The following is a 55,516-nucleotide window of genomic DNA, read 5'->3' as shown; positions in this document are numbered from 1 at the left end:
TCACCTGCGAATCGCACAGGCGTCTCCTGCAGATCGCACGCGGAGCCCGCACCCCACCCCTCCGCAGATCCCCGCGACCCGCCCACCGACCGCCGCGACTCGCAGCCTCCTCCGGGCCTCTGCGCATCCGTCGTCGGTCATGCTGGAGGACCCTGCCCGACCCGACCCCGAGGAGATCCGCGTGGGCGCATCCGTGATCGTCGACGTGATCGTCGTGCTGAGCCTCCTCGGGGCGCTCGCCGACGGTCTGCGGCGCGGCCTGCTCCGCACCGTCGGGGGCCTCGCGGGCGTCGTCGCCGGCGCGATCGCCGCCTCCTTCGCGGTGCCCGCCGTCTCGTCGTGGGCGGCGGGCAGCGAGTGGCGCCTCCTCGCCGTCATCGGCACGGCGGTGCTGCTGCTGGGCGTCGGCTACGCGATCGGAGCGGCGCTCGGCGCCGTGATCGGGCGCGGTGCCGACAGGGTGAAGCTCGGGCTGCTCGACCGCCTGGCCGGAGGCGTCGCGGGCGTCGCGATCACGGGTCTCGTCTGGATCGCGGTCACCTCGGCCGTCTCGCTGCTCGGCGTGCCGCTGGTGACCACATCGGTCGCGGGCTCCACGGTCATCCGCGCGATCGACGACCTGACCCCGGATCCGGTGCGCGGGTTCCTCGCGCAGCTGCAGTCGACCGTCGTCGACGAGGGCACCTCCTGGATCGTCGAGGCCCTCGACGCGCCCACGCAGGCACCGAGCATCCCCGAGGTCGCCACCGACGACCCCGAGGTCGCGACCGCGACGGAGTCGGTCGTCCGCGTCTCGGGGACCGCCTGGGCGTGCGACGTGGGCGTCACGGGCAGCGGCTTCGTGGTCGCTGACGACCGCGTCGTCACCAACGCGCACGTGGTGGCCGGAGTCGACGAGCCCGTCGTCGAGGCACCGGGCGAGCCGCCCCGCACCGGCCGGGTCGTCTACGTCGACGCCGCGACCGACCTCGCGGTCATCGCGGTCGACGGCCTGAGCGCGGCTGCGCTCCCCCTCGACGACGCGGTGACGGCGGGCGACGACGCCGTGGTGGCCGGCTACCCCTTCGGCGGGCCGCTCACGCTCGGCTCGGCGCAGATCTCCTCCGACGCCGTCGTCTCGCTGATGGTCGACGGCACCCCGACCTCGCGCGAGGTGCTGACGCTGGCCGCCGTGGTCAACCAGGGCAACTCCGGTGGACCGCTGCTCTCGCTGGACGGCGCGGTCTCGGGCGTCGTGTTCGGCAAGGCCGCGTCGGTCGACAATGTGGGCTACGCGATCCCGCTCTCGGTGCTCTCGCCGGTGGCCGCGGAGGCCTCGTCGCTCAGCGCGACGGTCGACCCCCGGCCCTGCCGCGCGGCCTGAGCGCCGCGACGCGGAGCCCCGGCCGGGTCATCCCGCCGGCAGCGGCCCGTCGGTCAGCACGAGGTCGAGGTCGTCGAGCTCGAGCACCGTCGGATCCGTCGAGAGGTACTCCTCGACCCGCGGATCGACGGGGTAGCGCGCCGAGGGCCGGATCGCGATCGCGATGATCCCCTCCGACGACGGATCGGTCGTGAACCGGTCGCCGATGTAGGGCGCGTAGACCCCCGACGACATCCCCTGCACGAGGATCAGCCCCTCGTCGAGCCCGCGCTCGCGCAGCGCAACGGCCACCCGTGCGATCCCCGTCGGCCGCTCCTGGGCGATGCCGACCGACGTCGCCGCGGCGACCACGACGGAGGCGGCGACCAGCAGCAGGCCGAGCGGCCGGGCGACACGGGCGGGCAGCACCAGGCCGCCCCGGAGCGCCTCCGCGATGCCCACTCCGGCCAGAGCGCACAGCAGCCACGCCCATGCCACGTAGTAGTGCGGGAGAGCGACCGAGCTGATCAGCAGGTGGAACACCAGGAGCAGCGCGGTGGCGCCTCCGAGGTAGAGCACCAGGGCGCGCTGACGCGGTGCGAACAGGGCGAGGAGGCCGCCGATGACGAGGACGGTCAGGGCGACCGGCCCCGTCCCCGCGAGCATGAACCAGAGGTTCGCCCACCACGGCGGGAACCGGTACGCCGCTCCGGCGACGTCGATCAGGTGCCCGTCGGCGTTGTGCTCCGACTGGAACTCGACCAGGTAGCGGATCGCCTCGACGGGGTGCACGGGCAGGTAGAGGAGGAGCCCGGCGACCACGAACGCGGCCGAGAACGCGACGAATCCGCGGAGCGCTCGGCGGCGACTCCCGACCATGATCAGCGGCAGGAGGAAGACCGGCGCCAGCACCGCGGTCGTCAGCTTCGACGTGACCGAGAGGGCGAAGAGGACGCCGGCGAGTGCGATCAGCCAGCCGTGCCGTCTCTCTCCGGAGGCGCCCCGCCGCGCCCACGCCCACGCGGCGGCCATCGCCGCCACTGCGAACAGCACCATGAACGGCTCGAGCAGCGCGAGCCGGTCGATCCGGGTGCTCCCGTCCGCCGTCGTGCGCGGGAAGAGGAGGAAGAGCGCGGCCGGCACGAGAGCCAGGACGGAGCCGAGCTCGCGCTTCAGCCAGAACCAGAGGACGACGCCGGTGAGGAACGTCGCGGCACCCGCGGCGACGCGACCCGCGACCAGGCCCTCGCCGAGGAGGAGCTGCGCGAGGCCGATCAGGTACTTGGCGGTCGGCGGGTGCTCGAGGTTGGCGCTCACGTCGCCGTGGAGGTAGTCCCAGCCGGCGGCGAGGTAGACCGGCTCGTCCGAGGAGATGTTGGCGGCGCCGAGGGAGCCGAAGCACTGGTAGAGGGCCCAGAGGAGGGTCCCGATCAGAGCCGCCCGCTTCACCCGCCCGATCCTAGGCGGTGGCTGCAGCGCACGCCTCCGCGGGTTCCCGGCGCCCGGGGAGGGGAGCGCGGGCGGCCGGTAGGATCGTCGCGCATTCCTTCCCCCTCCGATGGAGCCTCCAGCACATGGCACACAGCGTCCCCGACACCACCGCGAACGCCCAGGCGACTCCCGAGCGGGAGCAGCCCTACGCCGCCCTGGGACTCAAGCCCGACGAGTACGCGAGCATCCGCGAGATCCTCGGCCGGCGCCCCACGAGCGGCGAGCTGGCCATGTACTCCGTGATGTGGAGCGAGCACTGCTCGTACAAGTCGTCGAAGATGTACCTCCGCCAGTTCGGGCAGAAGGTCTCGCCCGCCATGAAGAAGAACCTCATGGTCGGCATGGGCGAGAACGCCGGAGTCGTCGACGTCGGCGAGGGCTGGGCCGTCACCTTCAAGATCGAGAGCCACAACCACCCGAGCTACATCGAGCCGTTCCAGGGCGCGGCCACCGGAGTCGGCGGCATCGTCCGCGACATCATCTCGATGGGCGCCCGCCCGGTCGCCGTCATGGACGCGCTGCGCTTCGGCGCGATCGACGACCCCGACACCGCGCGGGTCGTCCACGGCGTCGTCGCCGGCATCTCCTTCTACGGCAACTGCCTCGGCCTGCCCAACATCGGCGGCGAGACCTACTTCGACTCCGTCTACCAGGGCAACCCGCTCGTGAACGCGCTCGCGGTCGGCGTGCTCCGCCACGAGGACCTCCACCTCGCGAACGCCCGCGGAGTCGGCAACAAGGTCGTGCTGTTCGGGGCGCGCACCGGAGGCGACGGCATCGGCGGCGCGTCGATCCTCGCCTCCGACACCTTCGCCGACGGCGGCCCGACCAAGCGGCCCGCGGTGCAGGTCGGCGACCCGTTCGCCGAGAAGGTGCTCATCGAGTGCTGCCTCGAGCTGTTCCGCAAGGATCTGGTCGAGGGCATCCAGGATCTGGGTGCCGCGGGCATCTCGTGCGCCACCTCCGAGCTCGCCTCCAACGGCGACGGCGGGATGTTCATCGAGCTCGACTCGGTGCTGCTGCGCGACCCCTCGCTGACGGCCGAGGAGATCCTGATGTCGGAGTCGCAGGAGCGGATGATGGCGGTCGTGACGCCCGAGAAGCTCGACGCCTTCCTCGAGGTCGTCGGCAAGTGGGACGTCGAGACGAGCGTGCTCGGCGAGGTCACCGACTCCGGACGCCTGATCATCCACTGGCACGGCGAGGAGATCGTGAACGTCGACCCGCGCACCGTCGCGGTCGACGGCCCGGTCTACGAGCGCCCGATCGAGTTCCCGGCCTGGCTCGACGCGCTGCAGGCCGACTCGTCGTCCCGGCTGCCCCGCTCGAGCGACGGCGACGCGCTGCGCGCCGAGACCCTCGCGCTGCTCGGCTCGGCGAACCTCGCCGACAAGAGCTGGATCACCTCGCAGTACGACCGCTACGTGCTCGGCAACACGGCCCTGAGCTACCCCGACGACGGAGGAATGGTCCGCGTCGACGAGGAGTCGGGTCTCGGCTTCGCCGTCGCGACCGACGCGAACGGGCGCTGGTGCCAGCTCGACCCGGCCCAGGGCGCTCGCCTGGCCCTCGCGGAGGCGTTCCGCAACGTGGCCGTGACCGGCGCGACCCCCGTCGCCGTCTCGGACTGCCTCAACTTCGGCAGCCCCGAGAACCCCGAGGTGATGTGGCAGTTCCGCGAGGCGGTCGGCGCCCTCGCCGACGCGTGCCTCGAGCTCGAGATCCCGGTCACCGGCGGCAACGTCTCGTTCTACAACCAGACCGGCGATGTCCCCATCTTCCCGACCCCCGTCGTCGGCGTGCTCGGCGTGATCGACGACGTCGCGCGCCGCATCCCCTCCGGCTGGCAGGACGAGGGTGACAACGTCTACCTCCTCGGCGTCACCCGCGACGAGCTCGACGGCTCCGCCTGGGCGGGCACGGTGCACGACCACCTGGGCGGCCTGCCGCCTCAGCTCGATCTCGCGGGCGAGAAGGCGCTGGCCGAGCTGATCGCGGCGGGCTCGACGGAGTCGTTGATCGCCTCCGCGCACGACCTCGCCGACGGCGGGCTCGTCGTCGCCCTCGCCGAGTCGGCGCTGCGCTTCGGCGTGGGCGTGCGGATCTGGCTCGACGAGCTGATGGAGCGCGACGGCGTCGACGAGACCGCCGCGCTGTTCTCGGAGTCGACGGGCCGCGTCCTGGTCTCGGTGCCGCGCGAGGACGACGTGAAGTTCCGCGGGCTGTGCGAGGGTCGCGGCTACCCGGTGCTGCGCATCGGCGTGACGGACGCCGAGAGCCCCGTGGTCGAGGTGCAGGGGCTGTTCACCCTCCCCCTCGACGAGCTGCGCGCCGTGAACGGCGCCGTGCTGCCCGCGCACTTCGGCTGAGCGGGCGGGGCTCACCGCCCTTGCCCGTCGACTCTCCACGAGTTGTCGACTCTCCAGGAGTTGTCGACTCTCCAGGAGTTGTCGTACTCGAGGTCCCAGTACGACAACTCCTGGGGTCTCGCCTCACCCGGTCGGACGGCCGCGCGCGCGACTGTCCAGAAGTTGTCGCACTCGATGTCGAGTGCGACAACTCTCGGCATGTGGTCGGGTGCTCTGACGCCGCTTCGGCACCGGGTGAACCGTTCCACTACTCAGAAGTTGTCGCAGTCGATGCTCGAGTACGACAACTTCTGCGGAGTGGATCCCGGGGAGGGCCCCGTCAGTCCTGGGCGGGGAGGGGGTCGGGCTCGGGGTTCTCGAGCACCCGCCCGTTCTGGTCGCCGACGCTGACGACCGTCGTGGGGCTCAGGTTCAGAGTGTCGCCGCCGAACAGGCTGTCGATGCTCACGCCGTCGCGACGCACCGAGTTGAGCACGTCGAGGTACTCCGGGCTGATGCAGAAGCGGTCGGCGATCCGCTCGCTGATGTCGCCGGCGGCGACGAGATAGGAGGCGGGACTCCCGTCGGCCGCGGTCGTCACGGTCCCCGCCGCCCCCTCGCGGGATCCGCGGTCGCGGACGAGCTCGACGTCGAGTCCGCCGATCGTCCCGGCCTCCGCGGCGTCGACGTAGCTGATCTCGCACACGCCCGTCGCGGGGACGGGATCCGGGGTGCTGACGACCGGTTCGGGCGCGATGGTGACGGTCGGGACGGGCCGGGGCGCCGCCTCCGTGGCCGTCGTGGCCGAGCCGTCGGCACCGGCCGACGTCGAGGGTGCAGCGCCCTCCGGCGCCGAGGTGCATCCCGCGAGCAGGAGCGTCGACGCGAGGGCGATCACGATGCGCTGGGTCGTCGTTCTCGGGGCCACCCGGCGACTCTAACGCGAGCGCCCGCGCCTCCCGGAGTGCCCCGCCGCACTCGCGGCGAGCGCAGGATTGACCTCCGCCGCCGCTGAATCCCATGACGATCCCCTGTTGGACAGGTCGGGGTCGCGAGGCGTTGGCTGGAGCCATGCAGTACACGAATCTCGGCCGCACCGGCCTGTCCGTCTCCCGCGCGGTCCTCGGCACCATGAACTTCGGGCCCGAGACCACCGAGCCCGACTCCTTCGCGATCATGGACCGCGCCCACGAGCTCGGCGTCAATTTCTTCGACACGGCGAACGTCTACGGCGGCGAGGGCGGGCGCGGCACGACCGAGGAGATCGTCGGGCGCTGGTTCGCGCGGGGCGGCGAGCGCCGCGAGCGCACCGTGCTCGCGACCAAGCTGTTCGGCGACATGGAGCAGCACGCGGCGCCCGGCGCCGAGCGCGGGCGCGACTCCTGGCCCAACGGCGGCCGTCTCTCGGCTCTGAACATCCGCCGCGCCCTCGACGACAGCCTGCGCCGGCTGCAGACCGACCACATCGACCTTTACCAGTTCCACCACGTCGACCGGACCACCCCGTGGGACGAGATCTGGCAGGCGATGGAGGTCGCCGTGCAGCAGGGCAAGGTGCTCTACGTCGGCTCGAGCAACTTCGCCGGCTGGCACCTCGCTCAGGCGCAGGAGGCGGCGCGCGCGCGTCACTTCACCGGTCTCGCCTCCGAGCAGTCCATCTACAACCTCCTCGTCCGCGACATCGAGCGCGAGGTGCTCCCCGCCGCGCAGCACTACGGCCTGGGCGTCATCCCGTGGTCGCCGCTGCAGGGCGGTCTGCTCGGCGGCGTGATCGAGAAGACGGAGTCGGGGAGCCGCCGCGGCTCGGCCCGCTCGCTCGAGGCGATCGAGAAGAACCGTCCGGCTCTCGAGCAGTACGAGGCCTTCGCCCGCGAGCGCGGCATCGCGCCGGGCGAGCTGGCCCTCGCCTGGCTCCTGCACCAGCCCGGAGTCACGGGACCGATCACGGGCCCCCGCACGATGGCGCAGCTCGAGAGCGCCGTCGCAGCCGTCGACGTCGCACTCGACTCCGACGACCTGGCGCGACTCGACGAGATCTTCCCCGGGCACCGCACGGCGCCCGAGGACTACGCCTGGTGACCCCTCCCTCCCCCGCACGATCCATCGAAGAAGAGGACTCATGAAGCAGCGCACCATCGGCGACGTCTCCGTCGGAGCGATCGGACTCGGCGGCATGCCGATGTCGATCGAGGGCCGCCCCGACCGCGAGCGGGCGATCGCGACCATCCACGCCGCCCTCGATGCCGGCGTCACCCTGATCGACACGGCCGACGCCTACCACCTGCCCGTCGAGGGCGACCTCGGTCACAACGAGCTCCTCATCGCGGAGGCGCTCCGCAGCTACGGCGGCGACACCTCCGCCGTCCTCGTGGCGACGAAGGGCGGGCACCTCCGTCCCCCGGGCGAGAACTGGACCCAGGACGGCCGCCCCGAGCACCTCAAGGAGGCGGCGCGCGCCTCGGCGACGCGTCTGGGCGTCGAGGCGATCGGCCTCTACCAGTTCCACCGCCCCGACCCCTCGGTGCCCTACGCCGACTCGATCGGCGCGCTCGTCGAGCTGCTCGACGAGGGAGTGATCGTGCGCGCGGGCATCTCGAACGCCGATCCGGAGCAGATCCGCGAGGCCCACGGGCTCCTCGGCGAGCACCTGGTCGCGGTGCAGAACCAGTTCTCGCCGTCGTTCCGCTCCAGCGAGCCGGAGCTCGAGCTGTGCGCGGAGCTCGGGATCGCGTTCCTGCCGTGGAGCCCGCTCGGCGGCATCACCTCGGCCGCCGAGCTCGGCTCGCGCAACGCGGCGTTCGGCACCGTCGCCGAGGCCCACGGCGTCACGCCGCAGGTCGTCTGCCTCGCATGGGAGCTCGCGAAGGCTCCGATCGTCCTGCCGATCCCCGGCGCCTCGCGACCCGAGAGCATCCGCGACTCCGCGACCGCCGCCGAGCTGACGCTGACCGCCGAGGAGCTCGACTCGCTCGGCTGAGGCCCGCGAATCGCAGGGCATCGGCTGAGGGAACCCCTCGCGTGACGAGCGCGCACCCTCTCTCTCAGCCGATGTCCTGCATCACGGCCGGAAGCGGGTGCGCCGGCAGCGCCGAGACGAACGCCCTGGCCGCCGCGCTCGGCCGCTCGGGCACCGCGACCATCGTCCGCCACACGAGCAGCGGCTCGTCGAGCGGCACCGCTCGCAGACCGGCCGGACGCTTCTCGGCGAAGTGCGCGGGGACCACGGCGACGCCCATCCCGTACTCGACCAGATCGAGCAGCGTGTGCACGTCGTTGACCTCGAGCTCCACCTCGAACGGGAGCCCGTGCTCGGCGAACGCCTGCGAGGCGAGGTGCCGCGCGCCCCAGTGCTCCTGCAGGCCGACGATCGTCTCGCCCGCGAGATCGGGGATGCGGCAGACCGACCGGTCGGCGAGCGGATGATCGGGGTGGGCGAGCACCGCGAAGCCCTCGCTCGCGAGCGGCCGCGTGCGCACCCCCGAGGGCGTCGTGCCGATGTCGGCGACGAGGGCGAGGTCGAGGCGGCCCGAGGCGACCGAGTCGAGCAGCATCCCCGAGCCGTCGTGCATGAGCCGCAGGGCGACTCCGGGGTGCTGCTCGCGGAACGTCGCGAGCTCGCGCGGCAGGTGCACGCCGCCGAGGCACTCCTCCGTGCCGACGGCCAGGCTGCCGCGGAGCACTCCCTGCACGGCGAGGACCGCATCGCGGGCGGCGAGAGCGCTGGCCACCGAGCGCTCCGACTCCTCGAGCATCGCGTGACCGGCGGGGGTCAGCTCGACCCGGCGGGTGCTGCGGGTGAAGAGCGGGCTGCCGAGCTCGCTCTCGAGGGCGCGGATCGACGCCGAGAGCCCCGACTGCGAGATCTGCAGAGCGCTCGCCGCGCGGGTGAAGTGCTGCTCCTTCGCGACGGCGAGGAAGTGTTCGAGCTGACGCAGTTCCATGGGTCCATCCTCGTCGCGCGGGAGCGCTGACGGGGACCCCGGCTCACTCCCGCGGGGACGAGATCGCGATCACGACCGAGGTGAGGACGGTGCGGAGGCGCTCGAGGGCGTCCGCGTCCGACTCCCCCTCGAGGATCGACTGCTTGACCGCGCTGTCGAAGGAGCCGACGAGCAGGCGCACCGCGAGGATCGGCTCGAGCGAGAACGTCCGCCCCACCTGCTCGAGCGCCCCGGCCACGATCTCGGCGAGGGAGGCGTCGAAGCGCGCGTGGAAGTCGCGGTACTGAGGGGCGATCGCCGGGTCGCGCAGCGCGAGCAGCTCGAACTCGGCCTGGATGATGGACCAGCGGCGGTTGTCAGTGAGCGGCCCCTGCAGGAAGTCGAGGACGACCCCGGCGAGCGCCTCCGCGGTCAGCGGCGAGTCGCCGAGCTTCGGGACGGTCACGTTCATCTGGTCGATGAGACTGCGCATCCGCGCGTCGTTCTCGCGCTCCATCAGGGCGAAGAAGAGCTCCTCCTTGCTCGAGAAGTTCGAGTAGAAGGCGCCGCGGGTGAAGCCGGCCCGCTCGGCGACCTGCTCGATCGAGGCGGTGTGCACTCCGGACTCGGCGAAGACCTCGTGGGCCGCATCGAGCAGCCGCTCCCGCGTGCGGCTGCGACGGGCTGTCTCCGGGGGAGCGGCGGAGTCGGCGGTCATCCTGAGTCTCCTCCTGGAGCTGGGGCGCGGCGTTGAGATACATCACTGTATCGGATACATTCGCGTATTGGATACAGAGACGTATCGCCTCTACTCCCCTCATCGTCAGGAGACACGCGTGTCGTCGCTGCTCTACAGACTCGGTCGCTGGGTCTTCCGCGCCCACAGGCTGGTCGCCGTCCTCTGGCTGGCCGTCGTCGTGCTCGCGGGAGGCGGCGCGGTGCTGCTCAACCAGGGCACCGACAACAGCTTCTCGATCCCGGGCACCGAGTCGCAGACGGCGCTGGACCAGCTCGAGCGCACCTTCCCCCAGGTGAGTGGCACCTCGGCCCGCTACGTCGTCGTCGCCCCCGACGGAGGCAGCGTCGAGGACGCCGACATCACCGGCCCGGTCGGCGACGCGGTCACCGCGCTCGAGGCGATCGACGGGGTCGCCGCCGTCACCGACCCCTACTCCGAGACCGTCTCGGGCACGATCTCCGAGGGCGACCGGGCGCTGGTCATCACCGCGCAGATGGACGGCTCGGCCACCACCACGACCCCCGAGACCCGCGAGGCCCTCCAGGCCGAGGCGACGACCCTCGAAGAGGCGCTGCCCTCGGGCACCACCGTCTCGCTCGGCGGCGACCTCTTCTCGCAGAGCCTCCCCGGAGTCACGATCACCGAGGCGATCGGTCTCGTCGTCGCCCTCATCGTGCTCGTGCTCACCTTCGGCTCGTTCCTCGCCGCGGGCATGCCGCTGATCACCGCGCTGCTGGGCGTCGGGCTGTCGATGGCGGGCATCTACCTCGCCACGCTGTTCGCGTCGATCTCGTCGACCACGCCCCTCCTGGCGCTGATGCTGGGCCTCGCGGTGGGGATCGACTACGCGCTCTTCATCATCAGCAGGCATCAGGATCAGCTCCGGCAGGGCATGGACCCGGAGGAGTCGACCGCCCGCTCGGTCGCGACGGCCGGCTCCGCGGTGGTCTTCGCGGGCCTCACCGTCATCATCGCGCTGGTCGGCCTGTCGGTCGCCGGCATCCCGTTCCTCACCACGATGGGCATCGCCGCGGCGGGCGGAGTCGCGATCGCCGTCATCATCGCGCTCACCCTCACCCCGGCCCTGCTCGGCTTCGCCGGCGAGCGCCTGCGCCCGAAGGAGCGCCGCGCGAAGCGAGCCGCCGCGAAGAAGGCCGCGGCCGCCGGTGCGCACGTCGACCCCGACGCCGCCTCCGACGTGGTGGCCCCCGAGCCCGCGCCGCACGCGCACGCCGAGGTGCCCCGCGGCTTCTTCCGCAGCTGGGTCCGCGTCGTCACCCGCTTCCCGCTCGTCACGATCATCGCGGTCGTCGGCGTGCTGGGAGTCGCGAGCATCCCGGCGCTGAGCCTGCGACTCGCGCTGCCCGACGCCGGCTACCAGGCCGAGGGCACTCCCGCGCGCGACACCTACGACCTGCTCGGCGAGTACTTCGGCGAGGGCTACAACGGACCGCTCATCGTCACCGGCACGATCATCGGCTCGACCGATCCGCTCGGCCTCATGAACGACCTCAAGACCGAGATCGAGAGCCTCGACGGTGTCGCCTCCGTGCCGCTGGCGACCCCGAACGAGGACGCCGACACCGGCATCATCCAGGTGATCCCCGAGAGCGGCCCCGACTCCGAGGCGACGAAGGCGCTCGTCGCCGAGATCCGCGACAAGCACGACTACTTCCAGGAGGAGTACGGCGTCGACCTCTCCGTCACCGGCCAGACCGCGGTCGGCATCGACATCTCCGACCGGCTCGGCGAGGCGCTGCTGCCCTTCGGCCTCCTCGTCGTCGGTCTCTCGCTGGTGCTGCTGACCATGGTCTTCCGCTCGCTCTGGGTGCCGATCAAGGCGACGCTGGGCTACCTGCTGTCGGTCGGCGCCTCCTTCGGCGCGGTCGCCGCGGTCTTCGAGTGGGGATGGTTCGCCGACGCCCTGCACGTCGACAAGACCGGGCCCGTGATCAGCTTCATGCCGATCATCCTGATGGGCGTGCTGTTCGGCCTCGCGATGGACTACGAGGTGTTCCTGGTCTCGCGGATGCGCGAGGACTACGTGCACGGCCGCTCCGCGCGGGAAGCGGTCGAGTCGGGCTTCGTCGGCTCGGCCAAGGTCGTCACCGCCGCCGCGATCATCATGTTCTCGGTCTTCGCGGCCTTCGTCCCCGAGGGTGACACCAGCATCAAGCCGATCGCCCTCGGCCTGGCGGTCGGGGTGTTCGTCGACGCGTTCATCGTCCGGATGACGCTCGTGCCCGCCGTGCTGCACCTGCTCGGCGACCGCGCCTGGCACATGCCGCGCTGGCTCGACCGCGCCCTTCCGTCGTTCGACGTCGAGGGCGAGGGGCTCACCAAGGAGCTCGCGCTCCGCGACTGGCCGGAGCCCGGCGCGACCGACGCGATCGCCGCCGACTCCCTCACGCTCCGCGGCCCCGACGGCCCGCTCTACAGCGACGTGGCGGTGCGGGTCCCCGCGGGGAGCGCGCTCGTCGTGCACGGCCCGCACCGCTCGGGCCGCACGGCGCTGCTGCTGACTCTCGCGGGGCGTCTCGCCCCCGACTCGGGGCGCCTGAAGGTCGACGGGCTCGTGGTGCCGATCCGCTCCCCCGCCGTGCGCGGCAGGGTCGGGCTCGTCCGCCTCTCCGGAGTCGCCGACCCGGTCGGCGAGGTGCGCGCCGTGCTGCGGACGACCCCGTCGCTCCTCGTGCTCGACGACCTCGACACCGTGACCGACCCGCTGCTGCGCCGCGCCCTCCGCTCCGAGTTCGACGGCGCGCGCGCCCGGGCCTCGGAGAAGGGCGGCACCGTCACCCTGGTCGCCTCCTCCGTCGACGCCGAGGCGCTCGACGACCTCCTCCCCTCCGACCGCGTCCTGCTCGCGGTCTCCTCCACGGCCGAGCGCCGCGACATCGCAAAGGTCCTCTGACATGGCTCTGCTCTCCCTCGAACGCCCCCGCGGCGCGAAGAAGGTGTCCTGGCTGACCCTTCTCGGCATCGTCCTGGTGCCCCTCGCGATCGGCGGCATGCTGGTCTGGGCCCTGTGGAACCCGACCGACCGCCTCGACCAGATCACGGCCGCCGTCGTGAACGAGGACACCCCCGTCGAGATCAACGGCCAGACCGTCCCCCTCGGCCGCCAGCTCGCGGCGGGTCTGGTGACCGGCGGCGAGGAGGCGGACTCCACCGCGACGCCGTCGCCGTCGGCCTCGCCGACCCCGGCCGCCAACGTGTCCGGCTCCGACTCGACGGGCAACTTCACCTGGGTGCTCACCGACAAGGACGACGCGGCCGAGGGCCTCGCCGACGGCAGCTACGCGACCGTCGTGACGATCCCCTCCTCGTTCTCGGCGGCCGCGACCTCGTACTCCGGAGACGCCGCCGACGCGACCAAGGCGACGATCGACATCGCGACGAGCGACAAGGCGAAGCTCGTCGACGACGCGATCTCTGCGACCGTGACCAGCACGGCGACCTCGCTGCTGAACACCCAGCTCACGACCGCCTACCTCGAGAACGTCTACGTCGGCTTCAACACCCTGAACGAGCAGATCGGGCAGGCGGCCGACGGAGCCGGAACCCTCGCCGACGGCGCCGACCAGCTGAGCACCGGAGCCTCGTCGCTCGCCGACGGCACCTCCTCGCTCGCGAGCGGCATCGACGACCTCGCGACGGGAGCGTCCTCGCTCTCGGACGGCGTCGCGCAGGTCGGCACGGGGGCCTCGTCGCTCTCGGATGGCGTCGCGCAGGTGGGCACCGGAGCGTCGTCCCTCGCCGACGGCGTCGCGCAGCTCGGCACCGGAGCCTCCGACCTCTCGGGCGGCGTCTCGCAGCTCGCGACCGGGACTCAGCAGTCGGCCGACGGGGCGACCGGCCTCGCCGACGGCCTCGACGGCCTCGCCGCCGGAGTCGCGGCACTCGGCCAGACCGCGACCACCGCCTCCGGAGTCGCCGCGCAGTCGGCGACGACGACGGGCACCGCGCTCGGCACGATCGCGTCGCTCGCGCAGTCCTGCGCTGAGACCGACCCCACCTGCGCCGCCATCCTCGCCGAGGCCGGCGCGCAGCTCGACACCACCAACCAGAACGGCGCGCTCTATCAGGCCGGCGCGACGGCGCAGTACACGGCCGGCATCGCGTCCGGGATCAACGACAGCACCGACGGGCAGCCCTCGCTCGCCGAGGGCACCGCGCAGTCGGCTGCGGGGGCGCGGAGCCTGGCCGGCGGGCTGACGCAGCTCGCCACGGGCGCCGCCTCCGCCGCGCAGGGCGCCGCCGCGCTCTCGACCGGAGCCGCCTCGGCGTCGGACGGTGCGGCGCAGCTCGCCACCGGGGCCACCGCCGCCGCCGACGGCGCGGCGCAGCTGGCCACGGGAGCGTCCGCCGCCGCCGACGGAGCCGCTCAGCTCGCGACCGGAGCGTCCACCGCGGCCGACGGCGCGAACCAGCTCGCCGACGGTGCGGGCGGCGTCTCGGACGGAGCCGTGCAGCTCGCCGACGGATCGCGCTCCCTCGCCGCGGGCCTCGACGCCGCCGTCGCGCAGCTGCCGACCTACAGCGACGAGGAGTCGACGAACCTCGCCGACGTCGTCGCCGCTCCGGTCGAGAACGCGAGCGAGAGCACCGCCCTGTTCGGAGCCTCGAGCGTCCCGTTCTTCACCACGATCGCGCTGTGGCTGGGTGCGCTCGCGACGTTCCTGGTGCTCGCCGCGTTCTCGCACCGGGCCCTCTCGTCGACCCGGTCCTCGGCGGCCCTCGCGCTCTCGTCCTACGTACCCGCCCTCGTGATCGGGCTCGTGCAGGGCCTCGCGGTCGCGATCGTCATGCAGTTCGTGGCCGATCTGGAGCCGCTGACGTTCATCGGCTTCACGCTGCTGTCGATGCTCGCCGGCGCGTCGTTCGCCGCGGTCAACCAGGGCCTGGTCGCCCTGCTCGGAGGCACCGGCCGCTTCATCGCGATGCTCGCGGCGGTCATCGGGCTCGGCGCCGGCATCATCTCGACCGTGCCGGGGGTGTTCGACGACGCCCTCGGGTTCCTGCCGCTGTCGGCGGCCCAGAACGCGCTGTCCGGGGTGGTCGACGGCTCAGGAGGCGTCGGCGGCTCGAGCGTCGGGCTCGTGATCTGGCTGCTGTTCGGCCTGCTGCTCACCGTCGCCGCGATCGCCCGCCGCCGCGTGACCTCGGTCGCCGCCCTGCGCCGCCCCGCGGAGGCGTAGCCCCACAGGTAAGGCTGGACGCCCCGAATCCGCCAGAATTCGCAGGATCCAGGTGTCCAGCCTTATGTGCGCGGGTCGTCGCCGGTCAGGTCAGTCGGCCGCGCCGCTCGCGATCTGCTCGTGGTGATGGATGACCTCGGCGACGATGAAGCCGAGGAACTTCTCGGCGAAGGCCGGGTCGAGGTGCGACTCCTCCGCGAGCGCGCGCAGGCGCGCGATCTGACGCGACTCCCGAGCGAGATCGGCCGGAGGCAGGCCGTGGGCCGCCTTCAACCGCCCCACCTTCTGCGTGAACTTGAACCTCTCGGCCAGCAGATGGATGAGCGCGGCGTCGATGTTGTCGATGCTCTGACGGATCTGCTCGAGCTCGGCCCGCGCCTCCGCTTCGTCGCGCGACTGGTCCTCGGTCATGCCTCCGACCCTAACGGACGGCCGTGGAGACGACGACGGCCCCCTCCCGGCGTGCAGGAGGGGGCCGTTCGAGCTCGGTCGGTCAGTCGACGATGCTCAGCTCGACCGGGATGTTGCCGCGCGTCGCGTTCGAGTAGGGGCACATCGTGTGCGCCTTCTCGGCGACGGCACGGGCGTCCTCGGGGCTGGCCTTCGGGACGTAGATGTCGAGCTCGACCGCGAGGCCGAATCCGCCGTCGTCGTTCTTGCCGATCGAGACGCTCGCCGAGACCGCGGCGTCGGTCGTGTCGATCGAGAGCTGCTTGCCGGCGCCGTGCAGCGCGCCGAGGAAGCATGCCGAGAACCCGGCAGCGAACAGCTGCTCGGGGTTGGTGCCGTCACCGGAGCCGCCGAGCTCCTGGGGCGGGCGGGTGTCGAGATCGAGGCGGTCGTCCTCCGTGCGGACGTGGCCGTCGCGTCCTCCACCGGAGGCGTGGGCGATTGCGGTGTAGAGAGCATCCATCCCCCTATCCCACCACTGGTCACCCGAGTGCGAGGTGAACGCCCGGTCGACGTCCTCCGAACCGAGCATCCGCTCCGAGATCGCCCTCGGGGATCGTCAACCCCCTCCCCGGTGACCGCCCGCGGGTGTGGCCTGGAGGCGTCGCCCGGTACCAGCCGGGCAGAACGGAGCAGCAATGCGCGCACTCACCTGGCAGGGCGTCGAGAAGGTCTCGGTCGAGACGGTCCCCGACCCCCGCATCCAGCAGCCCACCGACGCGATCGTCCGCATCACCTCGACGGCGATCTGCGGGTCCGACCTGCACCTGTACCGCCTCCTCGGCCCCTACCTCGACAAGGGCGACGTGCTCGGCCACGAGCCGATGGGCATCGTCGAGGAGGTCGGCAGCGCGATCACGAAGCTGAAGGTGGGAGACCGCGTGGTCGTCCCCTTCAACATCTCCTGCGGCGAGTGCTTCATGTGCCTGCGCGGACTGCAGTCGCAGTGCGAGACCACGCAGGTCACCGAGTACGGCTCGGGGGCCTCGCTCTTCGGCTACACCAAGATGTACGGCCAGGTCCCCGGCGGACAGGCGGAGCTCCTCCGGGTGCCGCTCGCCGACTACAACACCGTCGTCGTGGGGACCGACCTGCCCGACGAGCGCTACCTGTTCCTCAGCGACATCGTCCCGACCGCCTGGCAGGGCGTCGACTATGCGCAGGTGCCCGAGGGAGGCTCGCTGGTCGTCTTCGGCCTCGGCCCGGTCGGTCAGTTCGCGGCCCGCATCGGCCTGCACCGGGGCTACCGCGTCCTGGCGGTCGACCCCGTCGCCGAGCGTCGCGCGATGGCGGCGCGTCACGGCGTCGAGGTCTTCGATCTCGCCGACGACGTGATCGCCGAGCTGCGCGATCTCACCGACGGCCGCGGCCCCGACTCCGTGATCGACGCGGTCGGCATGGAGGCGCACGGCTCGCCCGTCGAGTCGTTCGCCCAGTCGATGGCGGGTCTGCTGCCCGACCCGATCGCGCGCAAGGCCATGGACACCGTCGGAGTCGACAGGATGGCGGCGGTGCACGCCTCGCTGGATCTCGTGCGGCGCGGCGGCACGGTGTCGCTCAGCGGCGTGTACGGGGGCGAGGCCGACCCGATGCCGCTCAAGTCGATGTTCGACAAGCAGGTCACGATGAACATGGGGCAGTGCAACGTGAAGCGCTGGATCGACGAGCTGCTGCCGCTCGTCGAGGACTCCGCGGACCCGCTGGGCGTCATGGACCTCGTGACCCACCGCGCTCCCCTCGAGGACGCGCCGGGTCTGTACGAGACGTTCCAGAAGAAGGAGGACGGCTGCATCAAGGTGGTGCTCAAGCCGTAGGGCGCGGACGCGGGTCTCGAGACGCCGCTGCGCGGCTCACGCAACGCGCGTCTCGAGATCCACGCCCGGCGGCCCCGGAAACGACGACGGCGGCGTCCCCGAGGGGCGCCGCCGTCGTGGTGGTGTCGTGACCTACTTGAAGACGTCCTTGACGTCCTCGCCGACCTTCTTGGTCGAGGCCGCGGCCTGGTCCTTCTGGCCCTCGGCCTTCAGGCTGTCGTCGTTCTTGTGATCGCCCAGTGCTTCCTTCGCCTTGCCGGCGATGTCCTGAGCGGCGTTCTTGATCTTGTCATCGAGCCCCATGGTGGTGCCTCCTTCGTGATCGTTGAGAGCGACCGTAGGAGCCCAAACTGCCTGTCCCCTGAATGCGGGCGGGGGCTTGCTCGAGAGCGCGGGCGGTGCCACGATTCGCCCCCCGGCAAGGGTCAGGGTCAGTTCTCCTCGTCCGGAGTCTGCGTCGAGGAGTCCTGCGTCGGCTCGCTCGTGGGCGTCTGGCTCGAGCCGTCGTCGGCGTCCGTCGGCACCACGACACCCGACTGCACCGGCGTCTGCGCGTCGCCCGTGCACCCGGTGAGCAGCCCGAGCATCAGCGCGGACGCGCCGAGCCCGCCGAGCACTCGGACGGCGGGCGTGGTCGGGAGCCCTCGGCGGTGGAAGAACATGGGTGCGCCTTTCCCGAACTGGTGCGGACCGGCGGGACGTCGATCGATGCGTGGTTTCCTCGACCGTAGGCAGCTCCCCTAGCCCCTCAGTAGGGCTTGACTTCCCACCACCCCGGAACCGGTTCGTGCCGCGGAACGGAGACGACCCTCCCTCCGCCCGGGCCGCGCGATAGTAGCCCCGAACGAGGGTCCAGCGCTACGGCCTTTCTGGCATCGGGAGCGCCTCCCAGACTGGCCACGCCGGCACGCATCCACACACCTCACTCGATCCTGGAAGGGAACGACGATGTCTACCATCGATCCCGCTTCACCCCCGTTCGGGGACGGCGCTGCGAACTTCGCCGCGACCGACATCACTCCCGACGACACCACGGCTCACACCGCGTCCGGCTCCGGTACGTCCGGCACCGTCGACGCCGCCAAGGAGAAGGCGGGCGCCGCCAAGGACCAGGCCGCCTCCGTCGCCGGAGACGCCAAGCAGGCCGCAGGCGACGTCCTCGCCACCGGCAAGGAGGAGGCCGCCACCGTCGCCGCCGAGGCCAAGACCCAGGTCAAGGACCTGATCGACCAGAGCCGCGGGCAGCTCACCGAGCAGGCCCACGCGCAGAAGGAGAACGCCGCCAAGGGCGCTCGCGCCTTCAGCGACGACCTCACCGCGCTGGCCGAGGGCAAGGGCGGCACCGACAACAGCGCCTCCCAGCTGGTCTCGCAGCTCGCCGGCCGCGCCCAGGGCGTCGCCACCTGGCTCGAGGACCGCGAGCCCGCCGAGCTGCTGGAGGACGTGAAGTCGTTCGCCCGCCGCCGCCCGGGAGCGTTCATCCTCATCGCCGCCGCGACCGGCCTCGTCGCCGGCCGTCTGGTGCGCGCACTGACCGCCGAGGCGAAGGACGAGAAGGAGGCCGCGGCCGACACGTCCGGCCCCGAGTTCGCCGCTCCCTCCACCGGAACCGAGTACGCGCCGCCCGCCTACGGCACCGGCGACCACCTGCCGACCGAGCCGATCGCGGACCCGCTGAGCGTGCCGCCGACCTCGAGCGGCTACGACTCCTTCCCGACGGGAACCCGACCGTGACCGATCCCTCCGGCGCGCACCGCGCAGGGCTCGGCGAGCCGACCGCCGACCAGCGGGCGGGCTCGACGTCTCTGGGCGACCTGCTCGGCGAGGTCTCGCGCGACCTCTCGACCCTGATCCGTCAGGAGATGGCCCTCGCCAAGGCCGAGCTCAAGGAGTCCGCGGGCAAGGCCGGCAAGGGCGCGGGCCTCCTCGGCGGAGCGGGCTACGCGGCGATCATGGCCGTGCTGTTCCTCTCGATCGCCCTCTGGTGGGCGCTGGGCACTCTGATCGGCAACGGCTGGTCCGGTGTCGTCGTCGCCGTGCTCTGGGGGATCGTCGCCGCGATCCTCTACTCCGTCGGGCGCAAGAGCCTGAAGACGGTGGAGGGTGCGCCCGAGACGGTCGACTCCCTCAAGAAGATTCCCGAAACCCTCAAGCCGAACGGGGCAGGACGATGACGTACGACGCAGCAAGCACCACACCCGACTACTCGAAGAAGACTCCCGAGGAGATCCGCGCAGACATCGAGCGCACCCGCGTCGAGCTCGGCGGCGACGTCGACGCTCTCGCCGAGAAGGTCAGCCCGAGCGCCATCGCTCAGCGGCAGACCGACAAGGTGAAGTCGGCCGTCGGCTCGGTCCGCGACCGCGTGATGGGCGCCGCTCACGACGCCGGCGACTCGGTCTCCGGAGGCGCCGACTCCGTCAAGGGAGCGGCCGGTTCGGTCAAGGGCAAGGCCGAGGGCAACCCGCTCGCGGTCGGCCTGATCGCCCTCGGCGCCGGCATGCTCATCGCGTCGCTGATCCCGGCGTCCAGCGCCGAGAAGCAGGCGGCGTCGAAGGTCAAGGAGACGGCCCAGCCCGTCGTCGACAAGGTGACCGAGGCCGCGAAGGAGGCCGCGGGCGAGCTCCGCGAGCCCGCCCAGCAGGCCTTCGCCTCCGTCAAGGAGACCGCGACCGGCGCCGCGCAGAACGTCAAGGAGGCGGGCACGTCCGCCACCGACGACGTCAAGGATTCGGCTCGCGAGGCCAAGCACGCGGTGCAGGAGAACGGGCAGTCCTAGACGGCCACGACGAAGGGGCGCTCGGTCTTCGGACCGGGCGCCCCTTCGTCGTGCCGCGGATCGGGAATACCCCCGCGCCGGGCGCTCTTGTCGCCCGTATGAGAACCATCGTCTACTCCCGCACCGGCGCCTCCTCCGTCCTCTCCCTCGTCGACCGCGAACCGGCCGACCCGGGCGCCGGCGAGGTGAGGGTGCGCGTCGTCGCCTCCGGGGTGAACCCCACCGACTGGAAGGCGCGAGCCGGAGGCGCCCTCGCCTTCGACGAGGTCGTCCCGAACCAGGACGGTGCCGGAGTGATCGACGCGCTCGGCGACGGCGTGACCGGCCTCGCTGTCGGAGACCGCGTCTGGGTGCACCTGGCCGCCCACCAGCGCCCGACGGGCACCGCTCAGGAGTGGACCGTCGTCCCCGCGAACCGCGTCGTCCGCCTCCCCGACGGCACGAGCTTCGAGGTCGGCGCGAGTCTCGGCGTGCCCGCGATGACGGCCCACCGCGCTCTGACCGTGCACGAGCACGGCCCCTCGCGGCTGTCTCCCGGTGCCCTCTCCGGTCGCACGGTGCTCGTCCAGGGCGGCGCGGGAGCGGTCGGGCACGCGGCCATCCAACTCTCCGCGTGGGCCGGCGCGACCGTGATCGCCACGGTGAGCAGCGACGGCAAGGCTGCACTCGCCAGAGCGGCCGGCGCGCACCACGTTCTGCAGTACCCCGACGACGCACTCGCTGCGCGGATCCTCGAGATCGCTCCGGACGGCGTCGAGCAGATCGTCGAGGTCGCGCCCGCGCAGAACGCGGCACTCGACGTCGAGGTGCTCGCGAACCACGGGAGCGTCGGCTACTACGCGAACAACAACGGCGACGAGTTCTCGGTGCCGATCGTCGCGAGCTTCGCGAAGAACGTGCGCTGGCAGGGCCTGCTGCTCTACACGGTCGGCGACGAGGCGCTGAGGACCGCCGCCGAGGACATCACCCGGGCGCTCGAGGACGGCGCGCTGCCCGTGGGCGAGGCGGCGGGCCTGCCGCTCACGTGGTTTCCGCTGGAGGAGTCGGCCGCCGCTCACGACGCGGTCGAGAGCGGCGTGACCGGGAAGGTCCTCATCCGGGTCTCCGAGGGCGTCTGACGGTCGCGGATCTCGATACGCCGCCCGCGCGATCAGCAGGCAGCCCCTGCTGATCGAGCAGCCCGCGCGGCCGGCGCATCGAGATCCGCCCGCGTCAGACTCCCCGCAGCGGTGCGGACCCGGCCACCGTCGAGCGGTCGGCGAGGCCGTCGAGCAGCTCCTGGAACGCCTCCTCGGCGCTCCTCGCGGGCTCCCAACCGAGGACGCTCCGCGCCTTCTCGGTCGACATGATCGGCACGTTCGTCGCGATGTCGATCCAGCCCGCGTCCGTCCGCTGCAACCGGAGGCGCCACGTCGCGCTCACGACCGCACGCAGCAGGCCGGTGGGCACCGTGACGAGCCGCGAGCCCACCAGGTCGGCGATGCGCTGGGGCGTGAGCACCGGCTCCGCCGCGATGTTGAAGGCCCCGGCCGCTCGGCGGTCGAGGGCGCGCCAGAACGCGTCGGCGACGTCGTCCGCGTGCACGCCCTGGAAGATCATCGTGCGCGGCAGCGGGAGCACGGGCGGCCGGACCGCCCGGAGCCAGCGCGTCGGGTACCGGGGCCCGGCGAACAGCCCGGCGATCTCGGTCGCCGCGCCCCGCTGGAACACGAGTCCCGGGCGCAGCCGCGTGACCACCACCTCCGGATGCGCCGCCTCGAACGCGTCGAGCGCCCGCTCGTTCGCCGCCTTGTGACGGCTGTAGGTCGAGGTGTGCAGTCCGCCCGTCGGCCAGCTCTCGTCGACCCTCGTCGTCTTCGGGGCCGCGCTGTAGGCGCCGACCGACGAGGCGACGGCCACCTGCCCCACTCCCGCCGCCGCGACCGCCTCGAGCACCGCGGCGGTGCCTCCGACGTCGACCAGTCGCTGGAACGGCTCGTCATGACTCGGCTGCAGCGCCCAAGCGAGGTGGACGACCGCATCCATCCCCGCGAACGCCTCTCGGAGCAGGCGCGGAGCCTCGCTCGACGCCACGTCCACCTCGACGAAGCGGAGCCCGCGGTACTCCGGCGACTCCGGCCGAGGGGCGCGGCGCGCCACCCCGACGATCTCCTCCACCGACGGCTCGCCGTGGAGCCGCCGCAGCAGTGCCGTGCCCAGATTGCCCGTCGCTCCGACGATCGCGATGCGCATGTGATGGTCCCTCCGCGGGCGGCGCGGATGCCGCCGTCCTCCGAGGCTAGGCAGCCCTCGTGCGCTGCGGAGGCGGTTGACACCCGCGCCTCCGCCCGCTCGTCGTGCGCGCCTTCGACTCGGTCACTTCAGGAGACACAATCACGCCCATTCGAGCGAGTGCGTTGCCCTCCCGGTAGAGTTCCATCAACTTCCCCCGACAGAGCGGCAAATGCGTGGCCACGAAAATCAGTCGTATTCACCTTAAGGACTTCACCGTCTTCTCTGACCTGAACCTTCCGTTGGTCGACGGCATCAACATCTTTGCTGGCGAGAACGGCGCCGGTAAGTCACACGTGCTGAAGGCTATGTATTCAGTGCTATCCGCGTCCGAACCCGCCCGCGACACGTTAGCGGTAAGCCCCGAGAGTCAGATTGCTTCCAAATTGGTTGGAGTTTTCCGACCGGAATCACTCGGTCGGTTGGTTCGGCGACGCCCCGGACGAGGGCGGGCGGAGGTCGACGTGCAGTTCACGGGACCACGTCAGAATATTTCTTTCTCGTTTGCAACTAATTCTCGAAGCGAGGTCAACCTCTCCGGGCGCCTATCGCGAGCAATTGAGGGAACCCCGGTCTATCTCCCGACGCGCGAATTGCTCACGATCTATCCCGGCTTCGTTTCGCTATACGAACGCACAACTCTCGAGTTTGAGGAATCGTGGCGGGATACCTGCATCCTCCTTGGACTACCTCTCAGCCGTGGTCCTCGACAAGACCGAGTGCGGGGGCTACTTGCCCCCCTTGAGGAGTCGCTCGGCGGAAGCGTTGCCGAGGAGGGAGGCCGCTTCTACCTTCGGGTCACTGGCGGCGGTAAATATGAGATGCCCCTAGTCGCCGAGGGGATGAGAAAACTCGCGATGCTTGCGCGCCTTATCGCAAACGGCACTCTCTTCGAGAGTGGCTTTCTGTTCTGGGATGAGCCTGAAGCGAATCTGAATCCTCGCGTTCTTCGGCACGTGGCTCGGACCATCGCTCAACTGGCTCGATCGGGTGTTCAGGTTTTTGTTGGCACGCATAGCCTGTACTTGATGAAGGAGTTAGAGATTCTCAAGCGAATGGGTGACCCATCCTTCCCTGCGTTGCAGTTCGTTACCCTCTCGAAGGGCAGCGACGGCGTCAGAGCCTCATCCGGAGAGTATCTCGAGGAACTCGACGATCTTGCGATTCTAGACGAATCTCTTGCGCAGTCCGATCGTTTCCTCGATGCAATTGCCGAATGATGGACCTTCTCGTCGATGGAGCGGAATTTAGTTTTCCAGAAGGCTGGAGTGTGCTCAAGTACGATGCGTCGAAGTTTTATACGACAGTCTTTCTGAAAGTACATGATGGAATCAAGGCGGTTGATGTCGTCGCGGTCGAGCGCGATCAACTCAATGGGAGTGATCTTCGTGTCGTACTCATAGAGGTCAAAGACTATCGTCACCCGAATGCATCTGGCGAAAAACCGAGCGATCTTGCATCAGCAGTGGCAAAGAAGGTCACGGCAACACTCGCAGGGATTGCGATTGCGTCCCGCAAAGCAGATGATACTGACGAGCGCGGCATTGCCGCCCGCTCCCATATCGTCCCCAGAGTCGAGGTTGTCCTTCATTGCGAAGATCGCGCAGTGCCGATTGTAGATCCGTCCGATCTGGCAATAGCGTTATCAAAGCGTCTGAAACCGATCGTGGATTCCGTCACGGTCGGAACGTCGCGACGGACGCAAGGCCCTTGGTTAGTGACTATGCCCCCAGTCTAGGGCTGTCGCCCTTTCGCGCAGCGGCTTATCGGCCGTAAGACCGGATCCCGACATCAGGGCGCGGCCTGACAGCCCCTAGCCCACCCGTGCACGGTGCGCATCCCCGCGCGCCCGCGACCGCAAGGTCCCTAGCCTGGGGCTATGCCCCTCCGCCGACGCGATCCCGCTGTGCTCCACGTGATCGACGGGATCGAGCTGCGCTCCTACGCCACCGGCCGCTCCGACGCCGTGCGCACCTTCCTGCTGATCCACGGGATCGGGATGTCGCACCACACCTTCTCGCAGCTCGCCGTGCACCTCCGCGAGCACGGCCGGGTGATCGCCGTCGACCTCGCCGGCTTCGGCTCCAACCGCAGGCCGGAGCAGCGCGTGGGCATCGCGGATCACGCGCGCCTGCTCGAGCGGGCGCTCGCCGATCGCGGCGTCTCGAGCGCGGTCGTCGTCGGCCACTCGATGGGCAGCCAGGTCGCCGTCGAGCTCGCCGTCCGGTCTCCCGAGCTCGTCGACGGAGTCGTCCTGATCGGCCCGGTCGTCGACCCCGAGCGGCCCACGGCGGTGCAGCAGGCCCTCGCTCTCGCCCGCGACACCCTCGGCGAGCCGCTGCCCGTCGATCTCCTCGTGTTCGCCGACTACGTGCGCGGAGGCGTCCGCTGGTACCTGAGGCAGCTCCCCGAGATGCTGCACTACCCGATCCAGCGGCGGCTCGCCGCCGTCACCCGGCCCGTCCTCGTCGTCCGCGGCCACGACGACCCGGTCGGAACCCGCGACTGGTGCGAGCGCCTCGTCGCGCACGCCTCCGACGGGCGGCTGCTCGAGATGCGCTCCTCCCGCCATGTGGTGCCGCGGACGGACGCCGGGCCGCTCGCCCGCGCGCTCAGCCGCTTCGCCCAGGACCTCGAGGCGGCCGCCCGATGAGGACGCTGAACCTGCTCCGCGACGCCGCCTGGTGGATCCAGGACTACGCCTACGCCGTCGCCTGGCAGCTGCGAGGGTTCGTCTCGCGTCGCGCCCCCGTCGACTACCTCGGCGGGGAGCTGCGGCCGATCCTGGTCCTGCCGGGGATCTGGGAGACCTGGTCCTTCCTCCGCCCGATCATCGACCCGCTGCACGAGCACGGCCACCCGCTGCACGTGCTGACCAGCCTCGGCCGCAACGGACGACCCGTGCCGAGGACGGCCGAGGACGTCGCCGCCTACCTCGCCGAGCACGATCTGCGCGGAGTCGTCGTCGTCGCGCACAGCAAGGGCGGCCTGATCGGCAAGTACGTGATGACCGAGCTCGACCCCGACGGTCGCGTCGATCGCATGGTCGCCGTGTCGACCCCGTTCGGCGGCTCGCGGTGGGCGCGGTTCCTGCCGCTGAAGAGCCTCCGCTCGTTCTCACCGCAGGACGCGACGACGCTGCTCCTCTCGAGCCGGTCGGCGGCGAACGCCCGGATCACGTCGGTCTTCGGCCTGTTCGACCCGCACATCCCCGAGGGCAGCAGGCTCGAGGGAGCGGTGAACGTGCAGATCGAGACGGGCGGCCACTTCAGGATCCTCGGCGACCCCGGCACCCTGAAGGCCGTGGTGAAGGCGGTGTCGGCGGCGGACTGAGCCGATCGGGTGCTCAGCCCTCGGCGGGCGGCGGCGTGATCTCGGTCGCGTCGGCCGGGCAGTCGATCTCCTCGACGCCGCCGTCCTCGGTCGCGGTGTCGTCGGTCGCGGTGTCGTCGGTCGTGGTGTCGTCGGTCGTGGTGTCGTCGGTCGTGGTGTCGTCGGTCGTGGTGTCGTCGGTCCCGGCCTCCGATGCCGCGTCGTCCGGAGCGGCGGCGCCGCCGTCGGCGGTCGGACCCGCGGCCGAGAGGGGCACGCGGAAGCAGAACGCGTCGACTCCGGCGTCGGGGAACAGCGCGGGATCGACCGGTGTGCGGAACGAGAGCGACCCGAAGGGCCCGTCGGGCGTCTCGGCCTCGTACGACTCGATCCCGATCAGCTCCACGCCCTCGGCTCCGGGGTCGCTCGCCGCCCTGGCGAACGCGAAGGCGTCGCTCTGCGGCACGGTGAGGGAGGCGACGAGGGCGCTCACCCGGTCGCGCGACTCCTCACGGGCCGCGGCGGGCGCGACATCGGCGGACTCGTCGAGAGGGGGCGCCGTGCACCCCGCGAGCGCCAGGACCGTCAGGAGGGCGGCGGCGCCTCGCGTCTGCTTCACGGGCTCGACACTAGCGCGGGCGCACGTCCGGCTCGGAACCACCGTCGGCTCAGTGCGAATCCGGCCCAGTGCGAATCCGGCTCAGTGCGAATCCGGCTCAGTGCGAACCCGGCTCAGTCCGGATCCGGCCCAGTTCGACCCGGGCTCAGTGCGAACCCGGCTCAGTGCGCGACGTCGGCGACCGCGAACGCGACTCCCGGAGTGATCAGGATCGACGTCTCGCGCGGCTCGCCCTCGCCCTGGTTTACCGTGAGCCAGCGTGAGGCGGAGCCGTCGAGCGCCTTCTCGACGCTCTCGCGCACCGCGGCGGCCGTGGTGTCGTGCAGGCTGTACGGCTTGCCGCCGTAGGTGATCTCGACCCGCTTCACAGCACGCTCTCCTCGGTCTGCCGACCGCCGCCGTGAGGCTCCTCGCTGATCCGCAGACCGTGCGCGGTGTGCGAATCGGCGAGCAGCTGGCGGATCCATTCGGGGTTGATGGCGGGTGCACGACCGCCGTGGTACTTGAAGCGCAACGGGATCGCGGGGTGCAGCCAGATGGAGGTGCGCCCGTCGCCGACCGCCTGCGAGTCCTTCCACGAGAAGTAGAAGGACTCGTTGCGGGCGAGCTTCGAGCCGATGACGATCTGGAGGTGCGCCAGGAGGCGGTCGTCGAAGTCGGCCTCGAGGGTGGAGTCGTAGATCAGGCGGCCCATCAGGGCACTCTCCATTCGGTCTGCTGCCCCCGCGGCGAGAAACGCGCCGAGGGATGCGTCGTGATCTTACCGGCGCGGGCCCGCGCCTCGGGCCGCATCAGCGGCCTCTCTCGTCGTCGCCGAGGCGCCGGAACTCGAAGTCCCCGAGCTGCGCGCCACCGTCGTCCGAGGCGGCCTCCGCGACCGGGTGCGAGACTCCGAGCCGCTCCGTCTCGCCGGTGAGGCGCGCGACGAGCTCCTCGTCGACGATCTCGTCGTACGCGCTGTCCTCCGTCTCGGAGAACAGCTGACTCGCGGGACCGATGAGGAGGGAGGCGCGCCCCTCTCCCCCGGAGGGTCGGCGCACGGGGATCTCGACCGTCATCGAGCCCTTACGCATCGCCAGGGCCTCCGCGTAGCGGACGAGCGCCCGGGCGATGGCACTGCCGGTGAGCACGGAGCTCCCCGCGTAGTGGATGCGTTCCATGCCCCTTTCCTACCCCACGGGTCCGACACCGGCACCCGGTTGCGCGGTCCTCGCCGTGCTTGCTAGCGCAGAGCGGCGAGGCGGCGATCGAGCGCGTCGCGGACGGCCGGCCACTCCTCCACGAGGATCGAGTGCACCGCCGTGTCCCGCCACGTGCCGTCCGCTCGCCGCTGATCGTGACGGAGCACCCCCTCGAACACCGCGCCGAGGCGGAGGATCGCCGCACGCGAGCGGGCGTTCGCCGCGTCGGCCTGCAGCTTGACCCGCGAGAACCCGCTGTCGAACGCGAGCCCCAGCAGCAGCCGCTTCGCGTCGGGATTGACGGCCGAGCCCCAGACCTCGGGTGCGTAGGCGGTCCAGCCGAGGTGCGCCGCCTCCCTCGTCTCGTCGAAGTCGGCCAGCGACGTCGTCCCGACGACTACGCCCTCGAGCACGACGGCGTAGGGGTTGCCGGTCGCCCACGGGTAGTAGCGGCCGGCGAAGGCGCGGAACGCGTCCACCGAGCCGGGGACACCGGCCGGCCCTCCTCCGTACCCGCCGGCGAACACCTCGGGGCGCGCGATCGCCCGGTGCAGCGGCTCGAGGTGGTCCTCGGTCAGCGGTTCGAGGGCGATGACGCGACCGGTGAGTGTGGTGGGAGGCGGGCGGAGGGCGGAGGTGCTCACCCGGACATTCTGGGGTCGCGTCCTCGGATCGAGGAGTCCAGTCGGCGTGCCAGCATGTGGTCCATGGACAGCTCAGCGATGTTCGAGGCCTCGGCCCGCGCGTTCCTCCGCCTCCTCGAGCGGATCGAGGACGACCAGTGGTCGGCACCCGGACTCGGCGACTGGGACGTCCGCGGGCTGGCCGGCCACACGGCCCGCGCGATCCTGACGGTCGAGACCTACCTCCTCGCGGAGGACCCCGGTCGGCGGACGGTCACCGACGCTCCCGCCTACTACCGTGCGCTCGCGGGGAACGTCGCCGACCCCGCCGAGGTCGCTCGGCGCGGGGTCGAGGCGGGCGCCTGGCTCGGCGAGCGGCCGGGCGACGCCGTCGCGGAGGCGATCGGCCGGGCGACGGCGCTCGTCGCGACGCAGCCGCACGACCGCCTCGTCTCGATCGGCGGTCACGGCATCGAGCTCGGCGAGTACCTGCGCACCCGGGTGCTCGAGCTCGTGGTGCACACGATCGACCTCTCCCGCGCCACCGGGATCCCGCACGCTCTTCCGGGCGAGGCGGTCGAGGCCTGCTGCTCGCTGTCCGGGGCTCTCGCCGCGCGGGCGGGACGGGCGGAGGAGTTCCTGATGGCGATGACCGGGCGGGAGCGGCTCGCCGAGGGGTTCTCGGTGGTCTGACCGCCCGGCCTCGCGCTCAGGCGACGGCGAGCGCCTCGACCGGCGTCACCCTGGTCGCCCTGCGGGCGGGGACGACGGCCGAGACGATCGTGATCACGGTGCCGACGACCAGCACGGCGACCAGGATCGGCACCGGGATCGACGGCGGGACCAGGCCGATCCCGGGCAGCGAGCCGAACACCGCGACCGCGCCGCTCCAGCCGTACCCGATGCCGAGGACGACACCGAGCAGGGCGGCCGCGACGATCATCTGAGCCGCCTCGAGCACCACCATCGAGCGCACCTGGCCGGCCGTGAAGCCGAGGGCCCGGAGGAGCCCCAGCTCGCGCCGGCGCTGCAGCACGCTCAGCGAGAGGGTGTTGACCATCCCCACGGCCGCGAGCACGACCGAGAAGCCGAGCAGGACGCTCATGACGGTCGTGCTGACCGAGATGAACTGCTCGAACGCCGCGTAGGCGACGGGGCTCAACTCGCCCGTCGAGCGCATGATGTCGCCGAAGGTCTCGGCGGCGACCGCGAACATGGTGACGAGCGTCACTCCGATCACGAGGCCGATCACCGCCCTCGCGCTCCTGGCCGGGTTGCGGACGGCGTTCGCGGAGGCGAGGCGCGCGACGGGGCCGCGACCGAACGCCCGGCCGACGAGGGCGGTCAGCGGAGGCAGCAGCACGGGAGCCCCGAGGATCACGCCGGTGAACGACGCCATCCCGCCCAGCAGACCGAGGAGCACTCCCGCCGGGGCGACGAGCCCGACCACCACTCCGCCGGCGAGGAGCGCGGCACCGCCGACGACGAGGACGATCGCGACGACGTTGCGGGCGCGCCTCCCCCGCAGCTCGTCGTAGCGCGGCTCCGCCGAGGAGCCTGCGGCCTGCGCCGGGGCGACCGCGAGGACGCGGCGCGATCCCGACCAGGAGGCGAGCACGTTCGACGCGATCACGGCGAGCATCGGCAGCAGGAGGCCCGGAGACGCCCACGGGTAGACGAAGCGGTCGAGCGCGCCGGTGCGGATCGCGACCTCCGCCGCGCCGATGACCAGCACGATCGCGACCGCGGTGCCGATGACCGCGCCGAGAGCGCCCTGCACGAGGCCCGTCCGCACGATCTCGCCGCGCAGTGAGCGTCCGGAGGCGCCCAGCAGGCGCAGGAGCGCGATCTCGCGGGTGCGTCCCGCCACGACGGTCGAGACCGCGTTGGCCGTGACGACTCCGCCGACGAACACCGCGATGCCGAAGAAGACGACGCCGACCAGCGACAGCTGCAGGGCGACCGACCCGACCTCGTCGAGCCCGGCTGCCGAGAGCGCTGCGACGAGATCGGCGATCACCTGCACCAGGACGCCGCCGAACGCGGCAGAGAGCGCAGCGACGGTGACGATCGCGCCTCCGCCCTGACGCGAGCCCGTGCGCACCCCGCTCACGCCGCACCCTCCATCTCGAGCATGGTGCGCGAGATCTCCTCGGCGCTCATCCCCCGCCGGTCGTCGACGACGACCCCGTCGCGGAGGAAGACGATGCGGTCGGCGTAGGCGGCGGCGATCGGGTCGTGGGTCACCATCGCGATCGACTGCCCGTACTCGCGGGTGGACGTGCGCAGCAGCGCCAGCACCTCGCGGCCCGTGCGGGAGTCGAGATTGCCGGTCGGCTCGTCCGCGAAGATCAGCTGAGGGCGGGTGGCGAGCGCGCGGGCGATCGCCACGCGCTGCTGCTGGCCGCCGGACAGCTCGTAGGGACGGTGGGTGAGGCGCTCGCGCAGCCCGAGCGAGACGATGAGGCGGGCGATCCACTCCTCCTCCTCGGCGGTGATCGCGCGGCCGTCGAGCTCGAACGGGAGGCGGATGTTGCCGCGCACGTCGAGCGTGGGGACGAGGTTGAACGCCTGGAAGACGAAGCCGACGCCGCGTCGGCGGAGCAGGGTGAGCTCGGCGTCGCCCATCGCGGTGATCTCGACGTCGCCGAGGAACACGCGCCCCTCGGTGGCCGTGTCCAGGCCGGCGAGGACGTGCATCAGGGTCGACTTGCCGGATCCGCTCGGGCCCATGACTGCGGTGAACTCGCCGCGCTCGATCGAGAGGGTGACGCCGTCGAGAGCGACGACGGGGGGCGTGCTGCCGTAGAGCTTGCGCACGTTCTCGACGCGCGCCACGACGGTGGAGGTCTGGTTCTGCATGCCTTCGACGCTATGGAGGCGCTGCTGTCGCGCTCGTCGCCCGGTGGTGGTCGTGCCGTCATCCGTTCGGGGGACGGTGCATGGTCCGCTCGTCCCGGGGGCGTTCAGCGAGGGCGGAGCCCTGCGCGGCGCAGGGCGAGCGCCGAGAGCGCCGCGGTGGCTGCGGGGTCGCCCGCGCGCCAGCGAGGGACCGCGTCGGGGTGGGCGGCGAGGATCTCGCCCGGCGACGCCTCCGTGAGGGCGCGCAGCGCCAGAAGCTCGGAGCCGGCCGCCGTGGTGCCGAGCGCCCGGAGCTCGGCGGTCCGCCGAGCGAAGCGCAGGCGCGGACGCAGCCAGAGAACGGCGAGCAGGAGGAGGGGCAGGCCGCCCACCGCGAGACCCGCGACGACGGCGAGCGCTCCGGCGAGCTGCTGCTGGTCGCGTCCTGCGGCCGCCAGCACCGCACCGGCGCCGCTCGCCTCGTCGAACGGCGCCCGCACGGTGTCGCCGAGCAGCGGGATCCCGCCCAGCGTCGAGCCGGCGTCGCTCATCGTCGTCCCGAAGCCGCTCCCCGCGCTCTCGAGCCGGCGCCCGATCTCGGCGAGCCCCGCGATCAGCGACCCCACCGCGATACCGGCCGCGACGGCGATCACCACGACGGCGACCGCGAGTGCGTCGGCCGTGATCTGCCGCGCGCGCACGGCGGGGAGGTCGGCGTAGATCTGCATGCGCCCGATTATCCGGTGCCGTCGTGATCGCTCCCGTCAACAATTCAGGAAGGATTCGTCGGACGGGCCGGAGATCCGGCTGATGTCGTCGCCCTGAGGAAGATCTTCCTGAATTGTTGACGCCTCCCCTCGCCGGTGCCGGAGGTCGGCCCTCCTCAACAGCCCTCCGAAGCCGCCTGACGGTGTCGCGGAGGCCGATCGAGCGCTTCGGCAGGCTCACGGCTTGCGATTCTCGTCCGATGGACATCGAGGCAGAGCTGAGACATCGCGGTGGCATCGCGAGCAGAAGGGCCCTGCTCGACGCCGGTGCCACCGATCGACAGCTGGCCGCCGCCGTGTCCTCCGGCGCCCTCGTTCGCGGGCGACGCGGTTCGTATGCTTCGGCCCTGCTTCCGGAGGCGTCTCTCGTGGCCTTCCGTCTCGGTGGTCGCCTCGCCGCCACGGATGCCGCGGCGTCGCACGGCCTGTGGGTGCTCAGATCGAGTCGACGGCATGTCTGGGTCCCGCACAACGCCTCACGGATGAAGGCGCCCCGCGGCGTCCGCCTGCACTGGGATCCGGAGTGGCCCGATGACGAGATGCTGCGCGTGTCGATCGGCCACGCGATCGTGCAGCTGGGGACCGCGCTCGGCCCCGAGCATCTCCTGGTCGCGCTCGAGTCGGCGCGCGAGAAGCGTCTCGTCCACCGCGACGACCTGGCCCGACTCCGAGACACCTGTCCCGTCCGCCTGCACGCGGCGCTCGCCTTCGCCCGCGACGATGCGGGCAGCGGCCTCGAGACCCTCGCGCGCTGGCGCCTGCACCTCATCGGCGTCGAGGCACGGGCTCAGGTCTGGATCGCCGGAGTCGGCCGCGTCGATCTGCTGATCGGCCGCACTCTGATCATCGAGCTCGACGGCCGCTCCACACACGAATTCGAGAACGACCGCCGCCGCGACCTCCACGCCGCGGTCGACGGATACGTCACCCTCCGGTTCTCGGCGACCCAGGTGCTCACGGCGTGGTCCGAGGTCGAGCGCGCGATCCTCGCAGCGATCGAGCGCGGCCTGCACAGGCTCTGACGACGGGCCGAGCGTCAGCGCTCTCAGTCGAGCAGGTCGTGCAGCACGACGACCTGCTCGCGCTCGGGGCCGACGCCGATCGCCGAGAAGCGGGCGCCGCTCATCGCCTCGAGGGCGAGCACGTAGTCCTGCGCCGTCTGCGGCAGATCGGAGAACTCGCGGCAGCCCGAGATGTCCTCCTGCCAGCCGGGGAACTCCTCGTAGATCGGCTTCGCGTGGTGGAAGTCGCTCTGCGAGACGGGCACCTCGTCGTGGCGCACGCCGTCGACGTCGTAGGCCACGCAGACCGGGATCGTCTCGAGGCCCGAGAGCACGTCGAGCTTGGTCAGGACGAAGTCGGTGACGCCGTTGATGCGCGCCGAGTAGCGGGCGATCGGGGCGTCGTACCAGCCGCAGCGACGCGGTCGCCCCGTCGTGGTGCCGAACTCGAAGCCCTGCCTGCGGAGGTACTCGCCCCACTCGTCGAAGAGCTCGGTCGGGAACGGGCCCGCGCCGACGCGGGTCGTGTAGGCCTTGATGACCGCGATGACCCGCTCGATGCGGTTGGGGGCGACTCCGGAGCCGGTCGCCGCGCCTCCGGAGGTCGCGTTCGAGGAGGTGACGAACGGGTAGGTGCCGTGGTCGACGTCGAGCATGGTCGCCTGACCGGCCTCGAAGAGCACCGTCTTGCCGGCGTCGAGCGCCTGCGCGAGCACGAGCGAAGTGTCGGCGACCATCGGCCGCAGGCGCTCGGTGTACTGCAGCAGGTCTTCCAGCACCTGCTCGACCAGGATCGCGCGGCGGTTGTAGACCTTCACCAGCAGGTGGTTCTTCTGGTCGAGCGCGCCCTCGACCTTCTGGCGGAGGATGTTCTCGTCGAAGAGGTCCTGGATGCGGATCCCGACGCGGTTGATCTTGTCGGCGTAGGCCGGGCCGATGCCGCGGCCGGTCGTGCCGATCTGGCGCTTGCCGAGGAAGCGCTCCGTCACCTTGTCGAGCGTGCGGTGGTAGCTCGTGATGACGTGCGCGTTGGCGCTGACGAGCAGCTTCGACACGTCGACCCCGCGGGCGCTGAGCGCCTCGAGCTCGTGGAAGAGCACCTCGATGTCGACGACCACGCCGTTCGCGATCACGGGGACGACTCCCGGGGTGAGGATGCCCGAGGGGAGCAGGTGCAGCGCGTACTTCTCGTCGCCCACGACGACCGTGTGGCCGGCGTTGTTGCCGCCGTTGAACTTGACGACGTAGTCGACCCGGCTGCCGAGGAGGTCGGTCGCGCGTCCCTTGCCCTCGTCGCCCCACTGGGCGCCGGTGATGACGATTGCTGGCATGGCGTGTCCTTCGCGAGTGGGCGGAGTCGGGGTTCGCCGAGCCTCGGCGGGCCGGCCGGGCATCGGATGCCGCATCCGCGCGACCAGCCGCTCGATTCTAGCGGAGAGGCTCCGCGCGGCGTTCCGAGGGCGTCGCCGGGGACATCGCCGAGCGATGCTCTCGAATGCGAAACGCCCCGTTCACACGCGGCGCATAGGTTCGAACCCGTTCACACTCCACCCATCACGCGAACAGGAAACCGATGCGCCGAATCCGCGCCGCAAGCCTCCTCGCCGTCGCCGCTCTCGGGGCGGCCACCGTCGCCCCGGTGGCGACCGCGGCCACCCTCGACGACGGCGTCGAGCTCACCCTGGTGTCGACGACCGACACGCACGGGCACGTCTACAACTGGGACTACTTCGCGAACGCGCCCTACGAGGGCGAGGACACGCTCGGTCTCACCCGCGTCGGCACCGAGGTCGACCGCCTCCGCGCCGAGAAGGGCGAGGAGTCGGTGCTCGTCTTCGACAACGGCGACGCGATCCAGGGCACGCCGCTCACCTACTACTACGGTCTCGGCGACGGAGCCGCCGGCGTCCTCGCCGACGAGACGACGCATCCGATGGCCACCGCCTTCAACACCATCGGCTACGACGCCCAGGTCGTCGGCAACCACGAGTACAACTACGGGCTCGACATGCTCAGCGCCTACGAGGGCGATCTGAACGCTCCGCTGCTCGGCGCGAACGTCGTCGACGTCGCGACCGGCGAGCCCTACCACGACCCCTACACGCTGATCGAGCGCGAGATCGACGGCGAGACCGTCACCGTCGGCGTGCTCGGGCTGGTCACCCCCGGCGTCCGCGTCTGGGACAAGCAGTACGTGGAGGGTGTCCTGGAGTTCCAGGACATGGTCGAGGCGGCGAAGAAGTGGGTCCCGATCGTCGAGGAGCAGGCCGACGTGGTCGTCGTCCTCGCGCACACCGGTCAGGGCACGGTCGCCGACGCCGACTACGACCCCGCCGACCTCAACGAGGACGTGGTCAACAACATCGCGACCCAGGTGCCCGGCATCGACGTCGTCGTCGCGGGCCACAGCCACCAGGACGTGCCGCAGACGCTCTACACGAACGTCGCGGGCGAGCAGGTCCTCGTGACGCAGCCCTACTACTGGGCGCAGGGCGTGACAGAGGTCACGCTGAACCTGGTGCCCGATGCGGCCGGCGACCTCGAGGTCGACTGGTCGGAGGGAGCGGCGCCGACCGCGGCGCCCGTGTACGCGCGGGACGTCCCGGAGGAGTCGACCGCCGTGCTCGACGCCCTCGCCGAGCAGCACGCCACGACGATCGACTACGTGAACACTCCCGTCGCGGAGTCGGTGGAGGAGCTCTCGGCCGAGACCTCGCGCTACGAGGACACCCCGATCATCGACTTCATCAACAACGTCCAGGCCGAGACCGTCGATGCGGCACTCGAGGGCACCCAGTGGGCCGACGTCCCCGTCATCTCGCAGGCGTCCCCGTTCTCGCGCACCGCCGTCTTCCCGAAGGGGCAGGTCACGATCCGCGACATCGCGGGGCTGTACATCTACGAGAACACCCTGCGCGGAGTCGAGATGACGGGGGCCGAGGTGCGCGAGTACCTCGAGTTCTCGGCGCGGTACTTCGCGCAGGTCGCGCCCGGTGCTCCGTTCGACCCGGCGACGGGGACGAACGCGGTCACCCCCGACCGCCCGACCGGCATCCCCGACTACAACTACGACGCTCTCTCTGGCCTCGACTACGTGATCGACATCTCGCAGCCCGAGGGCTCGCGGATCCGCGACCTCGCGCTCCCCGACGGAACGCCGGTCGCGGATGACGACGTGTTCGTGATGGCGGTCAACAACTACCGGCAGAGCGGCGGAGGCGGCTACCCCGCCGTCGCCGAGGCACCGGTCGTCTACGACGAGCTGCAGGAGATCCGCCAGCTGCTCATCGACTGGGCGAGCGCTCGCGGTGTCATCGACAAGGCCGACTTCTTCGACGCGAACTGGTCGCTGACCTCGGTCGCGGCCGAGGTGCCGGCCGAGCCGGGCACGCCCGCCGAGCCCGGCACGCCGACGGCCGCCCCGACGGAGCAGCCGACCGCCGCGCCGTCGCCCGTCCCGACCACGACGGCCGTCCCGGTCGCCGGCGGCTCGCACTCCGGCCCGCTCGCGAGCACCGGAGTCGAGTCGGGTGCGTTCCTGGGCGGCGCGCTCCTGCTGCTGCTCTCGGGAGGCGCGCTGCTGATCGCGCGCCGCCGCCGCACCGCATAGGGGCACCCGGGGTCGCACCTCCGGCTCGCACGACCACGTTCGGCTCGCAGGATCTCCCGGATCCTGCGAGCCGGACGTCGTTCCACGAGCCGGAGGTGCGCCACGCGTCGCGACCGCCGAGCTCCGGCTGGCACGACCGCATTCGAGTCAGCGAGCCGACCGTGCGGCGGGAGCGGCGACCCGCTCGGTGCCCGTCCGCGTCGGCAGCGGACCGTAGCCGTCACGGACGACGGTGACGACGGCCGCGGCGACCGCCCAGACGATCAGGGCGGCGAGGACGATGAGGAAGACCATGGCGAACTCCTTGAGACTCGGGCGCTGTCTGCGCCGAGTACGACGATCCGCGTAAGACCCCCGGGCCCGCATCGGGCGATCGCCCTATCCCTCCCGAACCGCGTCGTCGCGCGGATCGACGGCCCCGTGCACGCCCCGATCACCGCCCGCGAGCCGCGGAGGAGACCGGAGACGCCCGCGGGCTCAGATCCCGGCGCCGCCTCCGCAGCCGAGATAGGGCGACCGCCCGATGCCCTCGACCCGACTCGCGAGCGAGCCTCTCCTCATCGCCACGATGAGAGGACCGACATGATGCTCAGCGAGTACTCCTTCCCCACCCTCCTGCACGACAGGGAGCGCCGCCTCGACCGGGCGGCCGAGGTCGAGCGCCTGCGCCGCGAGCGCGCACCGCGCCGGCCCGAGCGCCGGCTGCCGGCGCTGCTCCGCCTCCTCCGCCGCCCTGTCCACGCCCGCGCCTGAGGAGGCGGGGGCCGTTCCGGTCGCCGACCCGCGGGAAACCGACACCGCCCCCGCCGCCGGTCCCCCGGTGACGGAGGTCGGTGGCACCATGATGCCCATGCCCCTCCCGCTCGCGCCGACCACCCTCGTGGGGCGCGACGACGACCTCGCCGCGCTCCAGCGGGCCTACGAGCGGATGCTCGTCGACGGCACGCACACGGTGGTCGTCGGCGGCGAGGCGGGCATCGGCAAGAGCCGGCTCGTCGCCGAGTTCGTGCAGCGGCTGCCGCCCGAGGCGCTCGTCCTGCGCGGCCAGTGCGTCGACCTCGACCAGGACGCCCCTCCCTACGCCCCGATCACCGCGCCGCTGCGCGATCTGGCGCGCGTCGTCGGCTCGGACGAGCTCGCCGCTCTGGCGGGTCCGTCGGTCGAGGGGCTGCGCATCCTGCTGCCGGAGCTGCCCGCGAGCGGCGAGCCGGCGGCCGCGGCCCCTCCCGTGCTCGAGGCGGTCACGGTCGCGCTCGAGGCGGCGTCGAGGCTCCGGCCGATCGTGCTGGTCGTCGAGGATCTGCACTGGGTCGACCCGGCGACGATCGGGGTCCTGCGATTCCTGGTGCGCGTCGCGACCGCGGGGCGGATCCTCGTGGTCCTCACCTTCCGGAGCGATCAGCTGCGCCGGGGCGATCCGCTGCGCGCCTGGCTCCCCGAGCTCGAGCGGAGCGACCGGGTGCAGCGGCGCGAGCTCTCTCGGCTCGACCGGCGCGGCGTGGAGGCGATGGTCGCCTCCCTCCGCGGCACGACCGTCGCCCCGCGCGATCTCGCCCTCGTGGTCGAGCGCACGGAGGGAGTGCCGTTCTTCGTCGAGGAGTTCGCACGCGCCGAGGCAGCGACGGTCCCCGACTGCTACCCGGAGTCGCTGCACGACGTCCTCCTCGCCCGCTACGACGGGTTGAGCGAGCCCACGCAGAGGATCCTCCGGACGCTCTCGGCCGGCGGCACCTGCGTCGAGCACGACCTCATCACCGCGGTGCACGGCGACGCCGACGGCGTCGAGACCGCTGCCCGCGAGGCGATCGCCGGAGGGGTGCTCCTCGTCGAGGGCAGCAGCTACAGCTTCCGGCACGCCCTCGTCCGAGACGCCATCCACGACGAGCTGCTGCCCGGCGAGCGGGTCCGCGCGCACACCTGCTACGCCGAGGCGCTCGGGGCGCGGGGGCCGGCCGCCGCCTCCGAGATCTCCTACCACTGGATGGCCGCGCACGACTCCGAGCGCGCGTTCGCAGCCTCGCTGACCGCCATGGCGCACGCCCGCGCGTCCTTCGCCCACGCCCTCGCGGCGCGGATGGGCGAGCGGGCTCTCGAGCTGTGGGAGCAGGCGCCCGCCGAGGCGCGCGGGCGCGACCGGGCCGACCTCCTGGGCTCGACCGCGCACCACTTCCGCGACGCGGGCGAGAGCGAGCGCGCGATCGCGCTCGTCGACGAGGCGCTGGCGAGCGACGGCCTCGAGGCGTCCCGCCGGGCGACGCTCCTGCGCGACAAGGCGTCCTACCTCGCCAACCTCGGTCAGGTCGGCTCCGTCGTCCTGCTGCGCGAGGCGCTCGCGCTCCTCGGGGGCGGCGAGCCGAGCGTGCTGCGCGCCCGGATCCTCGGCGAGCTGGCCGCACGGCTGATGCTCGAGGCCGACCTCGACGAGGCCGTCGCCGTCGCCGATGCTGCGGCGGCCGAGGCGGAGGCGGTCGGGTCACGGGGCAGGAGGAGCGTCGCCACGAACATCCGCGGAATGGCCCTCGTCGAGCTCGGCCGGGTCGAGGAGGGCCTCGCCGAGCTCGAGCTCGCCGGTGAGCTCGCGGGCGACGACGACTCCGCCCGCCTGCGCTACTGGCTCAACCTCTCCGACGCGCTCTCGCTCGTCGGCCGGTTCCGCGAGGCGGTGGCCGCCGCCGAGGAGGGCGCCGAGCACGCCCGACAGCACGGGGTCGCGCGCACTCTCGGCGCGATGCTGATGGCCAACACGGCCGATGCCCTCGCCTCGGTGGGAGAGTGGCGCCGTGCCGAGGAGCTGCTCGACCGGGCGCTGGAGCTCGACGCCCCGCTGGGCTTCGCCGCGCATCTGCAGCGGCGGAAGCTCTGGGCGGTGCTCTGGCGGGGCGACCCGCAGGAGGCGGCGGCCCTGCTCGCGCGGTGGCGCCAGCCCCTCAGCCGGCAGCTGCGCACGGAGCGGCACTCGCTCGTCGGCCTCGCGAAGGTCGCCGGCGCGATCGCGCTCGAGAACGGCGATGTCGGGGCCGCCTGGGCCGAGGTCCGCGACGCGATGGGTCCCGAGCACCGTCCGCTCCCCTCCGCCGATCTGCTCCTGCTCGTCGTCGTCGCCCGCATCGTGGCGACGGCGCGGCGCGAGGCCGTCCCGCTCGTCGATCGCGACGGCCGGCCCGTCGATGCGGAGGCGCGACTGCGCGCGATCCTCGCCACGGCCGCCGGGTGGCCGACCGCCCCGGCGCTCGTCGCGGTGATCGAGGCCGAGCTCGGCGGCGCCTCCGGAATCGGCGACGACCCCGACGCCTGGGCGGCCGCCGCCCTGGCCAACGAGGTTCCGACCGCGCTCGTGCACCTGCTCCCGTACTCCCGGCTCCGCCTCGCCGAGGCGCTGGCCGCTGCGGGCCGGCGCGAGGAGGCGGAGCGGGAGGCGCGCGCGGCCTGCGCCGTGGCCGAGAGCGCAGGGCTCGGGCTGCTCGTCGACGCCGTCGACCGCTTCGAGCGCCGCCTCGGGCACGGCGAGGCGGCTCCCGGCACCGCCCCGCTCGGCACCGAGCCGCTGACGGACCGCGAGCGCCAGGTGCTCGAGCTCGTGGCCCAGGGGCTCGGCAACCGCGCCATCGCCCAGGAGCTCTTCATCAGCGTGAAGACGGCGAGCGTGCACGTCTCGAACATCCTGCGCAAGCTCGGCGCGGCGACCCGCACCGAGGCGGCGTACCTCGCGCGGAGGTCGGCGGGGAGCTGAGCGAGCGCGGTGCGGCCCGCCGCTCGCGGAACCCGAACGGCCTTCCGCGAGCCGAACGACCTCGCGCGACCAGCAGCTGCGCGGGGCTGCCCGCTGCGCTCAGCCCCGAGCCCCGCTCCGACGCGCCCGCCAGGCCGAGAACGCACCCGTCGACCACAGCGCCCACACCACGAGCAGCGGCTGGAAGACGAGCCGGACTGCGCGAGCGGCGTCGGTCTCGAGCCCGAAGGCCGACGTGCGGGTGACGAGCTGCGAGACGTTGCCCGGGAACACCGCCACGAAGAACGCGGCGACCACGACTCCGACGACCACGCGCCACCGGGCCAGCAGCACGAGCGAGAGCCCGAGCACGACTTCGACCACCCCCGACGCGACGACCACGACGTCGGGATCGAACGGGAGCCACGGCGGCACCTGCGCCTGGAAGGACTGCCGCGCGAAGGTCAGATGACCCGCTCCGGCCGTGACGAGCACGAGCCCCAGGAGGATCCGGGCGATCGTGCGCGGGACGGAGCGGCGTCCTCCGTCGGCGGGGGGCGTCGGGGTGGGCATGCCTCCAGTCTGCGCGAGGAACGGCCTCCGGGCGGCGCGCGGCCGGAGGCGGGACGGCCGCGCGGCCCCGTATCCTCGATACCGCGCACCGCGCCCTCCCGTCCGCACACCGTGAAACGAGATCCATGAGCACCCTGCCCCGCCTGATGGCCTTCGACCTCGACGACACCCTCGCCGCCTCGAAGTCCCCCGTCGACCCGGTCATGGCCGATCTCTTCGTGCGGCTGCTGAAGGCCACGGAGGTCTGCATCATCTCGGGCGGGCAGATCGCGCAGTTCCGCATGCAGGTCCTCGACCGCCTCCAGGGCGCCGACCCCGAGGTGCTCGCGAAGCTGCACCTGATGCCGACCTGCGGCACGCAGTACTACCGCTACGACGACGGCGACTGGAAGCAGATCTACGCCGAGAACCTCACCGACGACGAGAAGTCCCGCGCCCTCGCCGCCGTCGAGGAGAAGGCGAAGGAGCTCGGCTACTGGGAGTCCGAGACCTGGGGCCCCATCCTCGAGGACCGCGACTCCCAGATCACCTTCTCGGCCCTCGGCCAGGCCGCGCCCGTGCCGATCAAGCAGGCGTGGGACCCGGACGGCGTCAAGAAGAACACGCTCCGCGAGGCCGTCCAGGCCGTACTGCCCGACCTCGAGGTCCGCTCCGGCGGCTCCACGTCGGTCGACATCACCCGCAAGGGCATCGACAAGGCCTACGGGATGAACAAGCTGACCGAGATCACCGGCATCCCCCTCGACGAGATGATCTTCGTCGGCGACCGCCTCGACCCCGACGGCAACGACTACCCGGTGAAGGCCATGGGCGTCGAGTGCTTCGCCGTCGAGGGCTGGCAGGACACCGCCGCGTACCTCCGCTCCTACGGCATCTGACCCGCGCCGGTCAGCGGTCCTCGTCGAACGAGCCGCTCGCCGTGCCGTCGAGTGCCAGGCGGAGTCGGCGCGGCAGCTTCGCGACGATGATCGCGTGCGACTCCGCCACCAGCTCGAGGAGGAGCCCCTCCTCCACCCGTCCGCCCGCGTCGACGGTCACCCAGTGCCGCTTGTTCAGGTGGTAACCGGGCTCGACCCCGTCGACTCCGGCGACCAGGTGCACCACGTTCTCGGGCAGGGCCTTCACGCTGACGACCGGGCGGCCAAACCGCTCGGACTCGAGCGCGAACACCTTGCCGCCGACCTTCCAGACGCGGGTCTCGGGCCCGAAGGGGTGACTCGCCTCGGCGCCCGGCAGCTCGTTCAGGAGGGTCGTGAGGGCATCGACGTGCATAGCCCCATTCTGCTCGCGGGGCCGAGTCACCGCATCCGGAGGCGCACCCGTCCCGGTCGGTAGACTCGTCCGGTCGTCCGAGCAGCCAGTGGAGCGTCCTCCGCTTTCGGTCGTCCAGGAATCGGGATCGACGCATGCCAGACCCCCAGGCTCCTCCGCGCTCCGCACTCGGGCGGGCGTCGGGCCGGTACGCGCAGGCCTTCGCGCTTCCCGGCTCGCTGGCCTTCTCGTCGTCGGGCTGGTTCGGCCGCTTCCCCAAGGGGAGCCTCGCGATCGGCGTCCTCGTCCTGGTAGCCGACGCCTCGGGCAGCTACGCGCTGGGCGGCGCGGTCTCGGGCACCCTCACGCTCGCCCTCGCTGCGGCAGGTCCGCTCTGGTCGCGCGTGATGGACCGCTGGGGGCAGCGCCGCGCACTCGCGCTGTCGCTGCCGGTACTGGTCGCTGCCTCCCTCGGGCTCGTCACCGCGGTGCTGCTCGGCGCGCCGGTGTGGAGCTGGTTCGCTCTCGCGATCGTCGCGGGCGCCGCCGTGATCGACATCGGGTCCGCCGTCCGTGCGCGCTGGAGCGCTGCGACGTCCGATCCCGCTCTGCGTCACACCGCCTACTCGGTCGAGTCGGTCGCCGACGAGGCCGCCTTCGTCGTCGCGCCGCCGGTGGTGACTCTTCTCGCGTCCCTCGTGCATCCCGCGGCGGGAGTCCTCGTGGGGCTCGCGATCGGCCTCGTGGGCGGCGTCTCGCTGCTCGTCCAGGTCGCGACGCAGCCTCCCCTCGCGAGTGCTCCCGCCGACAGGGCTCAGGCGCGCGTCCGCCTCCCGCTCGGGCTCGTCGGGGTCGTGGCCGTCTTCGCCTCGATCGGCGGGGTCTTCGGCTCGTTCAACGTCGCCGCGATCGCGACGGCGGAGGATGCGGGCGCCGGCGCCGCCTCCGGCCTGCTGCTGTCGGCGTACAGCATCGGCAGCGTGCTCACCGGTGTCGTCGTCGGAGCGGCTCGCCTCCCCGGCTCGCCCCGCTCGCGTTTCGTCGCGGCCGGCGTGCTCTTCGGCGTCGTCGTGCCCGTCCTCCTGCTCGCGGAGTCCCTGCCGATCCTCGCCGTGCTCGCCTTCGTCGCGGGTCTCGCGACCTCGCCGCTGCTCATCACCGGTTCGAGCCTCGTCGAGGCGATCTCGCCCCGTCGCCGTCTCACGGAGGCGCTCGCCTGGCCTCCCACGGGCCTCGCCCTGGGCGTCACCGCCGGCTCCACCCTCGGCGGCCTGGCCGTCGAGTCGGCCGGCACCCAGTCCGGCTTCGCCGTCACCGCCTCCGCCGCCGCCCTCGGCGCCCTCCTGACCGCCGCGACCGCCCTCCTCCTGCGCCGCCGCCCCGCCGCCCGCTGAGGCCGAGCCCCCAGAGGAGCCCGCCCGAAGTCACGGCCCCTCCCCCGGCTCGTGCCGCAGGCACGGCCCCCCTACTGGCTCGTGCCGCAGGCACGGCCCCCTTCCCCGGCTCGTGCCGCAGGCACGGCCCCGCCCCCTCACCAGGAGTGCTGATTAGCGTCCGGTTGCGGTGATCGCAAGGCGGAGGAGGGAGGCGTAGCGGAGCTACGGCGACCGACGACAACGCCGCGAGCGCCGTGACCGGACGCTAATCAGCTCCGAGGATGACGATGGCGGCGGTGGGGGGGAGCGCATCCTCGTGGTACCGCTCGATCTCGGGGATGGCGAGGGGGTCGGCCTGCTGGAGGAAGCTGGTCAGGCGGTCGACCTCGTCGGTCTCGCCGATCGATTCGGCGGCGCGGCGGAGGGCGTAGAGCGCGAGGAGGAAGCCGCGGTTGGGTCCGTGGCGCCAGGGGATCGGGCCCTGTCCGCGCCAGCCGGCGGTGCGGAGGAGGTCGAGTCCGCGGTGGTAGCCGACGCGGGCGTAGGCGTAGGAGGGGAGTGCGGCGTCGATGCCCCAGACGCTGTCGGCGAGGAGGGCCCAGGCCAGGGGCGATCGGGGGTGGGCGGCCGCGAGGGCGGCGAACTCGACGGCTCCCGGGCTCGCGTGCTTGGCGAGGGCCGCGGTGACCGCGGGCTCGTCGGGGAGGAGGGTCGGTTCGGGGCCCAGCAGGTTCTCGCCACTCATGCCCCCAGGCTAACCCGCTCCCCCTGTGCCGATCCGGGGAGCAGCCCTCTCGATCACCCCTCGGTCGGATCGTCGTCCGGTCGTGGTGATGGCAAGGCGGAGGAGGGAGTCGTAGCGGAGCTACGGCGACCGACGACAACGCCGCGAGCGCCGCGACCGGACGACGATCCGCGGATAGCATCGACGCATGGCAACGAACCGCAATGAGGTCGAGTGCTGGCTCACCGACATGGACGGCGTGCTGGTGCACGAGAACAAGGCGCTCCCCGGGGCGCCCGAGCTGATCCAGGAGTGGACGGACACCGGTGTCCCGTTCCTGGTGCTCACGAACAACTCGATCTTCACGCCGCGCGACCTGGCGGCGCGGCTCCGGGCGTCGGGTCTGCACGTGCCGGAGGAGCGGATCTGGACGAGCGCGCTCGCGACAGCCGACTTCTGCGCGTCGCAGATCCCCGGGGGCAGCGCCTTCGTCATCGGCGAGGCGGGGATCACCACGGCCCTCCACGAGGCCGGCTTCATCATGACCGAGACGGCGCCCGACTACGTCGTCGTCGGAGAGACCCGCAACTACAGCTTCGAGGCCATCACGAAGGCGATCCGCCTCATCGTCAACGGCGCCCGCTTCATCGTGACGAACCCGGATGCGACCGGTCCGAGTGCCGAGGGCGTGATGCCCGCGACGGGTGCGATCGCCGCGCTGATCACCAAGGCCACGGGCAAGGATCCGTACGTCGTCGGCAAGCCGAACCCGATGATGTTCCGCTCCGCGATGAACAAGATCGGTGCGCACAGCGAGAACACCGGCATGATCGGCGACCGGATGGACACGGACATCATCGCCGGCATCGAGGCCGGCCTGCACACGGTCCTGGTGCTGACCGGCATCAGTGATCGCGCCGAGATGGAGCGGTACCCGTTCCGCCCCGACGAGGTGCTCAGCGGCGTGCACGAGATGCTCTCGTCGGAGCCGTTCGAGTCGGAGTTCCCGCCGGTCGAGGTCGTCTGAGCCGACCTCCTGCCGGTGAGGGGATCCCGGTCAGGAGTCGAAGCCGACGTGCTGCAGCACCCAGGCGTGCATGGCGACGGCGGCGGCGGCCGACGCGTTGATCGAGCGGGTCGAGCCGAACTGCGTGATCTCGACGACGGCGTCGGAGGCGGCGATCGCCTCCTCCGACAGCCCCGGCCCCTCCTGCCCGAAGAGCAGGACGCAGCGCTCGGGCAGCCGGTAGGTCTCGAGAGGGACGGAGCCCGGCACGTTGTCGATCGCGATCAGCGCCACCTCCTCGTCGGCCGACCACTGCACCAGATCGGCGACGGTCTCGTGGTGCTGCACGTGCTGGTAGCGGTCGGTCACCATGGCGCCGCGCTTGTTCCAGCGCCGACGGCCGACGATGTGCACGCTGCTCGCGCCGAAGGCGTTGGCGCTGCGGACGATCGAGCCGATGTTCATGTCGTGCTGCCAGTTCTCGATGGCCACGTGGAACGGGTGCCGGGTGCGGTCGAGCTCGGCGACGATCGCGTCCATCCGCCAGTAGCGGAAGCGGTCGATCACATTGCGCGCGTCGCCGTGGGCGAGCAGCTCGGGGTCGAGTCGCTCGTCGGCGGGCCACTCCCCCCGCCACGGCCCCACGCCGTTCGTCGTGGCCTCGAGGGAGGCGGAGGGGCCGCTCGCGCCCGGCACCTCGTTCTCGTCCACGAACCGAAACCCTACAGCGGGCCCGACGAACAGCGGGCCCGACGAACGGCGGGCCTGACGACGAGCGGGCCCGACGAACGGCGGGCCTGACGAAGAGCGGGCCCGACGAACCAGCGGGCCCGCTCCGGTCCGGCTGAAGAGCGGGCCGCGAGGACGCGTCAGGCCGACGGCATCCCGTCGAGCGATCCGAGGAGCTCCCCGCCGCCGGCGCGGTCGACGAAGCAGTAGTAGCTGCGCTCTCCTGCGTCCCACTGCTCCTGGGTGACCGGGAACGACCCCGACACCTGGACGTCTCCGTAGGCTCCGGCGCCCGTGACGTCGACGACGCCCGTGGCCTGGCAGAGCGAGGCGACGCTGGCCGCGAGGGCCTCCTGCCCCGGGAACGTCGCGTCGGTCAGCGTGCCCGTGTCGACCATCTCGCCGGAGTGGGCCGTCGCGCAGTCGACGACGGTGAACTCCTCGGCCCAGACCGAGTCGAACGGCTGGAGGCACTCGCCGCCGAGGAGCGCGCTCCACGCCCAGGTGCCCGCGGGGAGCGGCCCGACGGCGGGGATCTCGGCCGTCGGGGCGGCGCTCGGCTCGGGGGCGGGTTCGGTCGTCGCGGCGTCGGTGGTCACGGGGGCCGCGGCATCGTCGGACGGGCCGGTGGCCGAGCCGACCGCGATGCCGATCGCGAGGAGGGCGGCCAGCACGAGCACCGCTCCCGCAGCGATCAACCCGATCAGGAGCCGGCGCCGGCTCCTCGCCCGCCCCTGAGGAGGACCGGTCAGGCTGGTGACCGAGGGGACGGACGCGGCGGTCGCGGCGGCCGTCGTCGTCTGCGAGGCGTCTCGGCCGCGCGGCACCGCCTTGCTGCGAGGCGCCGCCTGGGCGCGAGGCGCCGTCGGACCGCCGGTCGCGGCCTTGCCGCGGGACGACCCCTTGCCGCGGGGCGACTCCTTGCCGCGGGGCGCGGGCGCGTTGACGTGCGCCGTCGCGGCGGCCGTGCGGAACGGCGCCTCGGGCTCGGCCGCCGGAGCAGCACCGACGTCGTCGCCGTCGTCGGCGGGAGGATCGGTCTCACCCGGGCCGTCGGCGTCCGCCTCGGCCGTGGTCGGTTCGAGGTTCCAGGCGTAGGCGCCGGCGGTCTCGCGCCACAGCTCCTCGTCACCGCCGTCGTCCTCCGGCTCGTCCCGCGGGGCGACGACGTCCTCCCAGACCGGAGGCTGGTCCCAGCCGCTGCGCGGATCGGGCCAGTGGTACACGGCGCCGGGCTCCGGCTCGGGCTCCCGGGGGGACGGCGGGGTCGCGCCCTCGGGTCGGTCTCCGCGCGGCCGCTCCTGAGCGGCGCGCAGCCCGCTCGGCGCGGAGGGCAGGTCGGCCGGCGGCTCGGCCGCGGCGAGGGGCGGGCGAGTGGCCGGCGGCTCGGCGACGACGGGCGACGCGGCGCGGGGCGACCGGGGCGCGTCGGGCGCGACCACGGGCGACGACGCGGCACGGGATTCGCCGGACTCCTCGTCGTCGACTCGTGCCAGCGGATCCGAGGTGGGGGACTCCGAGAGCGCCGGATCAGAAGGTTCGGGCTCAGAAGGCGTGGGATCAGAAGGGGTCGGTGCAGAAGGGGTCGGCGCAGAAGGGGTTGGCGCAGAAGGCTCCGGCTCCTCGGGCTCGGACCGAGAGGCCGCCGGCTGCTCCTGATCGGACGGCTCCGTGATCGGGTCGGCGGTCGGCACCGCCGTGGATGCGGCACCGCCGCTCCGAGGGTCCGGTGCGAGCTCGACGGGCTGCTCCGCCGCGGAGGCGTCCACCGGCTCGTCGGGCTCGGAGCTCGACGCCACGTCGCCGACAGGAGCGGCGGCCGCCCGCGCCTCGCGGGAGCCACGGGGTCGGGCCGCTTCGGGGTCGACGGTGATCGGTGCCGCCGGCCAGCGGCCGAGGGTCGATGACCGCGGCGGCTCCGCGGGCGACGCCTCCTCGGTGGGACGGGCGGACGAGGGCTGCGAAGGGGCAGCGGCGACGGAATCGTCCGCTACCGAGCCCCCGCTGCTCGCCTCGGGGTCGGCAGCGACATCCGACGGAACGTCGGTCTCCGCCGCTGAGTCGGTCTCCGCCGTCTCGGCGCCCCGGCCGTCCGCCGGAGTCGCCGCGGTACCCGAGTCGTCCTCCGGAACACTGGGCTCCGGCCGGACCGGAGCCGGACGCGGCGCGTCGAAGATGCTCTTGAGACGGCCGCCGCTCAGCTGCTGCAGCAGCCAGTCGCTGCCGCCGATCTGCCGCTCGGGCTCGCGGGGACGGCCGTCGGCCCCGGAGTGCTCGCCGCGCTCGCGGCCGTCGTCGTCGGTCATCAGCTCAGGCCGAGGTCTGCCAGCCCGATCGCGGCGAAGTAGGGGTAGCCGGCTCCCTCGATGATCTCGCGGGCGCCCGTCGCGCGGTCGACGACGACGGCGACGCCGGCGATCTCGGCGCCGACCTTCAGGAGCGCCTCGATCGCCGCGAGCGGGGAGCCTCCGGTGGTGGACGTGTCCTCGACGACGACGACCCGCTTGCCCGCGAGGTCAGGGCCCTCGACCTGGCGTCCGCGCCCGTGGTCCTTCGGCTCCTTGCGGACGACGAAGGCGTCGTAGGAGAGACCGCGGGCCACGCCCTGGTGCAGGATCGCCGCCGCGATGGGGTCGGCCCCCATCGTCAGCCCGCCGACGGCGTCGACACGCTCGATCGGTGCAATGAGATCGAGCATGACCTGGCCGATGAGGGGGGCGACGCGGTGGTCGAGACTGACGCGCCGCAGGTCGACGTAGTAGCTGGCCTTCTTGCCGCTCGTCAGGGTGAAATCCCCGTGGAAGACGGCGTCGGAGCCGATGTACTCGATGAGCTGCTGGCGTGCGTCGTTCACGCGCCCACTCTACGGTGCGGTCCCCGCGGCATCCGGGAGCCCCGCGGGCGCGGTCCGACCCTGCGCGTCGTCGCCTCCCCCGCGGAACTGCGTCATGTAGAGCTCGTAGTAGGCACCGCGGCGTTCGAGCAGCGCCTCGTGGGCGCCCTGCTCGACGATGCGGCCCGACTCCATCACGAGGATCGTGTCGGCGTCGCGGATGGTCGAGAGGCGGTGGGCGATGACGAACGACGTGCGGTCGGTGCGCAGCGCGTTCATCGCGTGCTGCACCAGCAGCTCGGTGCGGGTGTCGACCGACGAGGTCGCCTCGTCGAGGATGAGCAGCGACGGGTTGGCGAGGAAGGCGCGCGCGATCGTGATCAGCTGGCGCTCTCCGGCCGAGACGCTGCCTCCGTCGGCGTCGAGCACGGTGTCGTAGCCCTCGGGGAGCTGCTGCACGAAGCGGTCCACCATCGTCGCGCGAGCGGCGGCGGCGATCTCGTCGTCGGTGGCGTCGAGGCGGCCGTAGCGGATGTTCTCGCGGATCGTGCCCTGGAAGAGCCACGCGTCCTGCAGCACCATGCCTACGCGCGAGCGCAGATCGCCGCGGGCGAGACGGGTGATGTCGACGCCGTCGAGGAGGATGCGCCCGCCGGTCAGCTCGTAGAACCGCATCACGAGATTGACCAGGGTGGTCTTGCCCGCACCGGTCGGGCCGACGATCGCGACCGTCTGCCCCGGCTGCGCCGAGAACGAGAGGTTCTCGATCAGGGGCTGCTCGGGGTCGTACGAGAACGAGACGTCCTGGAACTCGACGTGCCCGTCGGTGCGCTCGGGCAGCGACTCGGTGGCGGTCTCGGGCTCCTGCTCGTCGGCGTCGAGCAGCTCGAAGGTCCGCTCGGCCGACGCCACGCCCGACTGCAGCATGTTGGCCATGCTCGCGAGCTGGGTGACGGGCTGGGTGAACTCGCGCGAGTACTGGATGAAGGCCGTCGCGTCACCGAGGGTGAGCTGCCCGGAGGCGACGCGCAGCCCGCCGACCACGGCGATGAGCACGTAGGAGAGGTAGGACACGAAGGTCATCGCGGGCATGATCATGCCCGAGACGAACTGCGCCCCGAAGGAGGCGCTGTAGAGGCTGTCGTTGCGGCGGTCGAACTCCTCGAGCATCTCGCGGTCGCGGCCGAAGGCGCGCACGATCTCGAGACCCGAGAACGTCTCCTCGATGTGCCCGTTGAGCGCTCCCGTGTTCTTCCACTGCGCGGCGAAGAGCTTCTGCGAGCGTGCGCCGATGACTCCCGCGATCACGCCCGAGAGGGGGATCGAGATCAGCGCGATGAGCGCCAGCTGCCACGAGACGATGAACATCATCGCCGCGATGCCGATGATCGTCAGCACCGACTGCACGAGCTGCGAGAAGGCCTGCTGGAGCGCCGTCTGGATGTTGTCGACGTCGTTCGTGACCCGAGACATCACGTCGCCGCGCTGCCGCGTGTCGAAGTAGCGCAGCGGGAGGCGGTTGAGCTTGGCCTCGATGTCCTGCCGCAGCCCGTAGACGACGCGCATCACGAGCCCGTTGAGGATGAACCCCTGCGCCCACATCAGGACCGAGGCGACCACGTACATCAGCAGCACGATGAGGATGAGGCGCCCGAGCACGACGAAGTCGATGCCCTGGCCGGGCACGATGTCGGTCTTGGCGAGCATGTCGGCGTAGGTGCCGTTGCCCGAGGCGCGCTGCTCGGCGATTATCTGCTCGAGCGGCACACCGGCGGGCAGCTGCGAGCCGATGACCCCGTTGAAGATGGTGTCGGTCGCCTGCCCGAGGATCTTCGGGGCGATGACCGTGAGGACCACCGAGGCCGAGACCAGCACCACGACGAGGATCATCCGCGCCCGCTCGGGACCGAGGAGGCTGAACAGCCGCTTGGCCGACGGCCAGAAGTGCTGGGCCTTGCGGGCGGGCGGCCCGTCGCCGAACATCCCGCCGTCGGCCTCCCCCGGCTCGAACTCGGGATCGAGCGAGTCCTGCTCCGGCGGCTGCTCCGCCGTGGTGTCGCGTACGCGGGCCATCTCAGGCCACCCCTTCCACGCTCAACTGGGATTCGACGATCTCGCGGTAGGTCGCGTTCGTCTCGAGGAGCTCGTCGTGCGTGCCGCGGCCGACGATCCGGCCGGCGTCGAGCACGACGATGCTGTCGGCGTGCCGGATGGTCGACACGCGCTGGGCGACGATGATGACGGTCGCCTCGGTGGTGGCGTCGGCGAGGGACTCGCGCAGGCGCGCGTCTGTCGCGACGTCGAGCGCCGAGAACGAGTCGTCGAACAGATAGACCCGCGGGCGGGCGACGAGCGCCCTCGCGATGCACAGGCGCTGACGCTGACCGCCCGAGACGTTCGTGCCGCCCTGCGACACCGGCTCGTCGAGGCCGCGCTCCTTGGCGCGCACGAAGTCCTCGCCCTGGGCGATGCGCAGCGCCTCCCACAGCTCGGCATCGGTCGCATCGGGACGGCCGAAGCGGAGGTTGGAGGCGATGGTGCCCGAGAACAGGTAGGGGCGCTGGGGGACGAGCCCGATCACCCGGGCGAGCTGCGCCCGATCGAGGGAGGCGACCGGCACGCCGTCGATCGTCACCGAGCCCTCCTGCGGGTCGAAGAGGCGCGGGACGAGCCCGAGCAGGGTCGTCTTGCCCGCTCCGGTGGAGCCGACGATCGCCGTCGTGCGGCCGGGCTCGGCGACCAGGTCGAGTCCGGAGAGGACCGGTCGCTCGGCGCCGGGGTACCCGAACGTGACGTTCGAGAACTCGACGCGGCCGACGGTCGGCGCGACCGCTCCCCCGACCGGAGTGGTCAGGCTCGTCCGTGCGTCGAGCACCTCCTGGATGCGCTCGGCGCAGACGACCGCCCGGGGGATCATCATGACCATGAAGACGCCCATCATCACCGCGGTGAGGATCTGCAGGAGGTACTGGAGGAACGCCGTGAGCGAGCCGATCTGCATCTGGCCCGCCTCGATGCGCTGACCGCCGAACCAGAGGACGGCCGCCGTGGCCAGGTGCAGGATCATCATGATCGCCGGGAACATCAGGACGAAGATGTTGCCGACCTTGATCGAGACCTCGGTGATCGCGGCGTTCGCGCGGCGGTAGCGCTCCGACTCGAACGGTTCGCGCACGAACGCCCTGACCACGCGGATGCCCGTGATCTGCTCGCGCAGCACCCCGTTGATCCCGTCGATGCGGTCCTGCATGAGGCGGAACAGCGGGAGGAGCAGGAAGACGAGGATCCCCACGACGAGGAAGAGGACGGGGACCGAGACCCAGACGAGCCACGAGAGCCCCGCGTCCTCGCGCAGCGCGAAGATGATGCCTCCGACGCACATGATCGGCGCCGAGACCATGAAGTTGAGCGTCATCAGCACGAGCATCTGCACCTGCTGCACGTCGTTCGTGCCGCGGGTGATCAGGGTCGCGGTGCCGAAGCCGCCGACCTCGAGCCCGCTGAGCGAGTCGACGCGGCGGTAGACGTCGCGACGGAGGTCGCGGCCGACCGCCATCGCGGTGCGGGCGCCGAAGTAGACGCCTCCGATCGCCGTGACGACCTGCACGAGGCAGACGCCGAGCATGGTCACGCCGGTGGCCCAGATGAAGTCGGTGTCGCCCGTGCCGATGCCCTGATCGATGATCTCGGCGTTGAGGCTCGGCAGGTAGAGCGCGGCGAGCGTCGAGACGAGCTGCAGCACGACGACCGCGACGACCCACCGGGTGTAGGGCTTCGCGTAGGACGACGCGAGACGGAGCAGGATCATGGAGTCCTCCGGGCGGGAACGAGCGGGGAGCGGGCAGCCGCGGAGCGGCTGGCGCGGGACGACCGGGGCGGCGGTGCGGGTCGAGCGGCACGGAGGCACGCGCCGTTCGACGACGGCGCTAGTCAACCATCGACCACCGACATCGGTTCCGCAATGCGCCACCCGAGTGATCCCGCTCGTCGGCGCGTCCCGCAGCAGGGCGGCCACGTCGGCCGCGGAGACCCCGCGCAGCGAACGTGTCGGCGGCGGCTCCTACACTTCCAGGATGCGCATCGCCACCTGGAACGTGAACTCCATCCGCGCCCGCACCGGGCGCGTCGTCGACTGGCTGGTGCGCGAGGACATCGACGTCCTCGCCATGCAGGAGCTGAAGTGCAAGCCCGAGCAGTTCCCGCACGCGGCGTTCGCCGACGCCGGCTACCACGTCGAGATGGTCGGCTTCAGCCAGTGGAACGGCGTGGGCATCGCCTCCCGGCTGCCGATGGAGGACGTGGCCGTCGGCTTCCCCGGGATGCCCGGTTTCGCGAAGGCCCCGTCCGAGGACGGCACCCTCCCGCCCGAGGCGCGGGCGATCGGCGCGACGGTCGACGGCGTGCGGGTCTGGAGCCTCTACGTGCCCAACGGCCGCGCGGTCGGCGACCCGCACTGGTACTACAAGCTCGAGTGGTTCGCCGCGCTCGACGCGAGCACCCGCGAGTGGCTCGCGGCCGAGCCCGATCTGCCGCTCGCCCTCATGGGCGACTGGAACGTCGCGCCCCTCGACAGCGACGTCGGCGACCCGACCCTCGGCCCCGGATCCACGCACGTCTCGCCCGAGGAGCGCGCGGCCTTCGCCTCCTTCGAGGCGGCGGGACTGCGCGACGTGGTTCGCCCGCTGGTGCCGGACGGCTACACCTACTGGGACTACAAGCAGCTGCGCTTCCCGCGCAACGAGGGTCTGCGCATCGACTTCGTGCTGGGGTCGCACGCCTTCGGCGAGCTCGTCACCGGTGCATCCATCCACCGCGACGAGCGCAAGGGCGACGCGCCCAGCGACCACGTCCCCGTCGTCGTGGACCTCGATCTCGAGACCACGCTCGACGACGACCGCCCGATGATCTTCTGACCGTGGCCGCGTCGAAGAAGAAGCCCGCTGCCGCCCGTCCCGCGGCGAGGCGGCCGCCCGCCGCGCAGCCCCGCGACGAGTTCCGCACGGAGGCGTACCGCTCGGTCCGCGAGACGTTCGAGGCAGGCCGCCCCCTCCGCCGCCGCTGGGATCTCGTGCTCTCCATCCTCGGCTGCCTCGCCCTCGGGCTGCTCTGCGTCGTCCTCGGCTACCTCGCCGCCGTCCTCGCGGTGTTCCCCGCGCAGTGCGAGGGGCAGAACATCGCGTGCGACTTCGACCGCATCGACTGGGGCGTCTCGATCGCTCTGATCGGCCCCCCGGCCCTCGCGCTGATCGCCATCGGCGTGACGATCGTGCGCTACCTGGTCGGACGCCGCGTCTTCTGGATCCCGGTGGTCGGCTTCGTCCTGTGCGTCGGAGCGGCGTTCCTCGCCTCCTGGCTCGTCACGAGCTCGATCCCCGGGTCGGCGCTGGTCTAGACCCCCGGCCGCCGATCAGCCGGCGCAGCTCGGGTCGTCCTCGAGCAACACGTCGGTCTTGTTGATCATCGGGGTGACCCGCACCGACTGCTCGCCGAACCCGGTCGTCGCGCCGGCGCTGAACGACACCGTCGCCGTGTCGGACTGCCCGGGAGAGAGTCGGAGCGAGAGCTTCACGACGGGCCGCCCGAGATCGTCGGTCGTCGACTCGACCCCGCCGAGGCCCCCGGCCCAGCTCGCGCCGCCCACCGTCGCCGTCGTGCCGGGAGGCCCGTAGACGTAGACGTTCGTCACGAAGTCGCCGAGCGGGAAGCGGTTCCCTCCGTTCGCCGCGACGTACTTCGGGAGCGTCCGCGCCACCTTCTCGGAGATCGTGTTGGTCAGCGTCACCTGCGTCGAGAAGGTCGCTCCGGAGGCGGCGCAGCGGTTCGCGCTCGACTGCGTCACCGCCGTGTCGAGGTAGTAGTCCATCTTCGAGCCGATCGAGGCGTCCTGGAAGTACACGCCCGTCGCCGTCGTGTCGGCGTTGTCGGTGGGCAGGACTCCCGCGATCGGCGTCGGCGCGAGGAGCGCCTGCTCGTCGGCGTCGGTGCTGTAGGCGAGGATCCGGTACTCGCCGACCGCCTTCACGATCGCCGGGAGCATCGTCGTGGGCTCCATGTCGCCGCCCAGGATCTTGCCGAGGATCGTCGCACTCGCCTCCGAGAAGAAGAGGTCGGTCTGGTCGGCGACCGTCGCCTCCGGGTAGCGGAAGTAGACCTGGTTGAGGAGGGTCGAGACCGTGTTCTCGCGGGTCAGCTCCGTGCCGTCGGTCAGCGTCACCGGGCCGGTGGACTCGAGGAGGTAGGAGAGCGCGACCGGGTCGATCGCCATCACGCCGTCGATCTTCTGGTCGGGGAACTTCTGCGCCCAGAACTGCGTCGCGATCGAGGCGGCGGTGGGGAAGTCGGGGCGGCTTGTCGAGACATTGAAGGTGGAGGCCAGGTTGGCGCCGAAGGTGTCGAGCGCGCTCTGATCGACGCTGACCGACTCCAGGCCCCGGAAGTCTCGACTCGAGAGCTGCTCGCCGATCGAGATGGCGCCGTTGTCGACGATCAGCTGCATGACCGAGGAGGCGCCGCCTCCGAGTGCCTGCGCCTCGGCCAGGTTCTGGAAGAGCACGAGGTAGGTGCGCCGCCCGCTGGCGCCCAGGGCGTCGGGGAGGATCGTCGTGAGCGGCTCGACCTGGTCCATCGCCTTCGTGGCGGTCTCGAGCTGCGGGGCGAAGGAGTCGATCGCGTCGGCGACCTGCGGCACGAGCGCTCCGCGGTCGATCCCGTCGACGCGGGTCTGCGCCGCGTCGACGACTCCCTTGGCGACGGTGATCTTCTCGGAGAGGTCGGTGATCGCCGCGAGGTCGACCTTGCCGTCGACGGGCTTGAGGATGTCGAGCGACGTCGACGAGAGCGGCGTGACGATCTTGCCCGACACGTCGTCGGCGATCTCGGTCGCGGCGCGGACGGCCGAGAGGTTGGGGCCGAGGAAGGGGACGATCTCCATCACGCGCCACACCGGATCGTCGGTCTGCTCGCGCGCGTCACCCGTGAGGGTCGCGATCTGCGCGGCGGTGGACTC

The 55,516-nt window shown here is 71.8% G+C and carries 53 protein-coding genes (1 of these 53 running past the window's edge); 25 read left to right on the top strand and 28 right to left on the bottom strand.

Going from position 1 to position 55,516, the window contains the following annotated elements:
- Positions 1-181: 181 nt before the first annotated feature.
- Positions 182-1,363 carry a MarP family serine protease gene (locus tag B9Y99_RS17105; RefSeq protein ID WP_244275018.1) on the top strand — a complete coding sequence of 394 codons (1,182 nt, stop codon included), beginning with the start codon at positions 182-184 and terminating at the stop codon, positions 1,361-1,363.
- A 27-nt stretch (positions 1,364-1,390) separates the two neighbouring features.
- On the opposite strand, the gene B9Y99_RS17100 is transcribed toward B9Y99_RS17105, so the two are convergent.
- Complete coding sequence (locus tag B9Y99_RS17100; protein WP_165759664.1) at positions 1,391-2,791, bottom strand: glycosyltransferase family 39 protein; 1,401 nt, start codon at positions 2,789-2,791, stop codon at positions 1,391-1,393.
- 125 nt (positions 2,792-2,916) lie between these two features.
- Between B9Y99_RS17100 and purL the strand changes: the two genes are divergently transcribed.
- Positions 2,917-5,202: a phosphoribosylformylglycinamidine synthase subunit PurL gene (gene purL, locus B9Y99_RS17095; RefSeq protein WP_085477822.1), complete on the top strand. Its 2,286-nt coding sequence runs from the start codon at positions 2,917-2,919 to the stop codon at positions 5,200-5,202.
- A gap of 319 nt (positions 5,203-5,521) precedes the next feature.
- Here the strand turns inward: purL and B9Y99_RS17090 are convergent, their stop codons facing one another.
- Complete coding sequence (locus tag B9Y99_RS17090) at positions 5,522-6,109, bottom strand: hypothetical protein (protein WP_085477821.1); 588 nt, start codon at positions 6,107-6,109, stop codon at positions 5,522-5,524.
- A 143-nt stretch (positions 6,110-6,252) separates the two neighbouring features.
- Between B9Y99_RS17090 and B9Y99_RS17085 the strand changes: the two genes are divergently transcribed.
- A complete protein-coding gene (locus B9Y99_RS17085; RefSeq protein WP_085477820.1) occupies positions 6,253-7,260 on the top strand; it encodes an aldo/keto reductase in 1,008 nt (335 codons plus the stop codon).
- Between the two features lie 40 nt (positions 7,261-7,300).
- On the top strand, positions 7,301-8,158 hold the full coding sequence (locus B9Y99_RS17080) for an aldo/keto reductase (RefSeq protein WP_085477819.1): 858 nt from the start codon (positions 7,301-7,303) through the stop codon (positions 8,156-8,158).
- Positions 8,159-8,222: 64 nt separating this feature from the next.
- Here the strand turns inward: B9Y99_RS17080 and B9Y99_RS17075 are convergent, their stop codons facing one another.
- The gene (locus B9Y99_RS17075) at positions 8,223-9,122 is read right to left on the bottom strand and encodes a LysR family transcriptional regulator (RefSeq protein ID WP_085477818.1); all 900 of its coding nucleotides are present in this window, start codon (positions 9,120-9,122) and stop codon (positions 8,223-8,225) included.
- Positions 9,123-9,165: 43 nt separating this feature from the next.
- Positions 9,166-9,819, bottom strand: coding sequence for a TetR/AcrR family transcriptional regulator (locus tag B9Y99_RS17070; RefSeq protein WP_085477817.1), 654 nt, complete (start codon positions 9,817-9,819; stop codon positions 9,166-9,168).
- Between the two features lie 118 nt (positions 9,820-9,937).
- On the opposite strand from B9Y99_RS17070, the gene B9Y99_RS17065 reads away from it, so the two are divergent.
- Together B9Y99_RS17065 and B9Y99_RS17060 are read left to right on the top strand one after the other, a co-directional pair.
- The gene (locus B9Y99_RS17065) at positions 9,938-12,754 is read left to right on the top strand and encodes an efflux RND transporter permease subunit (RefSeq protein ID WP_085477816.1); all 2,817 of its coding nucleotides are present in this window, start codon (positions 9,938-9,940) and stop codon (positions 12,752-12,754) included.
- Between the two features lies 1 nt (position 12,755).
- Positions 12,756-15,041 (top strand): YhgE/Pip domain-containing protein, encoded by a 2,286-nt coding sequence (locus B9Y99_RS17060; RefSeq protein WP_085477815.1) that lies wholly within the window; start codon positions 12,756-12,758, stop codon positions 15,039-15,041.
- A gap of 90 nt (positions 15,042-15,131) precedes the next feature.
- Here the strand turns inward: B9Y99_RS17060 and B9Y99_RS17055 are convergent, their stop codons facing one another.
- Positions 15,132-15,452, bottom strand: coding sequence for a chorismate mutase (locus B9Y99_RS17055; protein ID WP_085477814.1), 321 nt, complete (start codon positions 15,450-15,452; stop codon positions 15,132-15,134).
- An 82-nt stretch (positions 15,453-15,534) separates the two neighbouring features.
- Positions 15,535-15,954, bottom strand: a complete 420-nt coding sequence (locus B9Y99_RS17050; protein WP_085477813.1) for an organic hydroperoxide resistance protein — start codon at positions 15,952-15,954, stop codon at positions 15,535-15,537.
- 175 nt (positions 15,955-16,129) lie between these two features.
- Here B9Y99_RS17050 and B9Y99_RS17045 point away from each other — a divergent pair, with 175 nt between their 5' ends.
- Positions 16,130-17,305 (top strand): zinc-dependent alcohol dehydrogenase, encoded by a 1,176-nt coding sequence (locus B9Y99_RS17045; RefSeq protein WP_085477812.1) that lies wholly within the window; start codon positions 16,130-16,132, stop codon positions 17,303-17,305.
- Between the two features lie 132 nt (positions 17,306-17,437).
- On the opposite strand, the gene B9Y99_RS17040 is transcribed toward B9Y99_RS17045, so the two are convergent.
- Entirely contained in the window at positions 17,438-17,608 is a 171-nt protein-coding gene (locus tag B9Y99_RS17040) for a CsbD family protein (protein WP_085477811.1), read from the bottom strand.
- Between the two features lie 128 nt (positions 17,609-17,736).
- The gene (locus B9Y99_RS17035) at positions 17,737-17,967 is read right to left on the bottom strand and encodes a hypothetical protein (RefSeq protein WP_085477810.1); all 231 of its coding nucleotides are present in this window, start codon (positions 17,965-17,967) and stop codon (positions 17,737-17,739) included.
- 286 nt (positions 17,968-18,253) lie between these two features.
- On the opposite strand from B9Y99_RS17035, the gene B9Y99_RS17030 reads away from it, so the two are divergent.
- From B9Y99_RS17030 to B9Y99_RS17015, 4 genes are all read left to right on the top strand, one after another.
- Positions 18,254-19,039 carry a hypothetical protein gene (locus B9Y99_RS17030; RefSeq protein WP_085477809.1) on the top strand — a complete coding sequence of 262 codons (786 nt, stop codon included), beginning with the start codon at positions 18,254-18,256 and terminating at the stop codon, positions 19,037-19,039.
- Positions 19,036-19,479, top strand: coding sequence for a phage holin family protein (locus tag B9Y99_RS17025; RefSeq protein ID WP_085477808.1), 444 nt, complete (start codon positions 19,036-19,038; stop codon positions 19,477-19,479). Before B9Y99_RS17030 ends, B9Y99_RS17025 begins: the two co-directional genes overlap by 4 nt.
- On the top strand, positions 19,476-20,084 hold the full coding sequence (locus B9Y99_RS17020; protein ID WP_085477807.1) for a DUF3618 domain-containing protein: 609 nt from the start codon (positions 19,476-19,478) through the stop codon (positions 20,082-20,084). The genes B9Y99_RS17025 and B9Y99_RS17020 overlap by 4 nt, the downstream gene beginning before the upstream one ends.
- 98 nt (positions 20,085-20,182) lie before the next feature.
- Positions 20,183-21,202 carry an NADPH:quinone reductase gene (locus tag B9Y99_RS17015; protein WP_085477806.1) on the top strand — a complete coding sequence of 340 codons (1,020 nt, stop codon included), beginning with the start codon at positions 20,183-20,185 and terminating at the stop codon, positions 21,200-21,202.
- A gap of 94 nt (positions 21,203-21,296) precedes the next feature.
- Here B9Y99_RS17015 and B9Y99_RS17010 read toward each other — a convergent pair whose 3' ends face one another.
- Positions 21,297-22,316, bottom strand: a complete 1,020-nt coding sequence (locus B9Y99_RS17010; protein ID WP_085477805.1) for an NAD-dependent epimerase/dehydratase family protein — start codon at positions 22,314-22,316, stop codon at positions 21,297-21,299.
- Positions 22,317-22,531: 215 nt separating this feature from the next.
- On the opposite strand from B9Y99_RS17010, the gene B9Y99_RS17005 reads away from it, so the two are divergent.
- The 4 genes from B9Y99_RS17005 to B9Y99_RS16995 all read left to right on the top strand — a co-directional run bounded on the left by B9Y99_RS17005 (position 22,532) and on the right by B9Y99_RS16995 (position 25,688).
- Positions 22,532-23,575, top strand: a complete 1,044-nt coding sequence (locus B9Y99_RS17005; protein ID WP_208857003.1) for an AAA family ATPase — start codon at positions 22,532-22,534, stop codon at positions 23,573-23,575.
- A complete protein-coding gene (locus B9Y99_RS18620; protein ID WP_129588104.1) occupies positions 23,572-24,093 on the top strand; it encodes a hypothetical protein in 522 nt (173 codons plus the stop codon). Before B9Y99_RS17005 ends, B9Y99_RS18620 begins: the two co-directional genes overlap by 4 nt.
- Positions 24,094-24,234: 141 nt before the next feature.
- Positions 24,235-25,008 (top strand): alpha/beta fold hydrolase, encoded by a 774-nt coding sequence (locus B9Y99_RS17000; RefSeq protein ID WP_085477804.1) that lies wholly within the window; start codon positions 24,235-24,237, stop codon positions 25,006-25,008.
- Positions 25,005-25,688: an esterase/lipase family protein gene (locus B9Y99_RS16995; RefSeq protein ID WP_085477803.1), complete on the top strand. Its 684-nt coding sequence runs from the start codon at positions 25,005-25,007 to the stop codon at positions 25,686-25,688. The genes B9Y99_RS17000 and B9Y99_RS16995 overlap by 4 nt, the downstream gene beginning before the upstream one ends.
- A 13-nt stretch (positions 25,689-25,701) precedes the next feature.
- Here the strand turns inward: B9Y99_RS16995 and B9Y99_RS16990 are convergent, their stop codons facing one another.
- The 5 genes from B9Y99_RS16990 to B9Y99_RS16970 form a co-directional block, all read right to left on the bottom strand.
- On the bottom strand, positions 25,702-26,286 hold the full coding sequence (locus B9Y99_RS16990; protein WP_085477802.1) for a hypothetical protein: 585 nt from the start codon (positions 26,284-26,286) through the stop codon (positions 25,702-25,704).
- Positions 26,287-26,447: 161 nt separating this feature from the next.
- On the bottom strand, positions 26,448-26,654 hold the full coding sequence (locus tag B9Y99_RS16985; protein WP_085477801.1) for a hypothetical protein: 207 nt from the start codon (positions 26,652-26,654) through the stop codon (positions 26,448-26,450).
- Entirely contained in the window at positions 26,651-26,980 is a 330-nt protein-coding gene (locus tag B9Y99_RS16980; protein WP_085477800.1) for a DUF7882 family protein, read from the bottom strand. The genes B9Y99_RS16985 and B9Y99_RS16980 overlap by 4 nt, the downstream gene beginning before the upstream one ends.
- A 97-nt stretch (positions 26,981-27,077) precedes the next feature.
- Positions 27,078-27,446, bottom strand: coding sequence for a hypothetical protein (locus B9Y99_RS16975; RefSeq protein WP_085477799.1), 369 nt, complete (start codon positions 27,444-27,446; stop codon positions 27,078-27,080).
- Positions 27,447-27,508: 62 nt separating this feature from the next.
- On the bottom strand, positions 27,509-28,111 hold the full coding sequence (locus B9Y99_RS16970) for a GNAT family N-acetyltransferase (RefSeq protein WP_085477798.1): 603 nt from the start codon (positions 28,109-28,111) through the stop codon (positions 27,509-27,511).
- Positions 28,112-28,174: 63 nt separating this feature from the next.
- On the opposite strand from B9Y99_RS16970, the gene B9Y99_RS16965 reads away from it, so the two are divergent.
- Positions 28,175-28,783: a maleylpyruvate isomerase family mycothiol-dependent enzyme gene (locus B9Y99_RS16965; protein WP_165759663.1), complete on the top strand. Its 609-nt coding sequence runs from the start codon at positions 28,175-28,177 to the stop codon at positions 28,781-28,783.
- A gap of 16 nt (positions 28,784-28,799) precedes the next feature.
- On the opposite strand, the gene B9Y99_RS16960 is transcribed toward B9Y99_RS16965, so the two are convergent.
- The 3 genes from B9Y99_RS16960 to B9Y99_RS16950 all read right to left on the bottom strand — a co-directional run bounded on the left by B9Y99_RS16960 (position 28,800) and on the right by B9Y99_RS16950 (position 31,659).
- Entirely contained in the window at positions 28,800-30,203 is a 1,404-nt protein-coding gene (locus tag B9Y99_RS16960; RefSeq protein WP_085477796.1) for an ABC transporter permease, read from the bottom strand.
- Entirely contained in the window at positions 30,200-30,952 is a 753-nt protein-coding gene (locus B9Y99_RS16955) for an ABC transporter ATP-binding protein (protein ID WP_085477795.1), read from the bottom strand. The genes B9Y99_RS16960 and B9Y99_RS16955 overlap by 4 nt, the downstream gene beginning before the upstream one ends.
- Before the next feature lie 104 nt (positions 30,953-31,056).
- Positions 31,057-31,659 carry a hypothetical protein gene (locus tag B9Y99_RS16950; protein ID WP_085477794.1) on the bottom strand — a complete coding sequence of 201 codons (603 nt, stop codon included), beginning with the start codon at positions 31,657-31,659 and terminating at the stop codon, positions 31,057-31,059.
- Between the two features lie 521 nt (positions 31,660-32,180).
- On the opposite strand from B9Y99_RS16950, the gene B9Y99_RS16945 reads away from it, so the two are divergent.
- Positions 32,181-32,720, top strand: a complete 540-nt coding sequence (locus B9Y99_RS16945) for a DUF559 domain-containing protein (RefSeq protein ID WP_085477793.1) — start codon at positions 32,181-32,183, stop codon at positions 32,718-32,720.
- A 23-nt stretch (positions 32,721-32,743) separates the two neighbouring features.
- Here B9Y99_RS16945 and B9Y99_RS16940 read toward each other — a convergent pair whose 3' ends face one another.
- Positions 32,744-34,030 (bottom strand): adenylosuccinate synthase, encoded by a 1,287-nt coding sequence (locus B9Y99_RS16940; RefSeq protein WP_085477792.1) that lies wholly within the window; start codon positions 34,028-34,030, stop codon positions 32,744-32,746.
- A 242-nt stretch (positions 34,031-34,272) separates the two neighbouring features.
- On the opposite strand from B9Y99_RS16940, the gene B9Y99_RS16935 reads away from it, so the two are divergent.
- A complete protein-coding gene (locus B9Y99_RS16935; protein ID WP_085477791.1) occupies positions 34,273-36,309 on the top strand; it encodes a 5'-nucleotidase C-terminal domain-containing protein in 2,037 nt (678 codons plus the stop codon).
- A gap of 147 nt (positions 36,310-36,456) precedes the next feature.
- Here the strand turns inward: B9Y99_RS16935 and B9Y99_RS18915 are convergent, their stop codons facing one another.
- Complete coding sequence (locus B9Y99_RS18915; protein ID WP_165759662.1) at positions 36,457-36,603, bottom strand: hypothetical protein; 147 nt, start codon at positions 36,601-36,603, stop codon at positions 36,457-36,459.
- 288 nt (positions 36,604-36,891) lie between these two features.
- On the opposite strand from B9Y99_RS18915, the gene B9Y99_RS18910 reads away from it, so the two are divergent.
- Entirely contained in the window at positions 36,892-37,062 is a 171-nt protein-coding gene (locus B9Y99_RS18910) for a hypothetical protein (protein ID WP_165759661.1), read from the top strand.
- A gap of 97 nt (positions 37,063-37,159) precedes the next feature.
- On the top strand, positions 37,160-40,039 hold the full coding sequence (locus tag B9Y99_RS19390; protein ID WP_165759660.1) for an ATP-binding protein: 2,880 nt from the start codon (positions 37,160-37,162) through the stop codon (positions 40,037-40,039).
- Between the two features lie 99 nt (positions 40,040-40,138).
- Here the strand turns inward: B9Y99_RS19390 and B9Y99_RS16925 are convergent, their stop codons facing one another.
- A complete protein-coding gene (locus tag B9Y99_RS16925; RefSeq protein ID WP_085477789.1) occupies positions 40,139-40,591 on the bottom strand; it encodes a DoxX family membrane protein in 453 nt (150 codons plus the stop codon).
- 125 nt (positions 40,592-40,716) lie between these two features.
- Between B9Y99_RS16925 and B9Y99_RS16920 the strand changes: the two genes are divergently transcribed.
- Entirely contained in the window at positions 40,717-41,469 is a 753-nt protein-coding gene (locus tag B9Y99_RS16920; RefSeq protein WP_085477788.1) for an HAD-IIB family hydrolase, read from the top strand.
- 10 nt (positions 41,470-41,479) lie between these two features.
- On the opposite strand, the gene B9Y99_RS16915 is transcribed toward B9Y99_RS16920, so the two are convergent.
- The gene (locus B9Y99_RS16915) at positions 41,480-41,863 is read right to left on the bottom strand and encodes an MmcQ/YjbR family DNA-binding protein (protein WP_085477787.1); all 384 of its coding nucleotides are present in this window, start codon (positions 41,861-41,863) and stop codon (positions 41,480-41,482) included.
- Positions 41,864-41,997: 134 nt separating this feature from the next.
- Here B9Y99_RS16915 and B9Y99_RS16910 point away from each other — a divergent pair, with 134 nt between their 5' ends.
- Positions 41,998-43,236, top strand: coding sequence for an MFS transporter (locus B9Y99_RS16910; RefSeq protein WP_085477786.1), 1,239 nt, complete (start codon positions 41,998-42,000; stop codon positions 43,234-43,236).
- A gap of 247 nt (positions 43,237-43,483) precedes the next feature.
- Here the strand turns inward: B9Y99_RS16910 and B9Y99_RS16905 are convergent, their stop codons facing one another.
- Positions 43,484-43,963 carry a DUF3151 domain-containing protein gene (locus tag B9Y99_RS16905; protein WP_085477785.1) on the bottom strand — a complete coding sequence of 160 codons (480 nt, stop codon included), beginning with the start codon at positions 43,961-43,963 and terminating at the stop codon, positions 43,484-43,486.
- 187 nt (positions 43,964-44,150) lie between these two features.
- On the opposite strand from B9Y99_RS16905, the gene B9Y99_RS16900 reads away from it, so the two are divergent.
- On the top strand, positions 44,151-44,969 hold the full coding sequence (locus tag B9Y99_RS16900; RefSeq protein ID WP_085477784.1) for an HAD-IIA family hydrolase: 819 nt from the start codon (positions 44,151-44,153) through the stop codon (positions 44,967-44,969).
- 30 nt (positions 44,970-44,999) lie between these two features.
- On the opposite strand, the gene B9Y99_RS16895 is transcribed toward B9Y99_RS16900, so the two are convergent.
- The 5 genes from B9Y99_RS16895 to B9Y99_RS16875 all read right to left on the bottom strand — a co-directional run bounded on the left by B9Y99_RS16895 (position 45,000) and on the right by B9Y99_RS16875 (position 52,318).
- Positions 45,000-45,659, bottom strand: coding sequence for a TrmH family RNA methyltransferase (locus B9Y99_RS16895; protein WP_085477783.1), 660 nt, complete (start codon positions 45,657-45,659; stop codon positions 45,000-45,002).
- Between the two features lie 158 nt (positions 45,660-45,817).
- Complete coding sequence (locus tag B9Y99_RS16890) at positions 45,818-47,983, bottom strand: septum formation family protein (protein WP_085477782.1); 2,166 nt, start codon at positions 47,981-47,983, stop codon at positions 45,818-45,820.
- Positions 47,983-48,531, bottom strand: coding sequence for an orotate phosphoribosyltransferase (gene pyrE / locus B9Y99_RS16885; protein ID WP_085477781.1), 549 nt, complete (start codon positions 48,529-48,531; stop codon positions 47,983-47,985). Before pyrE ends, B9Y99_RS16890 begins: the two co-directional genes overlap by 1 nt.
- Before the next feature lie 9 nt (positions 48,532-48,540).
- The gene (locus B9Y99_RS16880; RefSeq protein ID WP_085477780.1) at positions 48,541-50,583 is read right to left on the bottom strand and encodes an ABC transporter ATP-binding protein; all 2,043 of its coding nucleotides are present in this window, start codon (positions 50,581-50,583) and stop codon (positions 48,541-48,543) included.
- Position 50,584: 1 nt separating this feature from the next.
- Entirely contained in the window at positions 50,585-52,318 is a 1,734-nt protein-coding gene (locus tag B9Y99_RS16875) for an ABC transporter ATP-binding protein (RefSeq protein ID WP_085477779.1), read from the bottom strand.
- 265 nt (positions 52,319-52,583) lie between these two features.
- Here B9Y99_RS16875 and B9Y99_RS16870 point away from each other — a divergent pair, with 265 nt between their 5' ends.
- Together B9Y99_RS16870 and B9Y99_RS16865 are read left to right on the top strand one after the other, a co-directional pair.
- A complete protein-coding gene (locus tag B9Y99_RS16870) occupies positions 52,584-53,423 on the top strand; it encodes an exodeoxyribonuclease III (protein WP_085477883.1) in 840 nt (279 codons plus the stop codon).
- Between the two features lie 2 nt (positions 53,424-53,425).
- Entirely contained in the window at positions 53,426-53,902 is a 477-nt protein-coding gene (locus tag B9Y99_RS16865; protein ID WP_085477778.1) for a DUF6264 family protein, read from the top strand.
- 15 nt (positions 53,903-53,917) lie between these two features.
- Here B9Y99_RS16865 and B9Y99_RS16860 read toward each other — a convergent pair whose 3' ends face one another.
- A protein-coding gene (locus B9Y99_RS16860; protein WP_085477777.1) for a DUF4012 domain-containing protein crosses the window boundary here: on the bottom strand, positions 53,918-55,516 show its 3' portion. The gene runs 234 nt beyond the window's last position; only the last 1,599 of its 1,833 coding nucleotides appear in the window; the start codon falls outside the window, past its right edge; its stop codon occupies positions 53,918-53,920.

This window comes from Rathayibacter oskolensis, from assembly GCF_900177245.1.
GTDB lineage: Bacteria > Actinomycetota > Actinomycetes > Actinomycetales > Microbacteriaceae > Rathayibacter > Rathayibacter oskolensis.
The sequence above is the reverse complement of the archived record's forward strand: the minus strand, read 5'-3'. Positions and strand labels throughout refer to the sequence as shown.

Excerpts from the sequence above, each read along its gene's own strand:
- B9Y99_RS17055 (WP_085477814.1), bottom strand. The coding sequence starts at position 15,452 with ATGACCGAGGACCAGTCGCGCGACGAAGCGGAGGCGCGGGCCGAGCTC.
- B9Y99_RS17010 (WP_085477805.1), bottom strand. The coding sequence starts at position 22,316 with ATGCGCATCGCGATCGTCGGAGCGACGGGCAATCTGGGCACGGCACTG.
- B9Y99_RS16925 (WP_085477789.1), bottom strand. The coding sequence starts at position 40,591 with ATGCCCACCCCGACGCCCCCCGCCGACGGAGGACGCCGCTCCGTCCCG.
- B9Y99_RS18910 (WP_165759661.1), top strand. The coding sequence starts at position 36,892 with ATGATGCTCAGCGAGTACTCCTTCCCCACCCTCCTGCACGACAGGGAG.
- B9Y99_RS16920 (WP_085477788.1), top strand. The coding sequence starts at position 40,717 with ATGAGCACCCTGCCCCGCCTGATGGCCTTCGACCTCGACGACACCCTC.
- B9Y99_RS16870 (WP_085477883.1), top strand. The coding sequence starts at position 52,584 with ATGCGCATCGCCACCTGGAACGTGAACTCCATCCGCGCCCGCACCGGG.
- B9Y99_RS16875 (WP_085477779.1), bottom strand. The coding sequence starts at position 52,318 with ATGATCCTGCTCCGTCTCGCGTCGTCCTACGCGAAGCCCTACACCCGG.
- B9Y99_RS16975 (WP_085477799.1), bottom strand. The coding sequence starts at position 27,446 with ATGGAACGCATCCACTACGCGGGGAGCTCCGTGCTCACCGGCAGTGCC.
- B9Y99_RS16955 (WP_085477795.1), bottom strand. The coding sequence starts at position 30,952 with ATGCAGAACCAGACCTCCACCGTCGTGGCGCGCGTCGAGAACGTGCGC.
- B9Y99_RS16965 (WP_165759663.1), top strand. The coding sequence starts at position 28,175 with ATGGACAGCTCAGCGATGTTCGAGGCCTCGGCCCGCGCGTTCCTCCGC.
- B9Y99_RS16935 (WP_085477791.1), top strand. The coding sequence starts at position 34,273 with ATGCGCCGAATCCGCGCCGCAAGCCTCCTCGCCGTCGCCGCTCTCGGG.
- B9Y99_RS16905 (WP_085477785.1), bottom strand. The coding sequence starts at position 43,963 with ATGAGTGGCGAGAACCTGCTGGGCCCCGAACCGACCCTCCTCCCCGAC.
- B9Y99_RS17085 (WP_085477820.1), top strand. The coding sequence starts at position 6,253 with ATGCAGTACACGAATCTCGGCCGCACCGGCCTGTCCGTCTCCCGCGCG.
- B9Y99_RS16940 (WP_085477792.1), bottom strand. The coding sequence starts at position 34,030 with ATGCCAGCAATCGTCATCACCGGCGCCCAGTGGGGCGACGAGGGCAAG.
- B9Y99_RS17045 (WP_085477812.1), top strand. The coding sequence starts at position 16,130 with ATGCGCGCACTCACCTGGCAGGGCGTCGAGAAGGTCTCGGTCGAGACG.
- B9Y99_RS18915 (WP_165759662.1), bottom strand. The coding sequence starts at position 36,603 with ATGGTCTTCCTCATCGTCCTCGCCGCCCTGATCGTCTGGGCGGTCGCC.
- B9Y99_RS17070 (WP_085477817.1), bottom strand. The coding sequence starts at position 9,819 with ATGACCGCCGACTCCGCCGCTCCCCCGGAGACAGCCCGTCGCAGCCGC.
- B9Y99_RS16890 (WP_085477782.1), bottom strand. The coding sequence starts at position 47,983 with ATGACCGACGACGACGGCCGCGAGCGCGGCGAGCACTCCGGGGCCGAC.
- purL (WP_085477822.1), top strand. The coding sequence starts at position 2,917 with ATGGCACACAGCGTCCCCGACACCACCGCGAACGCCCAGGCGACTCCC.
- B9Y99_RS16950 (WP_085477794.1), bottom strand. The coding sequence starts at position 31,659 with ATGCAGATCTACGCCGACCTCCCCGCCGTGCGCGCGCGGCAGATCACG.
- B9Y99_RS17050 (WP_085477813.1), bottom strand. The coding sequence starts at position 15,954 with ATGGATGCTCTCTACACCGCAATCGCCCACGCCTCCGGTGGAGGACGC.
- B9Y99_RS17030 (WP_085477809.1), top strand. The coding sequence starts at position 18,254 with ATGTCTACCATCGATCCCGCTTCACCCCCGTTCGGGGACGGCGCTGCG.
- B9Y99_RS19390 (WP_165759660.1), top strand. The coding sequence starts at position 37,160 with ATGCCCCTCCCGCTCGCGCCGACCACCCTCGTGGGGCGCGACGACGAC.
- B9Y99_RS17020 (WP_085477807.1), top strand. The coding sequence starts at position 19,476 with ATGACGTACGACGCAGCAAGCACCACACCCGACTACTCGAAGAAGACT.
- B9Y99_RS17035 (WP_085477810.1), bottom strand. The coding sequence starts at position 17,967 with ATGTTCTTCCACCGCCGAGGGCTCCCGACCACGCCCGCCGTCCGAGTG.
- B9Y99_RS17015 (WP_085477806.1), top strand. The coding sequence starts at position 20,183 with ATGAGAACCATCGTCTACTCCCGCACCGGCGCCTCCTCCGTCCTCTCC.
- B9Y99_RS16910 (WP_085477786.1), top strand. The coding sequence starts at position 41,998 with ATGCCAGACCCCCAGGCTCCTCCGCGCTCCGCACTCGGGCGGGCGTCG.
- B9Y99_RS17000 (WP_085477804.1), top strand. The coding sequence starts at position 24,235 with ATGCCCCTCCGCCGACGCGATCCCGCTGTGCTCCACGTGATCGACGGG.
- B9Y99_RS17075 (WP_085477818.1), bottom strand. The coding sequence starts at position 9,122 with ATGGAACTGCGTCAGCTCGAACACTTCCTCGCCGTCGCGAAGGAGCAG.
- B9Y99_RS16995 (WP_085477803.1), top strand. The coding sequence starts at position 25,005 with ATGAGGACGCTGAACCTGCTCCGCGACGCCGCCTGGTGGATCCAGGAC.
- B9Y99_RS16945 (WP_085477793.1), top strand. The coding sequence starts at position 32,181 with ATGAAGGCGCCCCGCGGCGTCCGCCTGCACTGGGATCCGGAGTGGCCC.
- B9Y99_RS16880 (WP_085477780.1), bottom strand. The coding sequence starts at position 50,583 with ATGGCCCGCGTACGCGACACCACGGCGGAGCAGCCGCCGGAGCAGGAC.
- B9Y99_RS18620 (WP_129588104.1), top strand. The coding sequence starts at position 23,572 with ATGATGGACCTTCTCGTCGATGGAGCGGAATTTAGTTTTCCAGAAGGC.
- B9Y99_RS17080 (WP_085477819.1), top strand. The coding sequence starts at position 7,301 with ATGAAGCAGCGCACCATCGGCGACGTCTCCGTCGGAGCGATCGGACTC.
- B9Y99_RS16915 (WP_085477787.1), bottom strand. The coding sequence starts at position 41,863 with ATGCACGTCGATGCCCTCACGACCCTCCTGAACGAGCTGCCGGGCGCC.
- B9Y99_RS17040 (WP_085477811.1), bottom strand. The coding sequence starts at position 17,608 with ATGGGGCTCGATGACAAGATCAAGAACGCCGCTCAGGACATCGCCGGC.
- B9Y99_RS16900 (WP_085477784.1), top strand. The coding sequence starts at position 44,151 with ATGGCAACGAACCGCAATGAGGTCGAGTGCTGGCTCACCGACATGGAC.
- B9Y99_RS17060 (WP_085477815.1), top strand. The coding sequence starts at position 12,756 with ATGGCTCTGCTCTCCCTCGAACGCCCCCGCGGCGCGAAGAAGGTGTCC.
- B9Y99_RS16980 (WP_085477800.1), bottom strand. The coding sequence starts at position 26,980 with ATGGGCCGCCTGATCTACGACTCCACCCTCGAGGCCGACTTCGACGAC.